General features: G+C 69.3%; 41 protein-coding genes (2 of these 41 running past the window's edge). 19 read left to right on the forward strand and 22 right to left on the reverse strand.

What is annotated here, in order from left to right:
• From AB4120_RS11695 to AB4120_RS11705, 3 genes are all read left to right on the forward strand, one after another.
• Positions 1 to 139, forward strand: the final stretch of a protein-coding gene (locus AB4120_RS11695) for a tripartite tricarboxylate transporter substrate binding protein (protein ID WP_149138925.1). The gene continues 857 nt to the left of window position 1, outside the view; only the last 139 of its 996 coding nucleotides appear in the window; its start codon lies beyond the left edge, outside the window; the stop codon is at positions 137 to 139.
• A gap of 17 nt (positions 140 to 156) precedes the next feature.
• Positions 157 to 1347: a CaiB/BaiF CoA transferase family protein gene (locus AB4120_RS11700; protein WP_441642274.1), complete on the forward strand. Its 1191-nt coding sequence runs from the start codon at positions 157 to 159 to the stop codon at positions 1345 to 1347.
• 154 nt (positions 1348 to 1501) lie between these two features.
• Positions 1502 to 1924 (forward strand): hypothetical protein, encoded by a 423-nt coding sequence (locus AB4120_RS11705; RefSeq protein WP_149138923.1) that lies wholly within the window; start codon positions 1502 to 1504, stop codon positions 1922 to 1924.
• Positions 1925 to 2016: 92 nt separating this feature from the next.
• Here AB4120_RS11705 and AB4120_RS11710 read toward each other — a convergent pair whose 3' ends face one another.
• Positions 2017 to 3081: a VWA domain-containing protein gene (locus AB4120_RS11710; RefSeq protein WP_149138922.1), complete on the reverse strand. Its 1065-nt coding sequence runs from the start codon at positions 3079 to 3081 to the stop codon at positions 2017 to 2019.
• 75 nt (positions 3082 to 3156) lie between these two features.
• Here AB4120_RS11710 and AB4120_RS11715 point away from each other — a divergent pair, with 75 nt between their 5' ends.
• The 7 genes from AB4120_RS11715 to AB4120_RS11745 all read left to right on the forward strand — a co-directional run bounded on the left by AB4120_RS11715 (position 3157) and on the right by AB4120_RS11745 (position 9583).
• Complete coding sequence (locus tag AB4120_RS11715) at positions 3157 to 4107, forward strand: S1C family serine protease (RefSeq protein ID WP_149138921.1); 951 nt, start codon at positions 3157 to 3159, stop codon at positions 4105 to 4107.
• Between the two features lie 12 nt (positions 4108 to 4119).
• Positions 4120 to 5133 carry an AAA family ATPase gene (locus AB4120_RS11720; RefSeq protein WP_149138920.1) on the forward strand — a complete coding sequence of 338 codons (1014 nt, stop codon included), beginning with the start codon at positions 4120 to 4122 and terminating at the stop codon, positions 5131 to 5133.
• A complete protein-coding gene (locus AB4120_RS11725; RefSeq protein WP_149138919.1) occupies positions 5111 to 6130 on the forward strand; it encodes a DUF58 domain-containing protein in 1020 nt (339 codons plus the stop codon). Before AB4120_RS11720 ends, AB4120_RS11725 begins: the two co-directional genes overlap by 23 nt.
• Positions 6127 to 7185 (forward strand): VWA domain-containing protein, encoded by a 1059-nt coding sequence (locus AB4120_RS11730; RefSeq protein WP_149138918.1) that lies wholly within the window; start codon positions 6127 to 6129, stop codon positions 7183 to 7185. Before AB4120_RS11725 ends, AB4120_RS11730 begins: the two co-directional genes overlap by 4 nt.
• Positions 7186 to 7228: 43 nt before the next feature.
• Positions 7229 to 7756, forward strand: a complete 528-nt coding sequence (locus AB4120_RS11735; protein WP_149138917.1) for a GbsR/MarR family transcriptional regulator — start codon at positions 7229 to 7231, stop codon at positions 7754 to 7756.
• 70 nt (positions 7757 to 7826) lie between these two features.
• Complete coding sequence (locus AB4120_RS11740; protein ID WP_149138916.1) at positions 7827 to 9143, forward strand: SDR family oxidoreductase; 1317 nt, start codon at positions 7827 to 7829, stop codon at positions 9141 to 9143.
• On the forward strand, positions 9116 to 9583 hold the full coding sequence (locus AB4120_RS11745; RefSeq protein ID WP_149139396.1) for a DUF2269 family protein: 468 nt from the start codon (positions 9116 to 9118) through the stop codon (positions 9581 to 9583). Before AB4120_RS11740 ends, AB4120_RS11745 begins: the two co-directional genes overlap by 28 nt.
• A gap of 150 nt (positions 9584 to 9733) precedes the next feature.
• On the opposite strand, the gene AB4120_RS11750 is transcribed toward AB4120_RS11745, so the two are convergent.
• Both AB4120_RS11750 and AB4120_RS11755 read right to left on the reverse strand, forming a co-directional pair.
• Positions 9734 to 10441, reverse strand: coding sequence for a cysteine hydrolase (locus tag AB4120_RS11750; RefSeq protein WP_149138915.1), 708 nt, complete (start codon positions 10439 to 10441; stop codon positions 9734 to 9736).
• 32 nt (positions 10442 to 10473) lie between these two features.
• Positions 10474 to 11463 carry an alpha/beta fold hydrolase gene (locus AB4120_RS11755; RefSeq protein ID WP_149138914.1) on the reverse strand — a complete coding sequence of 330 codons (990 nt, stop codon included), beginning with the start codon at positions 11461 to 11463 and terminating at the stop codon, positions 10474 to 10476.
• Positions 11464 to 11711: 248 nt separating this feature from the next.
• Between AB4120_RS11755 and AB4120_RS11760 the strand changes: the two genes are divergently transcribed.
• From AB4120_RS11760 to AB4120_RS11775, 4 genes are all read left to right on the forward strand, one after another.
• Positions 11712 to 13220, forward strand: a complete 1509-nt coding sequence (locus AB4120_RS11760) for an efflux transporter outer membrane subunit (protein WP_441642275.1) — start codon at positions 11712 to 11714, stop codon at positions 13218 to 13220.
• The gene (locus AB4120_RS11765; protein WP_441642276.1) at positions 13217 to 14392 is read left to right on the forward strand and encodes an HlyD family secretion protein; all 1176 of its coding nucleotides are present in this window, start codon (positions 13217 to 13219) and stop codon (positions 14390 to 14392) included. Before AB4120_RS11760 ends, AB4120_RS11765 begins: the two co-directional genes overlap by 4 nt.
• 7 nt (positions 14393 to 14399) lie before the next feature.
• Positions 14400 to 15956, forward strand: coding sequence for an MFS transporter (locus tag AB4120_RS11770; protein WP_441642277.1), 1557 nt, complete (start codon positions 14400 to 14402; stop codon positions 15954 to 15956).
• An 85-nt stretch (positions 15957 to 16041) separates the two neighbouring features.
• On the forward strand, positions 16042 to 16482 hold the full coding sequence (locus AB4120_RS11775; protein ID WP_144198481.1) for a MarR family winged helix-turn-helix transcriptional regulator: 441 nt from the start codon (positions 16042 to 16044) through the stop codon (positions 16480 to 16482).
• A gap of 23 nt (positions 16483 to 16505) precedes the next feature.
• Here AB4120_RS11775 and AB4120_RS11780 read toward each other — a convergent pair whose 3' ends face one another.
• The 3 genes from AB4120_RS11780 to AB4120_RS11790 are packed head-to-tail and all read right to left on the reverse strand — an operon-like array spanning position 16506 to position 20877.
• Entirely contained in the window at positions 16506 to 18137 is a 1632-nt protein-coding gene (locus AB4120_RS11780) for a DHA2 family efflux MFS transporter permease subunit (RefSeq protein WP_441642307.1), read from the reverse strand.
• A gap of 2 nt (positions 18138 to 18139) precedes the next feature.
• A complete protein-coding gene (locus AB4120_RS11785) occupies positions 18140 to 19390 on the reverse strand; it encodes an HlyD family secretion protein (RefSeq protein ID WP_149138912.1) in 1251 nt (416 codons plus the stop codon).
• Positions 19391 to 19425: 35 nt separating this feature from the next.
• A complete protein-coding gene (locus AB4120_RS11790; protein ID WP_262389921.1) occupies positions 19426 to 20877 on the reverse strand; it encodes an efflux transporter outer membrane subunit in 1452 nt (483 codons plus the stop codon).
• A gap of 391 nt (positions 20878 to 21268) precedes the next feature.
• Between AB4120_RS11790 and AB4120_RS11795 the strand changes: the two genes are divergently transcribed.
• Complete coding sequence (locus AB4120_RS11795) at positions 21269 to 22861, forward strand: ATP-binding protein (protein ID WP_149138911.1); 1593 nt, start codon at positions 21269 to 21271, stop codon at positions 22859 to 22861.
• Here AB4120_RS11795 and AB4120_RS11800 read toward each other — a convergent pair.
• Positions 22858 to 24090 (reverse strand): CaiB/BaiF CoA transferase family protein, encoded by a 1233-nt coding sequence (locus AB4120_RS11800; RefSeq protein WP_262389767.1) that lies wholly within the window; start codon positions 24088 to 24090, stop codon positions 22858 to 22860. The two genes, AB4120_RS11795 and AB4120_RS11800, sit on opposite strands and share 4 nt — an antisense overlap.
• 2 nt (positions 24091 to 24092) lie before the next feature.
• Entirely contained in the window at positions 24093 to 24884 is a 792-nt protein-coding gene (locus AB4120_RS11805) for an enoyl-CoA hydratase/isomerase family protein (protein WP_149138910.1), read from the reverse strand.
• 145 nt (positions 24885 to 25029) lie between these two features.
• Here AB4120_RS11805 and AB4120_RS11810 point away from each other — a divergent pair, with 145 nt between their 5' ends.
• Positions 25030 to 26082 (forward strand): LysR family transcriptional regulator, encoded by a 1053-nt coding sequence (locus tag AB4120_RS11810; RefSeq protein ID WP_149138909.1) that lies wholly within the window; start codon positions 25030 to 25032, stop codon positions 26080 to 26082.
• Between the two features lie 38 nt (positions 26083 to 26120).
• Here the strand turns inward: AB4120_RS11810 and AB4120_RS11815 are convergent, their stop codons facing one another.
• From AB4120_RS11815 to AB4120_RS11825, 3 genes are read right to left on the reverse strand one after another with little or no spacing between them, the layout of a single operon-like run.
• Entirely contained in the window at positions 26121 to 27110 is a 990-nt protein-coding gene (locus AB4120_RS11815) for a Bug family tripartite tricarboxylate transporter substrate binding protein (protein WP_149138908.1), read from the reverse strand.
• A gap of 13 nt (positions 27111 to 27123) precedes the next feature.
• A complete protein-coding gene (locus tag AB4120_RS11820) occupies positions 27124 to 28179 on the reverse strand; it encodes an acyl-CoA dehydrogenase family protein (protein ID WP_149138907.1) in 1056 nt (351 codons plus the stop codon).
• Positions 28176 to 29348: an acyl-CoA dehydrogenase family protein gene (locus tag AB4120_RS11825; RefSeq protein ID WP_392388528.1), complete on the reverse strand. Its 1173-nt coding sequence runs from the start codon at positions 29346 to 29348 to the stop codon at positions 28176 to 28178. The genes AB4120_RS11820 and AB4120_RS11825 overlap by 4 nt, the downstream gene beginning before the upstream one ends.
• A 297-nt stretch (positions 29349 to 29645) precedes the next feature.
• On the opposite strand from AB4120_RS11825, the gene AB4120_RS11830 reads away from it, so the two are divergent.
• Positions 29646 to 30719 carry a Bug family tripartite tricarboxylate transporter substrate binding protein gene (locus AB4120_RS11830; RefSeq protein ID WP_149138905.1) on the forward strand — a complete coding sequence of 358 codons (1074 nt, stop codon included), beginning with the start codon at positions 29646 to 29648 and terminating at the stop codon, positions 30717 to 30719.
• 6 nt (positions 30720 to 30725) lie between these two features.
• Here the strand turns inward: AB4120_RS11830 and AB4120_RS11835 are convergent, their stop codons facing one another.
• The 11 genes from AB4120_RS11835 to AB4120_RS11885 form a co-directional block, all read right to left on the reverse strand.
• Entirely contained in the window at positions 30726 to 44417 is a 13692-nt protein-coding gene (locus AB4120_RS11835; protein WP_441642278.1) for a filamentous haemagglutinin family protein, read from the reverse strand.
• Between the two features lie 225 nt (positions 44418 to 44642).
• Positions 44643 to 45647 (reverse strand): FecR family protein, encoded by a 1005-nt coding sequence (locus tag AB4120_RS11840; protein ID WP_187645228.1) that lies wholly within the window; start codon positions 45645 to 45647, stop codon positions 44643 to 44645.
• Positions 45648 to 45746: 99 nt separating this feature from the next.
• On the reverse strand, positions 45747 to 46262 hold the full coding sequence (locus AB4120_RS11845) for an RNA polymerase sigma factor (RefSeq protein WP_149138899.1): 516 nt from the start codon (positions 46260 to 46262) through the stop codon (positions 45747 to 45749).
• 3 nt (positions 46263 to 46265) lie between these two features.
• The gene (locus tag AB4120_RS11850; protein WP_149138898.1) at positions 46266 to 46979 is read right to left on the reverse strand and encodes an STN domain-containing protein; all 714 of its coding nucleotides are present in this window, start codon (positions 46977 to 46979) and stop codon (positions 46266 to 46268) included.
• A gap of 155 nt (positions 46980 to 47134) precedes the next feature.
• The gene (locus AB4120_RS11855; RefSeq protein ID WP_149138897.1) at positions 47135 to 47662 is read right to left on the reverse strand and encodes a YbjN domain-containing protein; all 528 of its coding nucleotides are present in this window, start codon (positions 47660 to 47662) and stop codon (positions 47135 to 47137) included.
• Positions 47663 to 47699: 37 nt separating this feature from the next.
• The gene (locus tag AB4120_RS11860; protein ID WP_149138896.1) at positions 47700 to 48440 is read right to left on the reverse strand and encodes a hypothetical protein; all 741 of its coding nucleotides are present in this window, start codon (positions 48438 to 48440) and stop codon (positions 47700 to 47702) included.
• 10 nt (positions 48441 to 48450) lie between these two features.
• Positions 48451 to 50241 carry a putative porin gene (locus AB4120_RS11865; protein ID WP_149139392.1) on the reverse strand — a complete coding sequence of 597 codons (1791 nt, stop codon included), beginning with the start codon at positions 50239 to 50241 and terminating at the stop codon, positions 48451 to 48453.
• Positions 50242 to 50336: 95 nt separating this feature from the next.
• Positions 50337 to 51047, reverse strand: coding sequence for an energy transducer TonB family protein (locus tag AB4120_RS11870; protein WP_441642279.1), 711 nt, complete (start codon positions 51045 to 51047; stop codon positions 50337 to 50339).
• A gap of 10 nt (positions 51048 to 51057) precedes the next feature.
• Entirely contained in the window at positions 51058 to 51468 is a 411-nt protein-coding gene (locus AB4120_RS11875; RefSeq protein ID WP_149138895.1) for an ExbD/TolR family protein, read from the reverse strand.
• Between the two features lie 15 nt (positions 51469 to 51483).
• Positions 51484 to 53262: a DUF2341 domain-containing protein gene (locus tag AB4120_RS11880; protein ID WP_149138894.1), complete on the reverse strand. Its 1779-nt coding sequence runs from the start codon at positions 53260 to 53262 to the stop codon at positions 51484 to 51486.
• A 39-nt stretch (positions 53263 to 53301) separates the two neighbouring features.
• A complete protein-coding gene (locus tag AB4120_RS11885) occupies positions 53302 to 54936 on the reverse strand; it encodes a ShlB/FhaC/HecB family hemolysin secretion/activation protein (protein ID WP_149138893.1) in 1635 nt (544 codons plus the stop codon).
• A gap of 290 nt (positions 54937 to 55226) precedes the next feature.
• Here AB4120_RS11885 and AB4120_RS11890 point away from each other — a divergent pair, with 290 nt between their 5' ends.
• Positions 55227 to 55580 carry a hypothetical protein gene (locus AB4120_RS11890; RefSeq protein WP_441642280.1) on the forward strand — a complete coding sequence of 118 codons (354 nt, stop codon included), beginning with the start codon at positions 55227 to 55229 and terminating at the stop codon, positions 55578 to 55580.
• A gap of 289 nt (positions 55581 to 55869) precedes the next feature.
• Positions 55870 to 57671: the 5' portion of a TonB-dependent receptor plug domain-containing protein gene (locus AB4120_RS11895; RefSeq protein WP_441642281.1), read on the forward strand. Its footprint extends 79 nt past the window's final position; 1802 of the gene's 1881 nt are visible here — the first part of the coding sequence; the start codon lies at positions 55870 to 55872; its stop codon lies off the right edge, out of view.

The following is a 57671-nucleotide window of genomic DNA, read 5'->3' on the forward strand; positions in this document are numbered from 1 at the left end:
CGAACTGAAGAAGAAATTCCTGATACAGGGCGATGAAGTGGCCGTCTCCGCCTCGGTGGCTGAATTCCAGGAATACGCGGCGCGCGAAGGCCGGATCGGCGTGGACCTGGCGGTCTCCAGCGGCGCGAAGATCGATTGAATGACATGGAGCATGCAATGACCAATCCGGCCATCCCCCCCAGCACGCCCCCGGCGGGCCAGGGCCAGCTGCCGCTGGCGGGCCTCACCGTGGTGGATCTCACGCGGGTGCTGTCCGGCCCCTATTGCACGATGATGCTGGCCGACCTCGGCGCACGCGTCATCAAGATCGAGCACCCCGACGGCGGCGACGACTCGCGCCAGGTGGGCCCGTTCGTGGATGGCGAGTCGGCCTACTTCGCCTCCATCAACCGGAACAAGGAATCGATCGCGCTGGACCTCAAGCAGGCGGACGACCGCAAGGTGCTCGAAAAGATGCTGGAGACCGCCGACGTACTGATCGAGAACTTCCGCGCGGGCGTGATGGAGAAACTCGGCTACACCTGGGCGGCGCTGCACGCGCGCTACCCGCGCCTGGTCTTCGCGTCGATTTCCGGCTTCGGGCAGACCGGCCCCTACCGGAACCGCCCGGCCTACGACATGGTGGTGCAGGCCATGGGCGGCCTGATGAGCGTGACCGGCGAGGCCGGCGGCAACCCGGCGCGCGTGGGGGTATCGATTGGCGATATCGGCGCGGGGCTGTACGCCACCATCGGCATCCAGTCCGCGCTGCTCAAGCGGGCGGCCACGGGGCTGGGCGAACGGGTGGACATCTCGATGCTCGACTGCCAGGTGGCGCTGCTGGAAAACCCCATCGCGCGCTACTCGGCCACGGGCGGCGTGCCGAAGCCGCTGGGCACGCGGCATCCGTCGATCACCCCGTTCGACATGTTCGCCACCCGGGACGGCTTCATCGTCATCGCCGTGGGCAACGATGCGCTGTTCACGACACTCTGCACCGCGCTGGGGCGCGAGGAATGGGCGCGCGACGCGCGCTTCGCCACGGTGCCGGCCCGCAACGACCACCACGCCGCGCTGAAAGAGGCGCTCGAGGCCCGCTTGGCCGATGCCACCACGGCGGAGTGGGAAGCCACGCTGGAAGCCGCCGGGGTGCCGCATGGTCCACTCAACGGCGTGCCAGAACTGGTCGAGAACGCGCACGTGGCGGCGCGCGGCATGCTGCTGGACATCGGCATTGGCAACGGCAAGGCGCTGCGCGTGGCCGGCAACCCGGTCAAGATCGGCACGGCAGACGCCCTGTCAGGCGTGCGGAACCCGCCGGCGCTGGATCAGGACCGGGCCCGGCTGCTGGCCGAGTTCCGGGTGTAGGCCCCCGCTAAACAGGGTACGCGCGCGTAACTAACCGGCCTTGGCGTGGCGTGCAAGGCTCGTAAATGTCAGTTGCACAATCAAACAGAATGTCAGGTGCCTCGACGCTACAGTGGTCACTCCCAAGCCTGTAGGCGTTTTAGGAGGTACACGAATGAAGCAACATCTGGCGAAATCCCTGTTGATGGCTGGTGCAATGATCGCGTCTTACCCGCTGCTGGCGCAGCAGACGCTGCCGGCCCAGCCAGTGCCACCGGCGCCGCCGGTGCAACAGGGTCAGCCGCCGATGCAGTCGGCCGCGCCGTCCACGCTGGGTGCACAACAAGGCGTGCAACAGGGCGTGCAACCAGGCGCGCCGACGGCTGCACCCGACACCTACGCGCAAGGCTCCGGCCAGTCAGTCCAATACGGCGTGCCGCCCTCGGCGGGCGCGCCCATGGCGGCACCGACTTCAGCACCGGTCGCCCCGGCCGTCAGTCCGGCGATGGACCCGAGCGCGGCGGCGAACACCACCCTGCCGCCCGACGCACTGGGCACGCGGCTCGGCCAGCGCAGCTCCTTCCTGGACGGCGCCTGATCCGGCCCCGAGGCACCGAGGCACCGAGGCACCGAGGCGCCGGGGCGCCGGGGCACCTTGCGGGTGCCTCGGCATGCCGGCGCTGCCGGTACTCACCGCCGGAACCACAGCATCGACAAGGCGCACGCCGCCACCAGCAGCAGCACCGACGCCGCCGCCAGCAGCGCGCTCACCTCGGTTTCCTTGTGCTCCAGCGCAAAGCGGGCACTGAGCTGGCGATAGACCTGGCTCAGGTCGGCCGCCGACCCCGCCTGGAAGTACTCCCCGCCCGTCATCGTCGCCACCGCGCGCAGTGCCGGTTCATCGAGCTGCATGAAATAAGACAGGTTCGATTCCCCTGCCGCGCCGCCCTGCGCGGACCCAAATCCCACCGTATAGACACGCACGCCCCGCTGGGCCGCCATGCGCGCGGCTTCCGCCGGGTCCGGGCCAGTGGTGCGTCGTCCATCACTCAGCAGGATCACCGCGCCGTGCCGGTACGAGCCCGGCTGCACCGCCTCCCGTTCCTGGTCGCGCTTGCGCGCGGCATCGGCCGACGCGGCCTCATCCAGTGAGCGGGGACCGCGCCCGGGGCGGGCCGACACGCCATTGAACAGGATGTCTTCCAGGTCGATGCCATCGTCGGGAAACAGCACCGCCAGCGCCTGGATCAGCCCGCTGCCGGTTGCCGTGCCGCGCTGGAGCTGGAAGCGCTCGAGCGCTTCCAGCATATCCGGCCGGTTGTTGGTGGGCGGCAGCACCACCGTGGCGGTGGTGGCGAAAGACACGATGCCCAGGCGCACGTTGGCCGGCAGCCCGATGATGAGGTCCCGCGCCGCCTGCTGCGCGGCGCTGATGCGCGTGGGCGCCACGTCAGTGGCCTCCATGCTGCGGGAGATATCCATGGCCAGGACCAGCGTGACGGTGTCCGATGGCAGGGTAATAGTGGCGCTGGGGCGCGCGCATGCCAGCAGCGCCAGGGCCAGCGCCACGAAGTACAGCAGGGGTGGAATATGGCGCCGCAGCCGTTGGCGCGGGCCCAGCGCGGCGCGGGGCAGCGCCAGGCTGGCATAAAGCAGCGCGGTCTTCTTCCGCCGTGCCAGCAGATAGAGATAGGCGGCGGCCAGCAGCGGAAGCGCCAGCAGCAGCCAGAGCATTTGCGGCCAGAGAAACTGCATGCCCTGCTCCTTGGCGCGTGAGTGAGATCGATGGTACTGTATTTTCCACGGCGGGACGGGACCTCGGGAGCAGCAATGAAACGGGTGACGATCTACGGATGGCTCTCGGCGGCAGTCGCGCTCGTGTTCATCGCTGGCGTTGGCGTCGCGTGGCTGGTACAGCCGGCCTCGCCGCGCGTCCCCACACAGGCTGACATCGATTCGGCCGTGCTCCATACGCTGCAAACCAAAAGCCTGCCGTCGCGCACGGCGCGCGCTGCAGAGGCAGTGCGTGAGTCCGTGGTGGAAGTCCGCAGCTACGCGCCGGGGGAAGACAAGTTGCGGCCAGCGCCGGCGGCGCCTGACAGCAAGCCGGCGCCATCCGCCAAGGCACCCACCAGGCCGTCGCCGAAATCTTCGCCAAAGTCCTCCGCGCCTTCGCCCACTCCCGCCCCCGCCCCGCCGCGTGACGAAATCGCCACGGAAGGCATGCCCGACCACAAGACCGAGGAACGCCAGATCGGCACCGGCGTGGTCGTGACCGAAAGTGGCATCGTCATCACCAATCACCACGTCATTGCCGACGCCAGCCGCGTGGAGATCCGCTTCCATGACGGGCACATCGCCGAGGCTTCCATCCTCCAGGCGATCCCGGAAAAGGACATCGCCATCCTTCAGGCCAAATCCATCCCCGACGACCTGCCAGCGGCCACGCTCGGCTCCAGCCGGGAGCTGGCGCCCGGCGCCGAAGTCGTGGCGGTGGGCTTTCCGTTCGGCATCGGGCCGTCCGTCTCCGCCGGCGTGGTGTCCGGGCTGGACCGCCAGTTCATCTCGCCGGACAACAAGCAGAGGCTGGACAAGCTGATCCAGTTCGACGCCGCCGCCAACCCCGGCAACTCGGGCGGGCCGCTGGTCAATATGAATGGCGAGGTGGTAGGCATCGTCACGGCCATCCTCAACCCCAACAAGGACGGCACTTTCCTCGGCATTGGCTTTGCCATCACCATCGAAAGTGCCGGCGCATCCATTGGATCTTCCCCCTTCTAGACGCGGAGGCCTATGAACGACGAAGCCCGGAGCGCTGCGGACAGCGCCGACCTGATGGAACGCCTGCTGTACGAGGTGAAGCGCGTGGTGGTGGGGCAGGACCACTTCCTGGAGCGGGTGCTGGTGGCCGTGCTGGCCGGCGGGCACCTGCTGGTGGAAGGCGTGCCGGGCCTGGCCAAGACGCTGACGGTCAACACGCTCGCCCGCACCATGAGCGGTACCTTCAAGCGCATTCAGTTCACGCCGGACCTGCTGCCGGCGGACCTGGTCGGCACGCGCATGTACAACCAGGGCACCGGCGAGTTCTCCACCGTGCGCGGGCCGGTGTTCGCCAACCTGTTGCTGGCCGATGAAATCAATCGCGCCCCGGCCAAGGTGCAGAGCGCGCTGCTGGAGGTCATGCAGGAGAAGCAGGTCACCATCGCCGGGGAGACGCACCGCGTGCCGGCGCCCTTCCTGGTCATGGCCACGCAGAACCCGATCGAGACCGAGGGCACCTACCCGCTGCCCGAGGCGCAGGTGGACCGCTTCATGATGAAGGTGCTGGTGGGCTACCCGAGCGAAGAGGAGGAGGTCGTCATCGTCAATCGCGTGACTGGCCCGCGCATCCATGTCGGGGCAATCGCCACGCCCGAGCATCTGGTCGAATTACAGGAAGCCTGCCGCAAGGTCTATGTCGACCCCGAACTGATCCAGTACGCGGTGCGCGTGGTGGCAGCCACCCGCAAGCCGGGCAACTACGGTCTGGCCGACATGGATCGCTACGTGTCCTTCGGCGCCAGCCCCCGCGCCACCATCGGCCTGATCGAAGGCGCCCGCGCGCTGGCCTTCCTGCGCGGCCGGCACTATGCCGTGCCGGAAGATGTGGTGGACCTGGTGCCCGATGTCCTGCGCCACCGGCTGGCGCTCTCCTACGAGGCCATGTCCGATGGCGTGACGGCGGACCAGCTGATTGCGCGCATCCTCAAGGCCCTGCCGGTGCCCGAACGGCCGCTGGAAACCCATGTTCGGGCGGCTGCTCGCTAGGCGCCGGGCCGGCCCGGACGCCGCCGCCGCCCCGCTCCCTCCGCTCCCTTCCCCGGCGGAGGTGCCGCTGGGCGGCCCGCGCGCCAGCCAGACCGAGGTGCTGGTGCGCCGCCTGGAGTGGACCGTGGTGCGCCGGCTCGACGGCCTGCTCCAGGGCGACTACCGCACGCTGTTCCGCGGCTTCGGGCTGGACCTTGCCGATCTGCGCGAATACCGTCCCGGCGACGATGTGCGCCACATCGACTGGAACGTGACCGCGCGGTTGCAAACGCCGCATGTGCGCGAGTTCCAGGAAGACCGCGAGGTGGCGGTCTGGTTCCTGCTGGACCTGAGCGGCTCGATCGACTTCGGCTCCGGCACCGTGCGCAAGCGCGACCTGCTGAACGACTTCACCACCGTGCTGGCGCTGCTGCTGACGCGCTATGGCAACCGGGTGGGCGCGGTGTTTTACGGCGGCGCGGGCGAGATCGCCACGTCGGTGATACCGGCGCGCGCGGGGCGCCGCCAGTTGCTGCACCTGCTCGACCGCATGCAGGCCACGCCCGCCGCATCGCCGGGCGATACCCGGCTGCGTGACCTGCTCGAGCGCGCGCGGTCCGTGGCGAAACGCCGCTCCGTGATGTTCGTGGTCTCCGACTTCATCAGCGCGCCGGGCTGGCAGGCATCGCTCGCCATGCTGGCCCGGCGCCACGAAATCGTCGCCGTGCGGCTGGTCGATCCACTGGAGGTTGCCTTGCCGGACCTCGGGCTGGTGGTGCTGCAGGATGCGGAAACCGGCGAGCAGATGTTCGTCGACACCCATGACCCAGCCTTCCGCAAGCGCTTTGCAGCCGCCGCCGAGGCGCGCGAGGTCGAGCTGCGGCAGGGCTTCGCGCGGGCCGGCGTGGAGTGCCTGACCCTGTCGACCTACGCCCGGCTGGATCTGGCGCTGCTGCACTTCGCCCGGCAGCGCCGCCATCGGCAGCAAGGAGCGGCGAGCGGTGCGGGGGCAGCATGATCGATGCGATGAGCGGCCTGCCCCTCTTCAGTTTCCTGTGGCCGGAAATGCTGTGGCTGCTCGGCTTCGTGCTGGTGCTGGGGGCCGGCTACGTCTGGCTCGATGCGCGCCGGCGCCGTGTAGCGGTGCACTATCCCGCGCTGCGGACCGTCGGCCTGACCCCCACCGGCGGCGTCGGCTGGCGCCGGCACGTGTCGCCCGTGCTGGCCCTGCTGGCCCTGAGCGCGCTGATCTTTGCCATCGCCCGCCCGCAGGCCGTGCTGATGCTGCCGTCCCGCATCGATACCGTCATGCTGGTGATGGACCTGTCCGGCAGCATGCGCGCGCAGGATGTGAAGCCCACCCGCATCCGCGCCGCCCAGCAGGCCGCCAAGGTGCTGCTGAACGCCCAGCCTTCCGGCGTCAAGGTGGGCGTGGTGGCGATGGCCGCCACGGCGGCCGTGGCGCAGGCGCCCAGCCGCAACCGGGAAGACGTGGCCAGCGCCATCGACCGCCTGAAACCGCAGGGCGGCACGGCGCTGGGCAACGGCCTGCTGATCGCGCTCACGACCCTGCTGCCGGAGGCCACCACCGACGCGGCACTCCTGATGGACGACGACATCCCCCCGCAGAAGACCGCCGATGCGCTGGGCGGCGACGACGACAAGCGGCCCGGCTCCTACGCCTCGGGCGCCATCGTCCTGTTCTCCGACGGCGAAAGCAACGCCGGCCCGGCCGTAGCCCAGGCCGCCCAACTCGCCGCCGCCAACGGGGTCCGCATCTACACGGTGGGGGTCGGCACCACCGACGGCGTGGTGCTCTCGGTGGATGGCTGGTCAGCCCGGGTCAAGCTCGACGAGCAGGTGCTGAAACAGGTGGCCGACATCACCGGCGCCGAATACTTCCGCCTGGAAGACGCGAGCCAGCTCAAGAAGGTGTACCGCGCCCTCAGCGCCAAGCTGGCGTTCGACAAACGCAACCAGGTGGAGGTCACCGCGTTCTTCGCGGCGCTGGGCGCCTTGCTGGCCGGCTGCGCCGGATTGCTGTCGCTGTGGTGGTTTGGGAGGGTGTTGTAATTTCTCTCTTGACAGAAATTACTGAAACCATAGAATGCGATCCATGGAACTGAAACCGATCGCAGAACGCTTTGTGCTCCACTGGGGCGAAATGGGCTCACGCTGGGGCGTCAACCGCACCGTGGCGCAGATCCATGCCCTGCTGTACCTGGCCGCCCGCCCGATGGACGCCGAGGAAATTACCGACACCCTGGGCGTGGCCCGCTCCAATGTCAGCAACAGCCTCAAGGAGCTCCAGTCCTGGCATCTGGTGAAAGTGGTGCACCTGAAAGGCGAGCGCCGCGACTTCTTCGAGACGTCGAGCGATGTCTGGGAGTTGTTCAAACTGATCGTGGCGGGCCGGCGCCAGCGCGAGATCGACCCCACCGCCGAGGCCCTGCGCGAATGCCTGGACAATCCCGCCCTCGAGGATGAGGACGCCGGCACCCGCGAGCGTATTGCTGAAACCCTGAAGTTCATCGAGACCATGAGCACGCTGGCCGATGAAATGCTGCGACTGAAACCGGAGACGCTGATGAAGACGCTGGGCCTGACCGCCAAGATCAGCAACGCCGTGCGAAGACGATCCTGAAGCCAACGACCGACGGGCGACAGCCCGTTTCTTTTTCACGCATTATTTCTGTCTTTACTGAAAAAACAGTATGAACGAGATCACGAACCACGTCCTCGCGCGCAAGAAGGTGCTGGTGTGCGGCGCATCGGGTTTCATCGGGGCGGCAATCTGCAAGCGGCTGGAGCATGCCGGCCATGAGGTAGTGCGCGGGGTGCGCATCCCCAGATCGGACCACGACATCGCCATCGATTTCAGCAAGGACACCACCATCGAGACCTGGCTGCCCCGGCTGGCGGGTATCGACGTGGTCATCAACGCCGTCGGCATCATTGTCGAGAGCGCCCACGCCCGGTTCGAGGACCTGCACCACCGGGCGCCGGCAGCCCTGTTCCAGGCCTGCGCCCAGGCGGGCGTCCGTCGCGTGGTCCAGATCTCGGCGCTCGGTGCCCGTGAGGGCGACACACCCTACTTCCGCTCCAAGCATGCCGCCGACCAAGTGCTGCGCGCCCTGCCCGTTGCATCCGTCGAATGGCAGATCCTCTATCCCTCGCTGGTCTACGGCGACGAGGGCACGTCGGCCGCCATGTTCCGCACGCTGGCGTCGCTGCCGGTGGTTCCGGTTCCGGCGCTGCCCGACGCGCGCTTCCGGCCGATCCATATCGATGACTTGGTCGCCGCCGTGGAGGTCGCTATCGACCCAGCCACTCCGCCGGGCCAAACCCTGCCGTGCGTAGGCGGCACCGAGGTGTCCTATCGGGGCATGCTCGGTCACTACCGGCGCAGCATGGGATTGCCTCCGGCGCACTGGCTGACAGCACCTGCGCCGCTGATGGCAATAGCTGCGACGCTCGGGCGCTTCGTCCCCGGCGCCGCGCTCACGCCAGACAACTGGCGCATGCTCCAGGCCGGATGTACCGACGACGCCGCGGCCATCACGGCCTGGCTCGGTCGCCCGCCCCGGTCAGTGGACCAGTTCATCGCCCCGGCCGAGGCGGAACCCCTGCGCCATCGCGCCATTGCCACCTGGCGGCCGCCGTTGTTGCGCGGCGTAATGGCCATCGTCTGGATTGCCACGGCACTCATCACGCTGTTCGTCTATCCGATGGAAGACGGCCTGGCGCTGCTGGGCGCCACCGGCATTCACGGCATGCCGGCGACCATCGCCCTGTATGGCGCCGCGGGGCTCGACCTGGCTATGGGCATCGCCTGCCTGCTGTATCCGCGCCGCGCGCTATGGGCCGCCCAGGCGGCGCTGATCCTCGGCTACTCGGCGGTCATTGCCGTGGCCATGCCGCAGTTCCTCGCCCATCCGTTCGGGCCGGTGCTCAAGAACCTGCCGATCCTCGCCATTCTGCTGATCCTCTACATGGAGCCGGAATCATGGGATACCTCGCCATCAAGGTGATTCACGTCATCTCGTCGGTGTTGCTGGTAGGCACCGGATTCGGGACCGCGTTCTACCTGTTCTTTGCCAACCGCTCGGGGTCCGTGGAGGCCATTGCGGTGGTATCCCGGCTCGTCGTCCGTGCGGACTGGTGGTTCACCACGCCGGCGGTCATCATCCAGCCGCTGACCGGCGCCTACATGCTCCATGTGGCCGGGTTTCCGCTCACGTCCACGTGGATCCTGGCTTCCGGCGCGCTGTACCTGTTCGCGGGCGCCTGCTGGCTGCCCGTGGTCTGGTACCAGATCCGCATGTGCCGGATGGCCATCGCCGCCCATGACAACGGCACGGCCCTCCCCGATCTCTATTGGCACTATGCGCGCCGCTGGGAATTGCTCGGCTATCCGGCCTTCACCGCAATGGTGGTCGTGTTCGCGCTGATGGTGATGAAGCCGCTGTAGAAGACCGGCACGCCTGCGCATCCCCCGCACAAATCCTGTGCGGGGGATGGCGTTGTGGGGTGCACCGCCGGGCGCACCACCGAACTGGCTACCCGGCGGCCTCAGGCGGCCTCAGGTGGCTTACGGCGGCTTACGGCGGCTTACGGCGGCTTACGGCGCCAGGCGCCTGACCGTCTCGTCGGTGTCCCAGAGCGCGTTGGCGATGTAGCGGAAGTTGACCAGCGCCGCATGGTAGCCGTCGCCCTCGGGCAGCTTGGGGCCGGCCACGGCATCGCGCACCACCGCCACCTCGAAACCGTGCTCGAGCAGGTCGCGCAGGTGGGATTCGACGCACAGGTTGGCCGCCATGCCGGCGAGGATGACCTGATCCACCCGCTGCTTGCGCAACTGCAGCACCAGATCGTTGGCCTGCGGCCCATAAAGCTTGTGGGTCGAGCAGATGATGGTCTCGCCGTCCTCGATGTAAGGCTTCAGCTCGGGCATGAAATCGGCGCCCGAGTCGCGGAAGCCTTCCAGCGTCAGCGCGCCGGGGCGGTCGAACATGCCCACGGCATGCTGGAACATCTCCGCCGGGCCCAGCACCTTCCACTTGTGGTCGTGCGGAAAGTAATAGTGCGGGGAGATGGCGACGCAGATGCCGGCCTGCTTCGCCGCCGCAAACAGGCGCACGAGGTTGGGCACCAGGTTTTGTTCGGTCACGCTCTCCCCCACCACGCCCCAACTCCGGCCTTCGGGGCTCATGAAATCGACCTGCGGGTCGATCACGACCAGCGCGGTACGCGCGAGGTCCAGCGTCAGGTCGGCGCTGGGCAGGGCCGGCTCGGCCGGGTCCGTGTAGGCAGGGTTGTGGTTGCACATGGTGGGGGCCTTTCAGGTTGCAATTGCGCGGGTCAGCTGCCGATGAATGCCAGCAGGTCGGCGTTGAATTTTTCCTTGTGGGTGTCGGTCAGCCCGTGCGGCGCGCCCGGATAGACGATCAGCCGGGAGTTCTTGACCAGCTTCGCCGAGGCGCGGCCGGCGGTGTCGATCGGCACGATCTGGTCGTCGTCACCGTGGATGATCAGCGTGGGCACGTCGATCTTCTTGAGGTCTTCGGTGAAATCGGTTTCCGAGAAGGCCTTGATCGAGTCCAGGGTGTTCTTGTGTCCGCCCTGCATCCCTTGCGCCCACCAGGCGTCGATCAGCCCCTGTGACGGCTTGGCGCCCGGTCGGTTGAAGCCGTAGAACGGGCCGGACGGCACGTCGCGGTAGAACTGCGAGCGGTTGGCAAGCTGGGCCGCGCGCAGGCCGTCGAAGACCTCCAGCGGCAGGCCGGTCGGATTGGCCGGCGTCTTGACCATCAACGGCGGCACGGCCGAGACCAGTACGACCTTGGACACGCGCCGCGTGCCGTGGCGGCCGAGATAGCGCGCCACTTCGCCGCCGCCGGTGGAGAAGCCCACCAGGATGGCGTCCCGCAGGTCGAGGGTTTCGATCACCGTGGCGAGGTCATCGGCATAGTGGTCCATGTCATTGCCCTGCCACGGCTGGCTGGAGCGGCCATGACCACGGCGGTCATGCGCCACGGCGCGAAAGCCCGAGCTGGCCACGAGCAGCATCTGCGACTCCCAGCTATCGGAGCTCAACGGCCAGCCATGACTGAACACCACGGGCCGACCCGATCCCCAGTCCTTGTAGTAGAGCTGCGTGCCGTCGCGGGCGGTGATGTAGCTGCCCGTGTGCGGCTTGCCATGTGACGAGGCGCTGGCCCCCTTGGCGGCCTGTGCGGCTTCGGCGCCGCCCGGAAGGCTGGTGGCCACCATCGCGGAGGCCGCGGCGGCGCTGCCGAGCAGCAGGTTACGACGTGACACGCGCTGCGGGAGAGGCTGATCGGAAGACATGGCGAAGATCCTTGTTTGGCTGCTGGATTGAGAATCGGGGGTGGACAACCGTGTGCTTGTTGCTGGTACGTATTGAACATCCAAACCACCGGCCTGATTGGTGCCTCTCCGGCAACACCGTGCGCGCCGCCAGGGCACTACCGCCACGTGCCACGGCCCCCTACATTGCCAGGAGGCAACCGGCCTGTCGTCGGAGCCGATGTTCAGCCCCGGCCATGTCGTCCGGGCGAAGGTTGCGGAGAAAGGTGATGGCGAAGCCAAAGACGCGTACCGTGCCGGCCTGGGTATGCCTTGGCGTACTGGGCGCGGCGGCGCTCCTGCCGGGCTGCGCCAGCATGACGGGGCTCAAGACGCAGGCCACGGTCGATGATCCCAACCGCCTGGCCGCCACCGCATCGCTTGCGGGCGCGGCCCTGTCGCCGGCCGCCTGGCCGGACCGTGCCTGGTGGGAAGGCTTTGGCGATCCGCAGCTCACTGCGCTGGTCGAAGCGGCGCTGGCCGGGCAGCCCACGCTGCGTATCGCCGCCGCGCGGGTGCGCCAGGCCGATGCGCTCGCCGGCGGTGCCGAATCCGCCTTGTATCCGCAGGTCAACCTGAGCGCCCGGACCACGCGCCAGCGCTTCAGCGAGAACGGTCTCGTGCCACGCCCGCTCGCAGGCAGCTGGAAGTGGTCCAGTGACGTGCAGCTTGGCCTCGGCTACGAACTCGACTTCTGGGGCAAGAACCAGGCCGCGTTCGACGCCGCGCTGGACCGCGTGCGCGCCGCCGAGGTCGATTACCACGCGGCGGAACTGATACTGACCACGTCCGTCGTGCGCACCTACCTGCGGCTCGACGCCGCCTACGCCCAGCGCGCGCTGACCGAGCAGACCTACCGCCAGCGCCAGAACACGCTGGACCTGACGCGCCGGCGCGTGGATGCGCAGCTCGACTCGGCCTTCGACATGAAGCAGGCCGAGGCGGCCCTGCCCGCCACGCGCGAGCGCCTTGCCGCCATCAACGAGATCATCGCGCTGACCCAGAACCAGCTCGCGGCGCTGGCGGGCAAGGGTCCGGATGCCGGCGCCGAGGTCCGCCCCCCACAACTGCGCGACCGCTACGCGGCGGCGGTGCCGGCCACCCTGCCGGCCGAACTGATCGGCCGCCGGCCGGACGTGGTGGCGCAGCGCTGGCGCGTGGAAGCGGCGAGCCACGACATCCGCGCCGCCAAGGCCGAGTTCTATCCGAACATCAGCCTGAACGCCTTTGCCGGCCTGCAGAGCCTGAGCCTGTCCGACTTCCTGACCGCGGGCAGCCGCACCCTTGGCATTGGCCCGGCGCTCTCGCTGCCGATCTTCGACGGGGGCCGGCTGCGCGCCAACCTCGGCGTCCGGCAGGCCGAATACGACGCTGCCGCGGAGCAATACAACGCCACGCTGGTCACTGCGCTGCACGATGTGGTCAACCAGCTGGTGTCCCTACGCTGGCTGGCCGAGCGCGGCAGCGAGCAGCAGCAGGCGCTGCAACTGACGCAGGAGGCCTATGACATGGCCGTGTCGCGTTATCGCAGCGGCGTTGGCAACTATCTGCAGGTGCTGTCCGCCGAGGGCCAGGTCCTGCAGCAGAAGCAGTTGCTGATCGACATTGAAACCCAGGAGCGTACGTTGCACCTCGAACTGATCCGCGCGCTTGGCGGCGGGTATGACACCGCGACAGCCCCGGCCTCCCCGCCCCCTCCGGCCCAGCACGCCGGTGCGGCCACCCGGAGCGCATCTTGAATCCCGCCAGCCAACCCACTCCCGCGCAAGACCCTGCAAAGCCGGCCGAGGTCCGCCCGGCCCGGCGCTGGCGCATCGCCGGCAGCGCGTTGCTCGCCCTCCTGCTCGCCGCCGCGGCCGGCTACTGGCTGCAATATGGCCGGGACCAGGTCTCGACCGAAGACGCCTATGTCGAAGGCAACGTGGTGCAGGTGACCCCACAGGTGGGCGGGGTGGTCACCGCGATCCTCGCCGACAACACGGATCTGGTCACCACGGGCGTGACGCTGGTCGAACTCAATGGCGTGGATGCCCAGCTGGCGCTGGCGGCGGCGCAGGCCCAGCTGGCCCGCACGGTGCGGCAGGTGCGCGGGCAGTTTGCCGCGGTCGGCCAGGATCGCGCCAATGTGGAGATACGCACGGTAGATCTGGCGCGGGAGCAGGAAAACATGACGCGGCGCACGGCGCTGGTCGCAAGCGGGGCGATCTCGGGTGAAGAACTGATCCACGCGCGGCATGCCGTACGCGCCGCGCAGGCCGCGCTGACGATGGCCAGCGAGCAGCTCAAACGCAACCAGGCGCTGGTCGAGCGGACTTCCGTGGCCTCTCACCCGGATGTGCTGGCCGCGGCCGCGCAGGTGCGCAATGCCAGCATCGCCCTCTCGCGCACGCGCATCGCGGCGCCGGTGGGGGGCGTGGTGACCAAGCGCTCCGTGCAGGTGGGGCAGCGCGTCAGCCCGGGCGTGCCGATGATGTCCGTGGTGCCGCTGGATCACCTGTGGGTCACGGCCAACCTGAAGGAGTCGCAGTTGCGCGATATCCGCCTCGGCCAGCCGGTGACGCTCACTACCGACCTGTACGGCCGGCAGGTCGTGTACCACGGCCGGGTCATCGGGCAGGACGCCGGCACCGGCAGTGCGTTTGCGCTGCTGCCGGCGCAGAACGCCACCGGCAACTGGATCAAGGTGGTACAGCGCGTGCCGGTGCGCATCGCGCTGGACCCGGCGGAAGTGACGGCCCACCCGCTGCAGATCGGCCTGTCGATGAAGGTGGCCGTCGATACGCGCGCGCGGGACGGCAAGCGGCTGGTGGCGATCGACGCACCGGGCCAGAACTACCGCACCACGGTGTTCGCGGACGAGCTGGCGCACGCCGACGAGGCCGTGCGCCGCATCGTCGAAGAGAACTCCTAGGCACGCCATGACCGCCGCCACGCTCCCCGCCACGACTTCCGCCACGACTGCCGCGCCGCCCCGCCGCCTGCTGTTGACGATAGGCGCGCTGACCACCATCGACTTCCTCCAGAACGGCATGGTGGCCTTCTCCGCCGCGCCGATCATGGGCGAGATTGGCGCGAGCCCGGACCAGTACAGCACCGTTGCGGCGGCCTACGCCAGCGTGGCCGTGGTGGTGATCGCGCTGCAACGCTGGATCGTGGAGCGCGTGGGTTGGCGGCGCTATCTCCAGGGGTCGCTCGGGGCGGCGGCGCTGGGGGCGCTCCTGTGCGCCCATGTCGACAGCTACGAATCCTTCCTGGTCGCCCGCATGGTCATGGCACTCGGCTGTGCCGGCATGGTGACCTCATCGCGCCTGACGGTGAACCTGATCCCGCCCGGCCCGGCCCGGTTCTTCGGCATCAAGGCGTTGGCGTCCGGCGTGTGCTGCGGCATGGCGCTGGCACCCTGGCTGGCCTCCGCCATCGTCAGTGCAGACCGCTGGCCGCTGATCTTCTGGGTGGTGGCCGGGTGCGCGCTGGCACTGCTGCCGGCAACCAGCGTCCTGCCCGAGGCCACGGCGCCGCCCGCGCAACGCTCGGATGCCCATCCGGTGCGCCTCGCGGCGCTGGCCGTGGGCAGCTTCCTGATCCTGTATGTGCTGCAGCGTTCCTACTACGATTTCTACGCCGACCGGCTCTGGCTGGTGATTGGCGCCGTCGCGGGCAGCGCCGCCCTGCTCGGCTTCATCTGGACGGAGTCCCGCAGTGATCGCCCGCTGCTGAAGCTGCGCAATCTGGTTGAACCGCGCTACCTGAGCGGACTGGCGCTGTTCACGTTCTGCTACATCACGCTGGGCGCGAATGGCTACCTGCTGCCCATCGCCCTGCAGCGTTCGCTGGGGCATGCCTGGTCCACCACCGGACAGTTCTATGCGATGGGGCTGTCGGCAGGCGTCCTGACCTGGCTGACCGTCTCGCGCCTGCTGCCGCGCTGGCCCAGTCCGCGCAAGTACTTCGTCACCGGCTTCCTGGCGCTGGCCGTCTCGGCCTGGATGATGAGCCGGATGCCGCCCGCGCCCGACCTGTGGGGCGACGTGCTGCCCGCACTCGCGCTGTACGGGGTCTTCATCATGATTCTGATGCCGGTCACGGCCATGCAGACCTTCAGCGGCGTGGCGCACGACGAGTCCGTGTTCTCCAACGCGCAGCAGACCAAGAACATGCTGGGGCAGATCGGCCAGGCGCTGGGGGTGACCATCGCCACGGTCGGCCAGCAATGGCTGACCACGTGGCACTACAGCACGCTGCATGACACCATCTACCCGGGCAGCCCGCAGTTCCAGGACGCCCACGCACGCTTCACGGCGGCGATTGCCGCGTCGTCCGATCCGGCGCGCGCCGCCGAACTCGCCACGGCGCAGATCGCCCAGGTGCTGGCGCAGCAATCCGCCCTGCTGGCCAATCTCGACCACTTCCGCGCGCTCGCCGTCGTGGCCGTGCTGGCTATCGTCGTGAGCCTGACCCAGAAGGTGATTCGCTGAGCGCCCCGCGCGCTGACTCTGGCCCGCCCTTCCCATTGACTGACGCATCAGATACATTGACGGCTCCTGGCTTTCCCGAGGCGCCGTGAAACACTACAACCGCGAGAACTTCCAGCTGACGCAGAGCGTTGGCTTCCACCTGAACAAGGCCCGCAACGGGCTGCTGATGGAAGTCGACGCGGCGCTGCGGCCGCTGGACATCACCGGCCAGCAGATGGGCATCCTGCTGTCGCTCACGCAAGGCGCGGCGAGCACGCCGCTGGAGATCAGCAAGCTGCTGGAGATCGACACCGGCCTGATGACGCGCATGCTCGACAAGCTGGAGAGCAAGGGCATGGTGCAGCGGCAACGGAGCGAGGCAGACCGCCGCGTGGTCAACCTGATCCTGACCGACAAGGGCCGGGACGTTGCCAGCCGCATTCCCGACATCGCCCCGGACGTGCTGAACCACCGCCTGCGCCATTTCACCCGGGACGAGTTCAGCGAGTTCCTGCGCCTGCTGCGCAAGTTCACCGAAGACGCCTGAGCCGCTGGCGCCGGCGGCCACACTCAGTGGGCTGCCGCAGCGGCGCCCGACATCCCGCCCTTGGTGGGCCGGGTCAGCCAGATCAGCGGCACGATGGCGACGAAGATCACCGCCGAGACACAGAAGATGTCGTTGAGCCCGAGCATGATCGCCTGCGCGTTCAAGCCCCGTTCGAAGAACGCCACGGCCTGGTCTGGCGACAGATGCATGGCCGACTGGATCGACTCCAGCGTGGCGGTGTAGCGCGGATTGCCCGGGCTGGCCTGCTCCGCGAGCCGGGCGTGGTGGAGCACCGCGCGATCGTTCCACACCGTGGTGGCCAGCGACGTGCCGGCCGCGCCAAAGAAAACCCGCACGAAGTTCGACAGGCCAGCCGCCGCCGGGATTTTCTCCGGCGGCAGGCCGGAGAGGATGATGGCCGTCAGCGGCACGAAGAACAGCGCCATCGGGATCCCCTGCAGCAGCGTGGGCAGCACCAGCGTGAAGGTATCCACGCCGGTCGTGTACTGCGAGCGCATGAAGAACACAGCGGCAAAGCCCAGGAAGGCCAGCGTGGCCAGCACGCGCAGCTCCGCCTTCGGCAGCAGCTTGCCGACAACCGGCGCCAGCAGCACGGCAAAGATGCCCAGCGGCGCCGTGACGAGGCCCGCGTTGACCGCCGGATACGCCAGGTATTGCTGCATCCACTGGGGCAGCACCACGAGATTGGCGAAGAACAAGGCAAAGCCTACCGAAATCGCCGCCGTGCCCACCAGGAAATTGCGGCCCTTGAACAGGCGCAGGTCGATGATCGGGTCCGGCTCGGTCAGCTCCCAGATCACGAAGAACAGGAAGCTGAGCAGCGCCACCACCCCAAGCGCGATGATCACCGGCGAGGCAAACCAATCGAGATCCTTGCCCTTGTCGAGCATGATCTGCAGCGCCGCCACCCAGGTAATCAGCGATGCCAGCCCGACGGTGTCGATCGGCAGCTTGCGCACCGGCGATTCGCGGTCGCGATAGACCGCCCAGGTCACCGCGGCGGCGAACAGCCCCACCGGCACGTTGATATAGAAGATCCACGCCCACGAGTAGCTGTCAGTCATCCATCCGCCCAGCGCCGGGCCGGCGATAGGCCCCACGGTGGCCGTCATGGCCCACAGCGCCAGCGCCTGGGAACTCTTCTCTTTCGGAAACGAGCCGAGCAGGATGGCCTGCGACAGCGGAATCAGCGGGCCGGCCACCGCGCCCTGCAGGATGCGCGCCGCCAGCAGCGCGGTCAGGTTCGGGGCGATGCCGCACAGCCATGACGCCAGCACGAACAACAGCAGCGAGCCGACGAAGAGGCGGATCTGCCCCACGCGCTGCGTGAGCCAGCCGGTCAGCGGAATGGCCACGGCATTGGCGGCCGCGAACAGCGTGATGACCCACGTGCCTTCGTGGACGGACACGCCGAGGTTGCCGGAGATGGTGGGAATCGCCACGTTGGCGATCGACGAATCCAGCACGTTCATAAAGGTGGCAAGCGCCACGGCAAAGCTGCCCAGCGCCAGCCTGCCGCCGGTGAGCGGCGGGGGCGGCTGGAAGGCGGTCGCGGTAGACATGATGCGGCTCCGGTAGCGGTGATGGCGGGGTGATGGCGGGGTGATGGCGGGGTGATGGCGGAGTGGTGCCAGGGTTAAGACGCGGTGCGCGCGCGCGTTTGCTCGCCGCCTCGCTCACGCTTGCGCGCGGCGCTCTGCTCGCCGCCCTGCCCCTGGTTCCGCGCGATGATGCGGGCGATCTCCACGTCCGCCTCGGCGCCGTATTGCCGGAACACGTCGGTGCTGTACGTGGTGCGGGCGGGCGCGGCGGCGCTGCGCGTGGGGTCGAGGGCGTCGCCACGTGCCTTGGTTTCCACATCCACCTGCATGGAGAGCCCGATCTGCAGCGGATGCGCGCGCAGTTCGGCCGGGTCGAGGGCGATGCGTACCGGCAGGCGCTGCACCACCTTGATCCAGTTCCCGGTGGCGTTCTGCGCCGGGAGGGCCGAGAACGCGCTGCCGGTACCGGCGGAGAAGCCCACCACCTTGCCGTGGTAGGTGACGGTGCTGCCGTAGAGGTCGGCATGCAGTGCCACCGGCTGGCCGATGCGGATGTGCTTGAGCTGGACTTCCTTGAAGTTGGCGTCCACCCAGACGCCGTCCAGCGGCACGATGGCCATCAGCGGATTGCCGGGCGCCACCCGCTGCCCCACCTGCACGGACCGGCGCGCCACATAGCCGGTGACCGGCGCCGGCAGCGTATTGCGGGCATTGGCGAGGTAGGCGTCGCGCACCCGCGCGGCGGCGGCCTGCACGCTGGGGTGGTCGGCCACGGCGGCCCCGTCGGTCAGGGCATGGTTCGAGGCGAGCTGCTGGCGGGCCGTCTCCAGCGCGGCGTCGGCGGACTTGACCGCATCGCGGGCATGGGCGATGTCCTCCACCGCCACGGCGCCGGATTCGGAAACCGCGGTGCGGCGGCGCAGATCGTCACGCACGCGCGCCACGTCGGCTTCCCGCTGCCGCACGGTGGCGGCCAGCACATCGTTATTGATATAGAGCGCGCTCACCTGGCGGACGGTCTGGCCCAGCGCGGCCTCGGCGTTGGCCAGCGCGATGCGGGTATCGGCCGGGTCCAGCGTCACCACCGGCTCGCCGGCGCGCACGATCTGCGTGTCGTCGGCATTGACCGAGACCACGGTGCCGCTCACCTGCGGCGTCAGCTGCACGAGGTTGCCGTTGACGTAGGCATCGTCGGTGTGTTCGTGGAAGCGGGCCACGCCGTAGTAGTAGGCGCCATAGCCGGCGGCGGCCAGGAGCGTGGCCAAACCCAGCAGGGCCAGCAGGCGCTTACGGGTCTTCGGCGCGGCGCCGGACGGCTTGCCGGCGGAGGTGGGAGTCGAGGTCATGAGAGGGGTCCGTTATCGAGGAAAAGGAGGGCGGATCAGCGGGCTGCCGCTGTCGGTTGGGCCTGGGCTTGGGCGACGGTCCCGACGGGCGCGGCGGTCTCGGTGTACCCGCCGCCAAGCGCGGTAGCCAGCGCAATCTGGCGGTCGCGGCGTTGCATGCGCAGGTTGGTCACCACCTGGCTGCTGGCCAGCGCCGTGGTCTGGGCGTTGAGCACGGTGAGCTGCGTGGTCAGGCCACCCTGGTACTGGGCCATCGCCAGCCGGAGCGCGCGCTGCGCGGCCTCGTCGGACCGTGTGGCGTTGACCAGCTGCGCGTCCACCGCGCGGATGTCCGCCAGTTGCGTGGCCACGTCGGTTAGCGCCTGGATCAGCGTGTCGTTGTAGTTAGCCACCGCGAAGTCGAACTCGGCATAGCGGCCCTTGAGCTGGGCGCGCAGCGCGCCGCCATCGAAGATCGGCAGGTGGATGGCCGGCCCGGCCGATGCCGTGCGGCTCGCCGCGTGCAGGAAGCGGCCCCAGCCAAAGGCATCGAGGCCGATGGCCACGCTCAGGTTGATATCCGGATAGAACTCGGCCTTGGCCACCTTGATGTCGTGCGTGGTGGCCTCCACGCGCCAGCGCGCGGCCACGATGTCCGGGCGGCGGGAGACGAGGTCGGCGGGCAGGTTGGCCGGCAGGTGGATCTCGTCGCCCACGCCGAGCGTGGGACGCGCAATCGCCAGGCCGCGATCCGGCCCCCGCCCCAGCAGCGCGCCCAGCTGATAGCGCGTGCGCTGGATATTGCCTTCCAGCGCGGAGACCGTCACCTGCGCTGCCGCCAGATTGGCCTCGGCAGTGCGCAATTCGACTTCGGTGTCGAGCCCCATCTTCACCCGCCCCCGCGCCACGCGCAGCACTTCGGTGCGCTGGGCAGCTTCGTCGCGCGCAATGTCGAGCAAGGCGTAGAGCCGCCCCAGCTCGTTGTAGCTGCGGGCGATGGTGCTCGACAGCGTCAGTCGCACCTGCTCGGCTTCGGCCTCGCCGGCGTGCACCGTCGACACGGCCGAGCGCAGCGCCTCACGGTTCTTGCCCCACAGGTCCAGCTCATAGCTGGCGCCGAGGAAGGCCTTGTTTTCCGATTGCCAGGTCCCGGCAAACGCGGGCGGAATGAAGGTGCTTTCGGTCAGGCGCTGGCGCGTCCAGCTATAGCCGGCGCCCACCTGCGGCAGCGTGTTGGCGTTGGCGGTCTCGCTGAACGCCACCGCCGCCGCCACGCGGGCGCGGGCCTTGTCGAGCGTCGGGCTGTCCTGCAGCGCTTCCGCGATCAGCGTCTTGAGTTGCGCATCGCCGAACTGGTCGGCCCAATCCGCCGCCGGCCACCGGCCCGGCTCCGCCGGAAGGCTCTGCGCCGTGGCGTATTGGCCGGGCTGCGCCATCTGGCTGTCGCTCCGAATGCCGGCGTAGTTCGCACAGCCCGCCAGCACCGCTGCTATCACCATGGCCACCATGGTCACCGGGACCGACAGCGCTGGCAGCGCGGACAGCGCTGGTGCGGCCAGACGGCGCGCCCCGGGCGGCATTTCTCTTGGTTGTTCCAACGGTTGTTCCAACATTATCTGACCTGTCAGTTAATTGCGCAAAAAAGTGGCGCAGTGTGGGCTCCTGTAAAATCCGGCCGGACCGCGCATTGTTTGCCTGAACAATAATTGACTGGTCAGTAAAACACAAGCCCTGCATGGGACGTTTGCGCGCGCACGTGGCGAAGGCGACAGAAAATGCCTGAAACGCCACAGATCTGCCAGTAACGCGTCCGTCATCTCAGTCATTCGGGTTTAGCGCTACCATCTGAACCGAGCTCCAGCTGCAGAACACGAGATTCGCCCTTCCCTGTCCTCACCCATGCCCCACGCCCTCGAAGTTCCCCCGCAAACCGTCGACAAATGGCAAGACATCGTCAACCTGCTCGCCGAGATCATGGGCGTGCCGTCCGCGCTGATCATGCGGGCAAAGGCGCACAATATCGAAGTGCTGGTATCGAGCCACTCGGCAGGCAATCCTTATGAGGCGGCCGAGACCGCCCCGCTGGATACGGGGCTGTATTGCGAGACCGTGATGGAGACCCGCCGGCCGCTGCTGGTGCCGGACGCCATCGCGGACCAGGACTGGAATACCAACCCGGATATCAAGCTGGGCATGATCTCCTACATGGGGCTCCCGATCAGCTGGCCCGATGGCGAAGTGTTCGGCACGATCTGCGTGCTCGACAGGAAGAAGAACGCCTACAGCGACCAGTTTCTCCGGCTACTGGCAATGTGCCGGGACATCCTGCAGGCCGACCTGAACATGCTGATGGCCTTGAGCGGCCAGCTCGCGGAAAGCCGCGCCAAGATCCAGCGCATGGTGGACGCGGACATCATCGGCATCTTCCTCTGGGAGGTGGACACCCAGCTCATCGTCGAGGCCAATGACGCCTTCCTGCACATTGTCGGCTACGACCGCGAAGACTTGCGGTCACGCAGCATGCGCTGGACCGCGATGACCCCGCCGGAATGGCTCGAGGTGGATTTGCGAGACCGGTTGCCGGTACTCAAGCAAAGCGGCCGCCTGCAACCGTTCGAGAAGGAATACTTCCGCAAGGATGGCACCCGGGTGCCGGTGATGATGGGCGTGACCCGGTTCGAGGACGGCAGCAACCAGGGCGTCGCGTTCGTGCTGGATTTGACCGAACGTAAGCTCGCCGAAGCCGAAGCGCGCGAGAGCGAGCGCCGCTACCGGGAAACCCAGAACGCGCTGGCGCACGTCAACCGCGTCACGACCATGGGGCAGCTCACGGCCTCCATCAGCCATGAGCTGAAGCAGCCGATCGGCGCCTGTGCGATGAACGCCAGCGCGGGCCTGCGCTGGCTCGGCGCGCAACCGCCGAATCTGGAGGAAGCGCGCCTCGCCTTCGAGCGGATCAACAAGGACGCCCGGCAGGCCAGCGACATGATGAGCCACATCCGCGATCTGTTCAAGAACGCCCCGCTGCAAAAGGAGGGGGTGCAGATCAACGAGGCGATTCGCGAGGTCATTTCGCTGACGCGCGGCGAAGTCGTCCAGCATGGGGTGGCAGTGCAGATGCAGCTCGCGGAAGATCTGCCACCGGTCAAGGGCGACCGCGTCCAGCTGCAACAGGCTTTGCTGAACCTGATCATGAATGCCGTGGAAGCGATGAGCACCGTGGAGGACGGCCCCCGGGAACTGACCGTCCGTACCGCCGCCGATGCGGATAACGCCGTGGTGGTCACGGTGCGTGACTCCGGACCGGGCGTGCCGCCCGAGCACGCGGCGCGCCTGTTCGAACCCTTCTGCACCACGAAGTCCAGCGGCATGGGCATGGGCCTGACGATTTGCCGGTCCATCATCCAGGCCCATGGCGGCACCCTGGAGCTCTGCGAGAACGAAGCGCGCGGCGCCGTGTTCCAGTTCACGGTGCCCACGCTCGACGCCTAGCGGGCGTTCCCGGCAATCATCGCCGTAATCTCGGCGACGTCCATCCCCGTCTCCCCCAGCACCTCGGCCGTATGCTCGCCCAGCGCCGGCGCCGGGCGACGGATAGCGGTCGGGGTTTCGGAGAACCTGGCCGTGGGGCGGATCTGACGAATCGGCCCAACCACGGGATGCATGGACTCCTGGAACAACCCCACCTCGCGCAGATGCGGATGCGCGGGCAGTTCATCCAGCCCGTAGATCGGCGTGGCGGGGATATCCACCCGTTCGCACATCGCCATCCATTGGGCCGTGGTCCGTTCTGGCGCCAGTTCGCGCAGATGACCGTACAGGGCCTGGATATGCGCATTGCGGGCGCGCCGGCTGGCGATGTCGTAGCGGCTGGCGAGGTCGTTCCGGCCCACCTCGGCAAAGAAGGCGTGCCAGTGCTTCTCGGTGTAGGGCAGCAGGCTCATCCAGCCGTCCGCCGTGCGCACCGGCTTGCGCCCGCCGCCGAGCAGCCGCGCGTAGCCAGCCTTGCCCGGATTGGCCGGGAACGTCATGCCGCCCATATGCTCGGTCAGCACGAAGGCGGTCATGGTCTCCAGCATCGGCACCTCCACGTACTGCCCCGTGCCATGCCGCTCGCGATGGAACAGCGCCGCCAAGACCGCGTTCGCCACGGCGAGGCCCGTGGTCTTGTCCGCGATCAGGCTCGGCATGTAGTCCGGCGCGGCGCCATCCCCCGACGCCGCCCCCACGAAGCCGCACGCGGCCTGGATGATATCGTCGAACGCCGGCTTGTCGCGGTGCGGCCCGTCCTGGCCAAAGCCGGTGGCGGCGCAGTAGACAATGTCCGGCTTCAGCGCCGCCACGGCCGCATAGCCCAGGCCCAGTCGCTCGATGGCGCCAACCCGCATGTTGTGGATCAGCACGTCCGCCGTGGGGATCAGCCGCGCCAGCGCCGCGCGCCCCGCCGGGCTTTTCAGGTCGAGCACGATGGAGCGCTTGTTGCGATTCAGCGCGAGGAAGATCGAACTCATGCCCGCGTGATGCACCACGCCGTTGGCGCGCATGAGGTCGCCTTCGGGCGCCTCTACCTTGATCACGTCGGCGCCCATGTCGGCCAGCAGCTGCGTCGCCATCGGCCCCAGCACGACCGAGGACAGGTCCAGCACACGTACCCCATGCAGCGGGCCGGCGGCAGCCGGCGCGTTGGGCATCGATCGATCGCTCTTGGCAGTCCGCTCCATGTTCAGCGCCCCTGGAATTGCGGCAGGCGCCGCTCGGCCATCGCCGCCACGCCCTCGCGGAAGTCCTCGCTGGCGAACTCCTTCAGTTGCGCCGCCAGTTCCTGCCGGTTGACCTCGGCAATGCGGTCCGCCAGCCCCTGCCGCAGCGTGGCGCGGGTGCTGCGCACGGCCAGCGGTGCGGAAATGGCGATTTCCTGCGCCAGCGCGTGGGCCTGCGCCAGTTCGTCGCCTGGTTCGGCGAGCACGTCGGCCAGGCCGATCTCCACGGCGCGCGCGCCATCGATGCGCCGGCCCGTGTAGAACAGCAGCGCCGCCTGCTGCTCGCCGATCAGGCGCGGCAGCGTCACGCTGAGGCCGAAGCCCGGATGAAAGCCGAGCCGGTTGAAGTTCACGCTGAAGCGCGCGTCGCGGCTGGTCACGCGGAAATCCGCAACGAGCGCCAGCCCCACGCCCGCGCCGACGGCCGCACCATGCACGGCGGCCACAATCGGCTTGGCCGTGCGGAACAGGCGCATGGCCTGCCGGTAGAACGGGCTGGGGTCGCGCGCCACGCTGCTCTCCTGCGCGCCGAAGTTGGCGCCGGCGCAAAACGCCTTGCCCTCCGCCGCCAGCACGATGGCGCGGCACTGGGGTGTCTCGTCGAGCGCGGCGAAGGCTTCGGCGAGCTGCGTCATGCAGGGCTCGTCCACGTAATTGTGCGGCGGGCGACGCAGCGTCACCTGCGCCACATGGCCTGTCATGGCGACCTGGACCATGTCGGTGGAAAGCTCGGACACGGCACGTTGCGTAGGCATGGGGCTGACTCCTTCGGTTGGATGGCGCGCATCGGGCGCCACGAATAGTGGGTTATGTCTGGATCGATATACACTGCGGGGGTCCACCGGACCCGCCCCGCCAGGGGCCAGGTCCGGCCTCAACATACAAAACCTAGGGACATCGATGGAGCAAGGAGACAGCCTCGCCGGACCGGGGGGCGACACAACAGGCGACGCAACAGGCGACACAACGGGCGACACAACGGGCGACGCAACAGGCAACACCACGGGCAACACCACGGGCGGCAGACGCCTGCCGCTCGCGGACCTGCGCAAGAAAGACCTCAACCTGCTGGTGGTACTTGCCGCACTGCTGGAGGGCAACAGCGTGAGCGAGGCCGCCAAGCGGCTCGACAGCACGCAGCCGTCCACCAGCCGCATGCTGGAGCGGCTGCGCGACGAAATCGGCGACCCGCTGCTGATCAAGAGCGCGCTGAAGATGCTGCCGACCCGCCGCGCCCAGGAATTGCAGCCGATGCTCGAAAACGTGCTGCGCCTGATCGATCAAATCTACACCCAGTCTGCCGACTACGATCCGGCGCTGGAAACCGGCTCCTACGCCATCGGCATCAACGACTCCCTGCAGGCCGTGATCGCCCCTGGCTTCCTGGAGGCGCTGCGCCAGACCGCGCCGCGTGCGCGCGTGCGCATGCAGCCCGTGCCGATGCCGAGCGGCGTCAGCGCGCTGTCCAGCGGTGCCATCGACGTCATGGTGGCCTTCCACCCCGCCGAGGAGCACGAATCGCTGCGCGCGGAACTGCTGTTCAACGCCCAGTTCGGCTGCCTGTGCGCCACCGGCAATCGCCAGATCGGCGACCACCCCACGCCCGCCGAGCTCACGCCGCTGCCCTGCCTCGACGTCTCGCAGTTCGGCCTCGTGACCAAGCTGATCGACCGATACTTCGGCGCCCACGGCACCACCCGCAACATTGTCGGCACGCTGACCAGCTATCTGGCTGTGGCCGACGCCGTGGCGGGCACCGCCATGTACGCGATGGTGCCCGGCTACCTCGCCCCGCTGCTGTGCCGCCACCCCGGCGTGCGCTTTGCGCCGGTGGTGGACCCGCTGCTGACCGTGCCGGTCCACCTGTGCTGGCACAACAACGTCCACACGCACCCCTTCGTATCGGTGCTGCGCACGCTGCTGACGCAGGCCGCCGCGCCGCTTGCGCGCTGACGCCCCGGGTAGTCCATGACGGCTGCGTCCCATCGCGGCTACTCCGGACGGATGCCCGCCGCCTGCGCCACACGGCGGAAGCGGGCCATCTCGGTCTGGTGGAAGCTGCGCATGGCGTCGGGGTCGTAGGGCATCAGGCTCGATCCCGAACGCGCCACGTAGGCGGCGGACTCCGGCGTCTTCAGGATGGCCTGCATCGTCGTGGCCAGCCGGGCGACGATATCGTCGGGCGTCTGCGCACGCACGTAGAACGACACCCAGCTGTACTGGATGTAGTCCGGATAGCCGCTCTCGCGCACCGTGGGCACATCCGGCAGCTCCGGATGCCGGCGCTCGCCGGACACCGCAAGCGCGCGCAGCTTGCCCTGCTTCAGCAGCGGCAGCGCGCCGCCGGTATCCACCAGCGCCAGGTCGAGCTGACTGCCGAGGATGTCGGCCATGATCTGCGCCTGTCCCTTGTAGGGGATATTGGTAAAGCGGATGCCCGCGAGCGACCCGAACCAGACCGCCGCCAGCTGGTAGCCGGCGGAATACGTGCCGACGTTGAAGGGCCGCTCCTGCTTCTTTGCGGCCGCGGCCAGATCGCCCATGCTCTTCAGCGGCGACGTCAGCGGCACCACGAACACATTCATATTGCGGCTCAGGCCCGCCACCGGGCGCAGATCGGCGACGGGGTCATAGGGCAACTGCTTGATGACCAGGGGATTGACCGACATCGGCGAATTGCTGGCCAGCAGGATCGTGTAGCCGTCCGCCGGTGCGCTCTTGAGCGCCTGGATGCCGATGACGCCATTCGCCCCGGGGCGGTTCTCCACCACCACCGCCTGGCCCAGTTCGCGCGCCAGCGCCTCGCCGTAGAAGCGGGCGGAGGCGTCCGAACCGCTGCCGGGCGTGAACGGCACGATGATCCGTAACGGCTTCGAGGGGAAGTCCTGCGCGCGCTCGCCCGCCTGCGCCATCGGCGCGTGGGCCAGCAGCATCGCGGCCACCCCGGCCAGCCCGGCCAGCATCGACTTCAGCAAGATCATGGTGTCTCCCCGCTCAGGCCGCGGCGGCGGTCAGGTCCGCCCACAGCGCATCGCCGCCGCGCGCAATCGCGCGTCGTCCGATCTCGGCCGCCCAGTACGCCTCGGTGCCGCACTCGGCACGCCAGGCCCACACGCGCCGCGTGGATTGATGCAGCGAATGCTCGTGCGTGAAGCCGATCGCACCGTGTACCTGATGCGCGATGGCAGCCGCCCGGCCGGCGGACTGCCCGCAAATCACCTTGGCGACCATCGCCGCCTGGGTCCAGTCCCCGGCGTCAACCGCCGCGCAGGCAGACGCCACGGCCATGCGCGCGGCCACGGTCTCGTTGGCGAGGATCGCCAGTTGCTGCTGCACCGCCTGGAACTTGCCAATCGGGCGGCCGAACTGCGTGCGCTCGTTCGCGTACTGCACGGTCTGGTTCAGGATGCGCTCCAGCAAGCCAGCGATGCCGATGGCCCGCGTCAGTGCGCCAAGCGCCTGCGGTAGCGCCGGCCATCCCGCAGGATCGCCGCGCACGGCGGCACTGTCCGGTACGCGCGGGAAGGTCAGCCGGTCGCGCGGTTCGTTGGCGAGGTTCACGCCGGTTTCCACCGCAGCGGCGCCGGTCGCGGCGAGCAGCCAGAGCGGCGCCTTGGTCTCGGCGTCGATCGCCCGGATCAGCACATGGCCCACGTAGCGGCCCCACGGCACCGCCACTGGGCCATCGAGTGCCCATCCATCGCCATGCAGGCACGCGCTGACGGGCACGGCAAGGTCGGCGAGGCCGATCGGGCCGCCCGGCATCGACACGCCAAGCTGGTTCAGGACCCAGCCTGCCGCCACGGTGTCCAGGAACGGCGCCGGGGCGTTGGCGCCGGCCAGCAGCACCGGCAGGCCCTCGGTCCAGCTGGCCTGCGCGCCCTCGTCCGCTTCCGGCACAAAGAGGCGGGTCAGGCCGCTGGCCTCCACCTGATCCCACAGTTCGGCCGGCCACAGGCCGTGTTCCATCGCGTCGATCCGGGCCGGCGTCACGGCATCGGCAAAGAGACGGCTGGCGCTGTCCGCCAGCATGCGTTCGAGTTCGTTCATCGGACCCCCAGTCCCTTGGCAATGATGCCGCGCAGGATTTCGCGCGTGCCGCCGCGCAGCGAGAAGGACGGCACAACCTGTGTCAGATAGCGGTGCGTGGCCGCGAACGGCGAGCCGCCCCCCTGCAGGGCATCCCCGAACAGCTGGTGCGCCACTTCGGGAATCCGTTGTTCGAACAGCGCGCCAAGATCCTTGACGTTGGCGGCGGCCACCTGCGGGTTCTCCCCGCGATTCAGCATGGCCGCGATGCCGCGCGACATCTGCCGCAGCGTGGTCAGCTCCGCTACCAGCAGGCCCAGCTCCGTGGCCTGGCGGCTGTCGGCGGCGTCGGCGTGATCCAGCATCTGGGGCAGCAGCGCGTAGCTGCTCAGGTAGCGCTCGGGGCCGCTGCGCTCGAACGTCAGCTCCGCCGTCACCTGGGCCCAGCCGTCGCCCTCCTTGCCAATCAGCATGCGGTCCGGCACGAACACATCGGTAAACACCACCTCGTTGAAGCCCTCCTCGCCGGAGAGGCTGCGGATCGGCCGTACCTGCAGGCCCGGCGTGGTCATGTCGACCAGGAACTGCGACAGGCCCTTGTGCTTGTCGTCGGCGCCGCGATCAGTGCGCACCAGCGCAATCATGTAGTGCGAGCGGTGCGCGTTGGAGGTCCAGAGCTTGGTGCCGTTGATGACCCAACCACCCTCCACGCGATCGGTGCGGGTGCGGATCGAGGCGAGATCGGAGCCCGAATCGGGCTCGCTCATCCCAATGCAGAAGTAGACCTCGCCACGGGTGATGCGCGGCACGATCTCGGCGGCGACGGCCGGATCGGCGTAACGCATCAGCAGCGGTCCGCTCTGGCGCTCGGCCACCCAGTGGCCACCGACTGGCGCGCCGGCGGCGAGCAATTCCTCGAGCACCACGTAGCGTTCGAGCATCGAGCGCCCCTGGCCGCCGAACTCGCGCGGCCAGGTCATGCCGATCCAGCCCTGCGCGCCGAGCGCCAGGCTGAACTCGGCATCGAAGCCGCTCCAGCTCTTGGCGCGCAACGGGCGCGGCCGGTCCGGCATGACCCGGGCGAGAAATGCCCGCACCTCGGCCCGCAATGGTGCCAGCGGCCCATCGGGCTCGGCTGGGCGGATCACTATCCTGGCGGCTGTGTCCACGCTGTCTCCTGTCGTTATCATGTGTCGCGCTGCCGGAGGCCCCGCGAAAGTGACGACGAGATTAGCAAGCCGCACGCGCCGCACCTATCGCACGGACGGCATATCCGAAATGCTCGCGCGCCGAAATACTTGCGCGCCGAAATGCGTGCGCGGGCGCCCGGGGCATGGTTTTCCCGCACCCGGGAGCCATGCCCGCGCGGCGCATACCGGCTCGCGCATAACGGATATGCCCCGCCGAGCCTTGCCTCCGTGCCGTGCAAGCCAGTAGGCTCTTCCTCCATCAAACGACGACGGATCACCGTTGCGGAGGAGACCACCATGACATACCCGCTGGAACTGGACCGCCCGACCCCGCGCCCCACCCGGCACACCCGGCACACCCGCCACACCCGGCAGCACACCCGGCGCCGTACCCTGCACACGCTGGCCACGCTGGCGGCGGCCATCGGGCTGGCGCCCCTCGCCCCACTCACCGCCCTCGCGCAGGGCGATGCCGCCAGCTTCCCCAACCGGCCCGTGAAGTTCATCGTGCCATTTCCGCCGGGCAGCGGCACGGACACCGGCGCGCGCATCTTCGCCAAGAAGATCGGCGACCTCACCGGCCAGCCGGTCACAGTGGAGAACAAGCCGGGCGGTAACGGCTTTATCGGCGTGCAGACGGCGCTCAATGCGCCGGCCGATGGCTACACGGTCTTCATCGGCAGCAACTCCACGCTCTCCACCAATGCCGCCACGTTCCGCAAGCTGCCCTATGACCCGCTGACCGACTTCGCGCCGATCAGCCTGCTGACGCGCGGCCCGTGCCTGATCATCGTGCCGCCGAATTCGCCGTACAAGAGCGTCGAGGACCTCGTGGCGGACGGCAAGAAGCGCCCCGGCGCGCTCAACTACGCGAGCGGGTCGATGTCGTACACGCTGTATTCGGAATGGCTCAACGACATGACCGGCATGCGCTCCACCGGCATCAACTACAAGGGCGCGGGCGATGCGATCAACGTGACGCTCTCCGGCACCGTGGACTTCGCGGTGGTGGACGCCAGCGGCGCCATCGAGCTGGTGAAGAGCGGCAAGCTGCGCGCGCTGGCGTACACGGCCCCGCAGCGCAGCAACCTGCTGCCCGATGTGCCGAATGCGCAGGAGGCTGGCATTCCGCAATTCCTGGCCTACAACTGGGTGGCCGCCGCGGTTTCGGCCAAGACGCCGCCCGAGCTGGTGCGCCGCTGGGCCACGCTGTTCCACCAGGCGGCGGAGACGCAGGAACTCAAGGACTACTACAAGCGCCAGTCCACGACGGTCATCATGTCCAGCCCGGCCGAGATGCGCCAGTACCAGCAGGAGGAAATCCAGCGCTGGAAGCAACTGGCTTCCCGCGCTGGCATCCCCCTGCAGTAAGGCTCCTTACCGCTCCAGGTTCTTGCGCTCCGTGGCGGTGAGCATGCGCAACTGCGATTCGCCCAGGTCCATCTGCCCCAGCACCTGCACCACGCCCTGCGGATCGTACTTCGGCGGCGTGGCGCTGGCCCCTTCGCGCCCACGCGGCGCGTAGGCGCCGGCGCCCCCGTCGCCCTCATTGCCGTTGCCGAGCACCCGCACCGTGAACACCGACGGCAAGCCCTGACGCGCCGCCGCGCGGTCACGCTGCACGGCATCCTGCGCGGCGCTGGCCGCCTGAGACGCCGCCGCGCTCGCATTGCTCAGCGCCCCGACGTTGACTGCCGCCACCACCGGCATGCCCGCCGCCTTGCCCTGCACCTGGATGTTCTCCGCGTTCACCACCCGCAGCGCCGCCAGATTGACGTTGCCCGAGACCCGGATGCCGGCCTCGCCCGCGTCGATGGTGCCGAGCGGCGCGATCAGGTCGATATCGCCCGGCGGCACCTCGGGAATCGGGTTCAGCGTGGCGATACCCGCGCCGGTGTTCGGCGTGGTCGGTGACAGCGCCACCAGGCCGATATCGTCGTAGGTGCGCCGCTGCGGCGTGTAGACCACGGTGGACTTGGAACCGCGCCCCGCGTTGATGTCGCCCTGCGCTGACCAGCCCAGGATATTGCCGCCGAAGGTGGTGAAGATGCGGCTCTGGCCCAGCAGGATGCTGTCGCGGGCATACATCTGGATCTCGCCCGCGCCCTGTGTCAGCACGCCGGAGCCTTCGCCCGGCACAAAGCCGCCGTCCACGCCGACCAGCGTCCGGCCGCCCGGCGTGAGCACGCCGATGTCACCGCCGAAGTCGGTGTGGATGCCGGCGTCGAGCACGGCGTAGAACGGCACGCCGCCGGGGCTGCCCGCAGCCAGCCACTCGGCCTTGCTCAGGTAGGTCGTGCCCGGCTTGGGGCGCGTGGTGAAGCGCCCATCCAGGCTGTCTTGCCCGCTCTGGTAGAACCGCGCGCTGCTGAACATCGTCAGGTCGCCCTGATAGTTGCCCTGATAGTCACCCTGACCATCCGCCGCCTGCCCCGGGAACAGCGTGGCGATGGCCTCGCGGCCGCGCAGGTAGCTGCCCGCACGCGGCCCCATGGCGTCGTTGAACTCGCGGCCCGAGGCCTTGAGTTCCGCGTAGTACACGTTGCGCAGGTAGGCGCGCTGCTGCTCCGGCGGCAGCGCGGCGAGGAACTGCCGCGCGTCCATGGTGGCGGCATCGAAATGCACGCCCAGGCCGTTGCTGCCGCCGAAGCGGTCGGTCAGCCAGTTGACCAGATGCAGCTGGCCGGCCAATCCGTATTCGCGCTGCAGGTCGCGGCTGGGCGCGGTGGTGCCGGCAGCCAGCGCCGTCTGGCGCGTCTGATCCAGCTCGGCCTGCCGGGCGGCCAGGAAGGCCGGGGCGCCGGCCTCGTCGCCGGTGTAGCCGAACTCGGCGCGCAACCAGTCGCCCAGCGTCAGCTTGCCGCCGTAAGTGGTCACGGCCTTGCCCGGCTGGTCGGCCAGCGGGCGCCCGCTGTCGGCCTGATTGGCCGCGTCCAGGTAGCGCGCAGCGAAGGCGTCGAAGCCCAGCCCGTCGAGCCCCCTGGCGCCCACGCCGGCGGCCACGGCAATCGCCGCGCCGTTGGAGCGGTCGTGCTGCGCCGAACCGGCCACCGCGCCAATGCTGCGCAGCTCGCCCTTGTCGGCCAGATAAAGATCGCGCCCGGCGGTCACTTCCAGCAGGCCGGGGCCCGCCACGTAGAAGCTGCCGCCGCGGATGTCGCGGCCCGCCGAGATCACCGAGATGTCATCGTCGTTGCCATGCACGATCAGGTTCCCGCGCGTGGTGGCGATCGTGTTCCGGGTGGGCCGCAGCGGCGCGTTAGGCTGGGAACTGTAGTACTGGCCGAACCAGCCCAGCGCGTCTTCCGGTGCCATCGCGAAGGTACCCAGCGGCGTGCCGGCGTTGACGATATCGCGCCCCGCGCGGATCGCCACCGGCCCGCCCCCCTCGTACAAGGGGCTCTGGGTGCCCACCGTGCCCGTCAGGCTGCCCACGTAGACGATGGTACCGGTGCGCAGGCCGACGATATCGCCCTCGTTCGCATAGAAGCGCGCGGGCGGCTGCCCCTCGCGGGTATAGCCGGACGCGGTGGGCGACGTGAGGCTGAACAGCGGATACAACTGCTCGCTCTCCACCCCCTTCGAGAACAGCACGCTGGGCGCCAGCGCCTGCGGGTCGATATTGCCGACCACATGCTGGCCGTACCAGGCGTTGCCGACCACGCCGAGGAAGCCCGGGTTGAACGGGCTCGGCAGCAGCGTGGGATTGGCGCCGGACTGCGTGACCGCATAGCCGGCCGCGTAGATCGAATCCCCGGCCAGCAGCTCCAGTGCGCCGGTGCCTGTCACCGCGAAATGCGGGCTCACCGGCGAGGGCGCCAGGATCAGGCTGACCGGCGACTGCTCCGCAGCGTTGTTGCTGACCCGGCCGGAACTCGCATTGCCGTAGTACAGGCTGCCGTTGGGCGCCGCCGCGCGCAGGATCGACGGCATCACGAAGCGTCCGTCGGTGGCGCTGTGGTTGCTGCGGTCCCGGTCGTCCGCCCACGCCGTGGATGGCGTCAGGTTGCCGCCCGCGCTGAACAGGTCGATGGCGGTGGACGGCGTCCACAGCGAGAACCAGCTCCAGCCCTCGCCATCCTGCGCGGTGCCGTCCAGCGTGAACGGCGTGCCGTTGTGGAACTGGGCCACGCGGCCCGGGTCCGCCACGCCGCCGATGACCAGATCCCCGCGCGACTCGATGCGCACGCCGGCATCGCCCACCACCAGCACCGGCCCGCCGCCCGCGATGGACGAGCTGGCCACATAGGGCTGGTAGGCGCGCGTCTCCATCGGATCGGCACGGTCGTAGCGCAGCTCGATGCCGCCCACCGCGCCGGCTTCCAGCCGCAGCGCGCCGCGCAGGTTGACGAACGTGCTGTTCAGGTCCAGGCGCGGATTCGAGAAACGCGTCAGGGGCGTGATTTCGCCATTGTTCTCGGGCTGGTTGCGCACCTCCGCCACCGGATTCAGGCCGCCGCCGATGCGGATGTCGAGGTCGCCGCCACCGGTCTGCGTCAGCGTGCTGCCATCGGCCGAAACGCGGCCCGTGCTGCCCACGGCCAGCACCAGACCCTGGCTGCGCGAGAGCACCGACGCGCCATTGCCCATGCGCGACTCCAGCATGCCGGCGTTGCCGCCGGCTTCCATCACCAGATTGCCGCCGCCGAGCGTGCCGATGCCGGTGAAGCCCACCAGGAACGGCAGGGTGCCCTGCACCGCGTACTGGTCGTCCTTGGCCGCCACATAGCTGCCGAAGTTGACCCACCACGCCGTGGGCACGCCTTCGCCCGCCGCCGCCGCGCTGCCGGTGCCCTGGCGCCACAGCCAGCCGCCCACGGCCGAGGTGTCGAAGTGGATGCGCATCTGGCCCAGCGCGTCGTCGTTGCGGATGGTGCCCGGCTTGGTGCCGATGATGTCGCCGCGCACATCGCCCTGCGCGCGCACCAGCACGTTGCCGCCGTGCTCGGGATACCACGCCTGGTACGTGCTCTGGGCGCCGCCGTTGATAAACGGTTCGAGGTAGGCGCCGTTAGCGCCCAGCAGCGTGCCGTCCGCGCCCCTGGCGCGCGCCTGGTTATAGGCAGCATCCACGCCGGCCGCCTGCGTGCCGGCGGTATAGACGCCGAACGGCGAGGTCATGGTGAAGTCGGCCGCGGCCAGCAGGTCGAGGTCGCCGGTGCCGGTACGCAGCACGCTGAACATCTGCTGGCGCCCCGGCATCATCTTGTCTTCATAGACCGGCGGTATCCCATCGGCGATCTTCTCGACGAGGATGCCCAGGCCCAGGTCGTTGAGCCCGGCCACCGCCTCCTCGCCGCCATACAGGTCGAGGTTGATCGGCGTGCCCGGCACTTCACCGAACAGCCAGGCCTCCGGCCCCCAGATGTACTGGCCCGGGATGCCCGTGCCCGGCTTGAGCACGGTCTGCTGGGCCAGCCCGTAGTGGGTATCCGCCAGCAGGAGCTGCCCGCGCGTGCTGCGCGGCTGCAGCGCGCGGGTGTCGGCCGCCGAGAGATCGGCGCCACCCACCAGCCGCATCGACCACGCCTGCGAGCCTTGCTCCAGCATCGGCGCCAGCGCCCAGGTGCGGCCCTGGTTGCCGCTGGCGTCGGCGTCGCGCATCAGCACGGTGGTGGCGTCGCCGGGCAGCTTCACCACGGTTTCGGCCGGGATCATGGCGCCCTTGCGCAGCATCAGGTCGCCCGCCAGCACCACGCCGTTGACCGGGCCGTAGGTGGGCATGTCCACCACGGCGCCATCGGGGAACGGCAGCGGCACGCCGGCCGGCCACGTCATGGCCGCCACGTGCGCGGCGCCCGGCAGGCGGTTGCCCGCGTCCAGCTGCATGCCGCTGGTCAGCGTGAGCGCGGCGGACAGCACCGTGCCGGCCGGATGAATCACATTGCCCGCCCCGTCGCGGATGGCACCGCCCAGCACGGTGCCGGCCGGCAGCACGAGGTCCGCCGTGAGCGTGGCGCGCGTGGGCAGTTCGGTGCCGGCGCGCAGGCTCATGGCCTGGATCGGCAAGGCGTAGTTGAGCGCGCGGCCCGGCTGGAAGAAGGTGCCATCGGCCAGCGTGACCTTGCCGTCGGTCGGCACCACCACGTCGCCGCCCCAGGGCACGCGGCCCTTGACCAGCATCCACCCGTTGTCGTCCGGCGTGACGGGCAGCGCGCTGCCGTCGAAGCCATCTGAGACACTGCCAAAGATCTTGAAGTCCCCGCCGGCGCGCATTACCAGCGCGCCCGCCTCGCCCGAGCCGCGCACGCCGGTCTGCTGCGCATGCGGATTGACGCTCGCGTAGCGGTAGCCGGACAGGTCGATATCCCCGTCGATATGCAGGTCGCCATCGGGCGTGATGGAGACGATCTCCACGCCGGGGCGCAGGTGGAGCGCATCCGCGTACTGGCGCAGCCCGGCCAGACGGCGGCTCATCAGGTCGCCGTTGGCCAGTGCGTTGGTCATGAAGATGACGCTGTCCCCGTGCTTCTGGTCCAGATAGGCCTGGGTGATGGACTGGTAGTCGCGCCCATCGGCCGTGCCGCCGGAGACCAGCGGCGCATCGTTGTAGGTCTGGAACGCGTTGACCGTAATCGCACGCGCGCCGTCGATGCGCACGCTGCCCGCCGCGTCGATGTCGATGTCGTTGCCGGTGGCCCCGCCCAGCCGGCGCGCGCTCAACTCCACCGTGCCGAGCGACAGCGGCGTGCCGTCGGTGCCGGCGCGCACGTCCATGCGCGCGCCGTCCGCCAGCGTGAGCCGGCCTTGGCCCGCGTTGATGTCGATCACGGCGCGGTTGGGCGCCTCGATCGGCTGCCCGTAGCTGTCCACGCGCAGCACGCGGCCATGGGCGTCCAGCAGCGCGGTGCCGCCAATCGTCACGCCATCGCGTGCGGCCAGGCGGATGCTGCCCACCTGCTCGCCGCTGGCGTCCACGGTGCCGTTCACCACCAGCCGGCCGCCATCCACCGAGACGCTGATCTCGCGCGCCTTCAGTTCGTCGCCCACCGTCAGGTCGCCCTGCTTGATCTGGAAGCTGCGGCTGCCGGTGACGCCGCCCGCCGTCAGGCGATGGTTGAGGCCGGTGAAGTCGGCCACATGCTGGCCGCGGATATCGGCGCCGCCCGCCGCATACGGCACCCACGTGCCGCCCGCATCGTAATACCCGGTGCTGCCGCCCGCGATGGCGCCGCGCAGGTCCACCGTGCCGGCCCCGGCACCAGCCCCCACCGCCACGGCGGTGAGCTTGCCGGCGCGGTTCTCCAGCGCGGAGAGGTCGATGCGCGATCCGGCCGTCTGCAGGATGTTGCCGGACTGGCTTTCCAGCACCACGTCGCCGCCCCAGCTGTACTTGCTGACGTCGAAGAAATCGACCTTGCGGCCGGCGAGGTCGAGCCGGGCGCCATCGCCGAGCACGACATCGCCCTCGGCGGACACCGTGAGCTTGCCGCTGGGCAGCGCCACGGTGGTGTCCAGCACCACGCTGCGCCCGGCCAGCGACACCTCCGCGCCCAGCGCGGCAATCAGCTCGGCGTTCGTCAGCGCAGGCGCGGTGGCCCCGGCAGGCGCGGCCACGTTCACCGCGCCGCCCGCACGGATCTTGTTGACCGAGCCGGCTGCGCCGGTCAGCAGCGGCGTGCGGATCGTCAGGTCGCCGCCGCTGTAGGCGTAGGCGTTGGTGGCCGCGTCCCAGGCGCCGCGCGTCTGGTAGACCGCAAGCGAGCCGGTCTGGTTGGCCGTGACGCGTTCGCTGGCGTTCAGCTCCACCCCACCGAAGCCCAGCACCAGCCGGTCCATGTCGTGGATGGTGTCCGGGCGGGTGCCCGGGCCATAGCCGAATTCGATCTGGCGCGCATCGACGATGAACTGCCCGCTGCCGTTGCCGGCGCCGCCAGCGGCCACCTGCCCCGGCGCGGTGTTGGTGCCGTTCCAGACCAGCGTGTCGGTACGGATGCGCGCGCGGGCGTCGGCGTCCCCCATGCCGTAGATGGCCGGGGTGGTCAGCACCAGCCGTTCCAGCGAGGACTTGCCGGTGGCGGGGTCGATGGTGGACAGCTCGATCGAATCGTAGAAATTGACCGCGTCGCGCGCTGTCAGGACGAGGTTCTCCAGTGCCGGCGCGCCCGCGCTGGTGTCGCCGCGCAGCAGGCGGTCCAGCACGCCCTGGTTGAGGGTCAGGCCCGGGGTCAGGGCGTTGCGTGCGGCCACGGCCGCCAGCGACGCCTCGCTGCCCACGTTAATGCCGCCGACGGCCAGCGTCAGGTTGCGCGTGCCGTAGCGCGCCGTATCGCGCAGCTCGAAGCTCTGGTCCGTGGCGGCGGCAATCGTGCCTTCCGAATAGAGCTGCGTGGTGCCGTGGCAGACGGCGCCCGCCGCGCAGGCGCCGATGTCGATGCGGCCCGGGCCCTGGGTCGGGTCGTTGCCCACGGCGGGCGGCAGCAGGTCCAGCCAGCCGTTGGACACCGCCAGCACGGACAACCGCGCCGGATCGTAGACGTAGCCGTCCATGGAATCCCACGCGGCCTTGCCCTGGCCGAGCGTGTTGATGCCCGCGCCCTGCTCGATGACGATGCCGCCAGACTTGGCGCCGGTGACGAGGAACACCTCGCCAGCCTTGAGCACCGCCCCTTCGCGCAGCACGATGTTGCGGGCGTTGCCGGTGAAGGTGGCGATGTTGTCGCGTTGCGAGTCGGTGGTGGATCGCACCACGGCGGGCAGGCCGCCGATGCCGAGGCGGTTGGCGCCGATGGCATTGAGATCGTCCGCATGCAGCGAGATCTGGTTCAACAGGTCCGCGCCGGGCAGCGCCCGGGGGGTCGCGCCGGGCGCCAGGATCTCGTAGTCGCCGGCGCTGCTGACCACCAGCGCGCTGCCGCCATAGCCGCCCGCCGGCGTGCCGTAGGCGGTGGTGCCGCTGGCGAAGCGCAGCGCGGGGGCGTCACCGATCTTGCCGGCCTGGACATCGGCGATGAATTCGAGCCGGAGGCCCTTGGCATCGCGCTCGAGCATGGGTCGCGGCACGCCGTTGAGCGCCGCGTTCGCCAGCCCGAATTCGGCGTAGCTGGTCTCGTTGTACTGGGACAGCCGGCGCAGCATATCGGCCGAGGTCAGGAAGACCTGTGTCGGCAGCGCATCGCGGAGGGTCGTATTGGCCGTGCCGAGCTGCGCCGAGGTGGCATACGAGCCATTGCGCATGGCCAGTGCTGGCCCCTGCCCCGGCCCCAGCCCAGCCTGGCTGGCGCCGTTGAGTTCCACGCGGAACGCGCCGGGCAGCAGCGCGAAGGTCGAGGGCAGCAGCGTGTAGGTACCGGCCGGCAGCCCCGGCACCCCCGCGCCGATGGTGATCTGGCGGCCGATGGCCGGGTCGCTGGCGCCGTGCTCGGCCACGATCGGCGCGTAGCCGGCCTGCGCACCCGGCACGATCGCATAGATGGGGTTGGTGTCCAACCCGGGCAGCGTGAAGCCGCCCTTCGGCGACACCTGCACCAGCGGGTTCATCCGCGCGTCGGTGGAGCCGCCGCGCCCGGCCAGGAAGGCCGCGCCGGTCAGCTCGCCGCCGCCCGACATGTCCAGCAGCGCGCGCGGCTGCACGTCAATGGCGTGGCCGGTCAGGTTGATGGTCGGCCCCGCGCCCACGCCGGGGAACACCACGTCCGCGCCGTTGTGCATATAGCTCAGGCCGTCGAGCGTGCCGCCATAGGGCATCACCAGCCCGTTCGCGCTGACCGAGGTCACGCTGCCGGGCAGCACGTTGACCACACCCGTTTCCGTGCCGTTGCCGCTGGTCCCGATCGAAACCGACCCGAGCGGCGCCCGCACCACGCCACCCTGATTGACCGTGGGGCCGGACAGGCTCAGGGTGCCGAAGACTGAGTACGGCGTGGCGGGCAGTGCATCACCCACCCGCTCGATGTTCAGCACGCGGGTCGGGTCGAAGGTGCGGATGGGGCTGCCCCACTGGTTGATGCCGTCAATCTGACCGACCAGGACCCTGCCGCTGTCGTGCATGGCCGGGTAGATCTGCGAGGCGGCCAGCGTCAGGTCGCCCGGCTGAACCAGCAGTGCGGCGCCGGACAGGCGGATGTCCGAGGCGCTGCGCAGCGTCATCTGGTCGAACGCATCGCGCTCCACCTTGAGCGGATCTACCGCGTTCTGGATGATCTCGCCGCGCGCGCCAACGCTCAGCTCGCCCACGATGTCGAGGAACTGCGCATCGGCCAGGAAGCTGGTGCCATCCGCCACCAGCGGCACACCGAGCGTACCGCCCGCCGCGCCAGCGTTCCTGGAGCCGCGCACCGGGTTCGGCATGATGCCGTTTTCGCCCTGGCTGCGCGTGGCGCCGGCGAGGCGCATATAGGGCGCCGCCAGGCTGACGCGCGTGCCGGCCGCAGCCTGCTCGGCCAGGCCGATGGCGCTGGCGGTCAGGCTCAGGCTCTGGCCCATCGCCAGGTTCACGTCGCCATCGAAGCTGATCAGGCCGTTGGCAAGCAGCGCCAGGTTGTCGAAGCCGCCCGCCGCCACGCGGTCCACGCCGATGCGGGCCGTGCCGTAGCGCAGCGCGGTGTCGCGCATGCCGAGGCGCAGCGCGTCGGAAAGGCCGCTATCGCCCTGCACCTGCGCCACCACCAGTTCACGCGGCACGCGCACTGCGTCGTCCACCGCCGCGCCCTTCAGGGTGTTGCGGTCCACGCCGAGGTAGGACGGCGTCTCCAGGTTGATCGCCAGCGTGCCGCCGGCCGCGCCCGCGCCACCGGCTGCCGCACGCAGGTCGCCATCCACGAACAGGCCGCGCATGGAACTGAGCGCGATCACCCCGCCGTTGCTGGCCACGTTGACCGGGCCGACGCCGACGCCGGCCACGTCCACCACCGCCGACGCCCCGGAGGCATCCAGCCGCGCGCCGGGCCGCACCACCACGAAGGAATCGGCGGCATCGACCTCCCGCGCGCCGGCCACATGACGCGCGCCGATTTCGATGGTGCCGCCGTTGGCGACCTCGCCATAGGCCCGGCCCTGCACGTCGCGCGCGGTAACCGCCCGCCCCGCCACATCGATCACGGCATCGCCGCCAATCCAGATCGAGCGGGCGTCGGGCGTGCCGCTGGGTGACGCCGCGTTACCCACGCCCAGCGCGGTCTGCAACACGGCCACGCTGCCGCCCCAGGCGTTGAGCGTGCCGTCAATGGTGATCTGGCCGTTGCCCTGCAGCGTCAGCGCGCGGCCCGGATCGACCGTGACCGTGGCGCCCTGGCCCACCGTCACCGGCGCCTGCCCGTAGAGGTTGCCGCCGCCCAGCACAAGGTCTGCGCCGCGCCGCTGCGTCAGCGCGCCATGGACCGGATCTTCCTCCCACAGCGGCGGCAGCCAGCGCTCCAGCGCCAGCGCGGGGTCCGCGCCGGTGGGCACCGCGTGAGCCACCGTGGTGTCGTGGCGCAGCACCGGCATAGTGACGTCGATAGTGGCGCCGTTGGCGATCTGCGAGCCCTGCTGGCCCGATACGTCGTACTTCGCAAACCCGGTCTGGAACAGGTCGGCGTCCAGCACCAGCAGCGGCTTTACCGCCACGTCGGCGGAGAGCACCACGCCGGCCGGCAGGCGATCTCCGGCGGCCATCGCATGGTCGGTCTGGAACGCCGTGCCCGCCTTGACCGTGGTGCTGTACGCGGCCACCGGCATGCCGTTCGGGAACACGTTGGCCGGCACCACGTAACCGGCGCCCATTTCGCCCTGCGTGCGCACCAGCACGGTCCCGGCGGGCACCGTGGTGCCGCTCGCGTACCAGCCACCGTTCGTGTCGTACACAACGAAGGGATTGAAGCCGACGCCCGGTGGCACCACCCACCCCTGCGTGAGCGTGAGCGGCCGGCTGGGCGAGAGGGAGATGGTGCCCGGCGACACCTGGCCCGGCGCGGCGGTGTCGGACGTGAACGTGTAGTCCACCGGCAGCACCGTACCCGCCTTGATCGTGAATGGCTGGTCCAGCGTCAGGTGCACCGGCACCGATTCCCCGGCGCGCAGCACGCCGGATTCGGCCAGCAGGCCGCCGCCGATGGCGACGCCCAGGCCCGAATCGATGGTCAGCGTGCCGCCGCCGTTCACGCCGTAGCCGCGCAGGTCGCCATCCATGCGCAGCGCACCCGAGCCGGTGCCAGCCACGTCATACTGGTTGGAGCGCAGCGTGATATTGCCGCCGCGCCCGCCGCGCAGCGCGCCGTCCGCCATCAGCGCGGCGCCGGACGATACATCGATCAGGCTGCCCGCGCCGAGCGTGACGTCGCCCGAACTGCTGACCGTGACCGAGCCGCCGTTCACATAGGGCAGGCCGTCGATGTTGCTCGGGTCCTGCTTGAGATTGGTCCACAGGCCGCGCGCATCGAGGATCACGCCGGGCGCCACCGTCACGGTTGCCGCGCCGGTGGGGGAGTCAGTGACGGGCCGGTCGATCCAGTTGCCCGGGGTGCCCCGGCTGACGATGTCCCCGAGCGCGATGGTGCCGCCACGCGCGGTAAGGTCCGCGCCGATGTCCACCGTGGTGGCGTGCAGCCCCAGCGCGCCGCCCGGCGCCACGGCCAGCGGCGCATCCACCGCAATGCCATCCTTGGCGAAGACCGTGAAGCCGCCGAGTTCCAGGCCGTTGAGCCAGCCGGCGTCCAGGCGGATATGGCCGCCGCTCAGGTCCGCCGGCAGCGTGTCTTCAAGACCGATACCCTGCGCGACTCCCTGCGCGATACCCTGCACCGCGCCAATGTCCACCTGCCCCGCTACCGCCGTCGGGACCTCCCGGATCGTCTTGGTGGCAGGGTCGAACAGCGGCACCAGCTTGCCGATCACCAGCTGTCCGCGCCGGGGCGCGGCGATCTGGGACTGCTGGTAGCCATCCAGCCCGGCATCGCGCGCCTGACCCTGGCGCGGGCCCTGGTAGACGGTGGCGTCGATATCGCCCTCCATCACGGCCGAGGCGGTGGACACCACCACGCGGCCGGCATCGCGGCCCACGGTGTAGCCGTTCTCCAGCCGCTCGCGCGGCGCGATCAGCGGGTTGTAGAACTGCTCGGTGGCCTTTGCGCCCCAGCGCTTGTGCGCCGCCTCGAAGCCGCGATAGACGCCCTCGTAGGTCATGTCGCCGGGCGCCGTGGCGAGGTTGTAGAGCTGGCCGTCGCTGCCGCGCAGCCAGGTCTGCTTGATCTTGCCGGTCTGCACGTCCAGCGAGCCGCCCGCCACGTTGATGGACGACCCCGCCCGCGAGACCAGCTCCCCGCCTTCGAACAGCACGGTGCCGCCCAGCGCGGCCCATTCGCCGATGCCGTGGCCGCTGGTGTTGAGGTAGCCGCTGACTTCCAGCAGGCCGCCGCCGGTGTACCAGCGGTCCGTGGTGGCGCCGTTGGTGCCGGCCGGCACGCGCACGAGGTAGCGCCGGTCCACCCACATGGTGGTGTTATTCAGCTTGCCGGAATCCCGGTTGTTCGGGGCGTCGCGCTGCTCGTTGCCCTGGACGTTGATTTCGACGTTGTTGGACTCCATCGCCACACGCACGCCCACGGCGCCCGCCACGTCCAGCACGGCGCGGTCCGCCAGCAGCGTGCGGCGCGCGGCATTGACCTGGATCTGTCCGCCAGTGGCCAGCGCCAGCGAATCGGCGTCGAACAGCACGTCGCCGCCCGAGGCGATCTGCACCAGCGACTGGTCGCGCCGGTTGTAGCCGCCCTCGCTGGCGGTGGCGGAATCCTTGACCAGCGCGTCGCGCTGCACGTCGAGCGCAGTCTCGTTGCTGTCGGCCAGCAGGATGGCGCTGACGCTGCCCGGGGCCAGCGTCACGCGGCTCTTGTCATCGCCCTCGGCGCGCAGGTGCACCGTGCCGCGCGTGGTGACCGAGCTGCTGGAGAGCAGCACGCCGCGCTGCTCGACCGTATGGCCCTTGAGCGTGATGTCGCCGGTGGCGGCCTGGATCAGGCCGGCGTTGGTGACCAGCCCGGCCGTGCTGCCCGGGTTGCGAAGCACATCCACCTCATTGCCGCGCGTGGTGGACGTCTTGTTCGCGTCGGTGCCCATGCCCCGGCGGATCACGAAGCTGTCGCCGGCGGCCAGCGTGGTCTGGCCGTTCGGCGTGACGATGGTGCCCCGGTTGTGCGCCTCGCGGCCGGCCAGCAGCACGTAGCCGCCGCCCTCGGTCACGCTCTGCGGCGCGCGCGTGGCGATGCGCGCGCCCGCCTCCACCACCACATCGCCGGTGGCATTGCCGAATGACGTGGCGGTCGCCGTCGAGACCAGGTCATTGGCGAAGGTCGGTACATAGCCGCTGCCCTTGGCCTCGCTGAACAGCCCCTTCTGGAACTGGGCATCGGTCATGCCGGCGGCGGCCGCCACCAGGTTGCGCGTATCGACCTGACTGGTGCCCTTGAAGACGATGCCGTTGCGGTTGACGATCATCACCGTGCCGTCGGCCTTGATCTGTCCCTGGATCTGGCTGGGCCGCGCCTGCGGGTCGTTCACGCGGTTGAGCACGGCCCAGTCGGCCTGCTGGTGGAACTCCACCGTGGTATTGCGCCCCACGTTGAAGGTTTCCCAGTTCAGGATGGCGCGTTCGCCGGTCTGCTCGATGGACACCACGGTCCGGCCATCGACGATCTTCTGCCCGGTGGCCTTGTCCAGCGGCCGGGCGTTCTGCCAGCCGGCCGTCAGGCTGTTGGCATCGACCTTGAGACCACCTTCGGCCAGCCCGTCTGGCACCGACGGGTCCTGCGCGGCGGCGTTGCGCGCCGCAGCCTGCGCGGCCTGCATGGCGGCAATGGCCTGCGCGGTGGTGGCGAGGTTCTGGATCGATCGCTGGAGCTGCTGGCTGGCCTGCTGCTGCTGCGCGGACGGATTGGTCAGCGCCGAGGCCGGCATGCCGTTGGGCAGCCGCCCGGTTGCCGCCGCCGTGCCCTGCATCATGTTCTTCTGGGCCATCCAGTCGCGGCTGAAAGCCTGCTGGGCGTGCGCGCTATCGAGCATGCCGCCCGCTGCCACCAGCAGCGCTATTGCATGGGCCAGCGGCCGGCGGCGTGGATTCGGAAGCCGGAAGCCGCCGCCCTGCTGTGGCGAAGGCATGTTCCCGCTGTGAGCGCGCATCTGCATGGTGATCTCAATCCCGTCAAGCAACGTTGGCGGGCCGCCTCTCGCAATCTGCGTGGCGTGGCGGCCCTGTCGTCATGTCCACCGACGGCAGGCGCCGTCGATGCTCCTGGGACCTAGACCGTTGGGCCGAAGGCAATCGGCAAGCTTTTCCTTGAAGATTTCGTGACAGCGAACCGGGAAAACCCGGACCAGCGGCGCCTAGCTCAGCAGCACTACACCGCCCGGCAGCGTGCGCGCATGCAGGCCGAACGAGCGCTGCATCTGGACGATGGCCTTGTCGAGCGCATGGATCTGAAAGCGGCCGGTGACCGGCTTCGCGGCCAGTTGCCGGTCCAGCAGCACCACCTTGCCGGTGCGATAGCGGTTGATCTCGTCGAGCACCTCGCCCAGCGGCGCATCGGTGAAGCGCAGGTAGCCCGCGCGCCAGCCGGGCATGCGCGCCGCATCGAGCTGCTCGGCGCGGCCCAGCGCGTGGTCGTCGTAGCGCAGTTGCTGGCCGGCTGACAGTTGCGCGGTGCCGCTGGCATGGGCCACCTGGACCTGGCCGTCGATACAGGTCACGCACACCGCGCCGCCCAAATGCCGGACCTCGAAGCGCGCGGCCCGGCGCTGGAGCGCCTGCGTGCGACCGGCGCCGGCCGCCACCACGAAGGGCGTCTCGGCGTGGGTCAGGTCGATGGCAGCTTCCCCCGCGATCAGGTCGATGCCGCGCGTGCCGCCGGCGCCGGGCCACACCGCGATGCTGGTGCGCGTATTGAGTTCGACATCGACCGCCCCGCCCAGCGCCAGCCGCCGCTGCTCGCCCGTGGCGGTGCGGTAGTCGGCACGCCATTCGTTGGCGGCGGGCCACAGGCCCAGCGGCGGGTGGACCACGGCCGCTACCGCCGTGGCTGCGGTGGCGCCCAGCGCGCCGCCGAGGAACGCGCGCCGCTGCCAGCTGGACGGACGCCGCACCGCCGGCAGCGTGGCATGCATGACGGCGGGGTTGCGCGCCTTGACCATCGCGGCGGCCTCGCCAAGCTGGGCCCAGCGGGCGCGCGCGGCGGCAAAGGCGGCCGCGTGGGCAGGGTTGGCCTGGCACCACTGGCGCAGCGCCGCGCCGTCGGCATGCGTGATCTCGCCCGCTGCAACACGGCGCACCCAGGCGAGCGCCTGCCGCTCGACGGGGTCCAGTTCGCGCGGCGGGGGGAACGGAGCATTCATGGTTGGGATCATGGCGTCAGACGAGCCATCCTCGGGTAGCGCCCGGCAAGCAGGCTTACAGACAAGACGGTTGGGCGGACGCGGATCGGCACGATTTTTTCACTCATGCTTCGGCATGTGCGCCATGCAGTACTCATGGGCGCGCTTCAGTTCCAGGCCGACCAGCCGGGTGGACACGCCGAAGCGCACCGCCACCTCCTGGTTGGAACGCTCCTCCACGCGTACCGCGAGGAAGATCGCCCGCCGCCGGGGCGGCATGCTGTCGATCAGCCGCGCCAGCGCCTCCACCTCGTCGCGCGCGGCCACGGTCTGCGCCGGCCCCGGGGCGGGATCGGCGATGTCGAGCATCAGCGTGTCCATCTCCTCGGCGCTCATATAGCGGCGGTCGCGCTGGAGCCGGTCCAGCGCGAGGTTGGTCGCCATCCGCATCAGATAGGCGGCCGGGCTCTTGACCGGGCCGCTTTCCTCGCTGCGGTCTTCCAGATGGACCCAGGTATCGTGCAGCGCGTCGCTGGCCAGCTCGGACGACCCGAGCCGCCACGTCAGGCGGCGCTTGAGGTCTTCATAGCGCAGGGCGAGGAGATCGCGCAGGGTGGCGCGGGTGGAATCGCTCATGGCTCAGCCCGCCTGCCGTTCGCACGCGGGGCGGCACGCGCCGGCCTGCGCCGCCCGCGCGTCGCAGTGCACGGGATGGACCAGCAGCACGAAGGGCCGCGACGGATCGGTTGGTGACAGGCCCACATCGACCTGTTCAAGGGTTTCGACGATGGCCGCATCGCGCGCCTTGTCGCCGGTGGTGTCCAGCAGCCGTACCTGGCGCACGTGGCCGGAAGCGTCGATGCGCACCCGCAGCGCCAGGCGGTACTCCCCGAACGCCAGGGACGGCCGCGCGCACAGCGCCCGGTAGATGCGCGCCTGCACCGCGCCGTCGATCTGGCGCTGCCGGCTGGCGGTGGCGTCTGGCGCGGGCGCATCGGGCGGGCGTGGTACGGGGACCAGCACGAAGGCATCGGACGCGGCGGCCTGCACGGCCAGCCCGGTGCCCTCCACCAGCCTGCGCAGCGCGTCCTCGGGACGATAGCGCCCGTGAACCGGCGCCGAACTGCGGCCCTCCGCGAGTTCGGAGGGGAAGAAGACGGACAGGCTGGTCAGCCTGTCGTACTGCGCCAGCGCCTGTTTCAAGGGCTGGGCCGGCAGGTCGAAGGCGATCTCGGCCATGCCGTCCGGCGTGGCCTGCTGGGCACGGAGCTTCTGGCAGGCCATGCAGAGCACGAGCAGCGTCAGGTAACCCACCAGCGCGCGCGCACTGGGCGATGCGACCAGCCTTGCCATCACGATCCAAGATGAGTCGTCCGTTGAGGAATGCCCGACGGCGCTGCATGCGGGCGCCTTGAGCCGGTCCGCATCGTAGGACTCCTGTGTGACGTAACCGTGACTGCAAGGCGGTGCACTGCCAGCCCCCCTCCGGGAGAGGGGCGTGGCAAGTTTCAGCCGGCAACGGCGTCGGTGACTTCATCAGCGGCCGGCCCCGCCACTTCCGTCCCGGCGGCCTGGAAGTTGCGCAGATGCAGGAAGAACTGCCCCATCATCTGCACCCACAGCTGCATCGCCACGCCGACATAGGCTGGCGCAACGCCGCCGGAGACCATCACATCCATCTCCAGCACCACGAACTCGCCATGCTGGGCCACACGCGCAAAGCGCCGGCTGCGGTGCCACTCGGCCACCACGCCCTCGGGCAGCGTGCCGCCCTGCACGCGCAGCGGGCAGCTCAGCGTGAAATCCACATACTCGCCCGGCGCGGCGGCATTGCCCCACAGCACCTGGAAGCCGACGCCGTGGCTGGCGCTGTGCAGGCGCGGCACGCCCTCCTGCTCGATGACGGAGACGGCGCAGCCGGCCGCCTTGATGGCGTCCGCTACCTGATCGGGCGTTACGGCCTGCAGGAGCGTGGGTTGTTCGGTGGTTTGCGCGACGGTGTCGAACGGGGTGGCGATGGTGGCAATGGTGGGCATGGGCTTGTCTTTAGATCCGAAATACGTGGAAGAGGGGTTAGTGCGTCTTTTGCGGCGCGGCGTCCGGCTGGCTCGCTGACTGGGCCGATGGAGCCGCCGGAGCGGCCTGCGCTGCCGCTGCGGCGGAGAACTGCCCTTCGTAGAGCTTGTCGCCAAACTGCTGCGCAATCTGCTCGTAGCGCACGCGGCTCTGCGCGGCGAAGGGCTGGCGCGCGCTCAGCACCGTGCCGAGGTCGACGGTCTCGTAGGCCTGCAGCACCTCCTGGCCCACCGCGTACAGCTGCGCGTTCTTGGCTTCGCACTGGGTCAGCGCGGTCTTCTGCGCGGTGGTTTCGGCGGCCAGGCGCTGGCGCTCGGCGTCCAGTCCGCGCGCCATCCTGAGCAGTTCGTCGTACGCCCCGCGATACTGGGCGATCTGCGCGCCGGCCTTTTCCACCAGCGCCTGGCCCTGCTGCTGGCTCTGGCGCAGCGCCTCGCGCGACTGGCGCTCGCTGGCCAGTTGCGCGCGCGCAGCCTCCAGCTCCTTTTTCAGGGCCTCGACATCGGCCGATGCCGCGCCGGCCTTGGCGGCGGGCTGGCTGCCGGCGCCGGCCTTGAGCACCGCCAGTTCGTTCTGGGCCTGCTGGAGCTGCGCGGTGGTGTTGCGGAGCTGGTTGCGCAGGCGCTCTTCCATGCTCTGGCCGGCCGGGGCCTGCTGGGCGTGGGCGGCGTCGGCGGCGGCGCCGGCCACCAGCAGCGCGGCGGCCAGGGCAATGCCGGGGAGGAACGGATGGGACACGGTGTCCTCCTTAGAAACGGGCGTTGACTTCAAGCTGCAGCGTGTCGATCGACAGCGGCGGCCCGAACACTTCCTTGGTCGAGATCCAGCGCCCGGTCACCCAGGCGTTCTTGTCGAAAGCGTAGGAGCCGCCCAGGTAGTAGCCGCGCGCATTGGTGCCGCCCATGTGGAAGGTGGAGTCGTTGTAGCCGTCCGGCATGGCGTCCGGCTCGATGCGCTTGTAGCCGGCCAGCACGTTCCAGTCGCCGCGCGCCGTGGGCGTGGGCTTGCCGAACGTGGCCTGGAACATGTAGGCGTTGCCGCCGCTCTTGAAGTCCGCACGGGTGGTGCCGCCGCTGGCGCCAAAGTTGTTGACGATGCCGCCGTTGGCGCGGGCGAACATCTCGTCCGCGTCGTAGGCCAGGTTGCGGATGTAGTTGCCGTCCAGCCGCAGCATGTACTTGCCGGCCACCTTGGTGTCCCAGCGCAGGTTGACGTCGAGCAGCTGGAACTGGGAGGCCAGGCCCACGTACTGCGGCTGCGGCGTATTGGCCGGGTCGAGCGGGTTGAGCGCGATATTGCGCAACAGCATCAGCGTGTTGCCCTTCTGCATGAAGGCCGGGCGGCTCCAGTCGGTGCTGCAGCTGGTGGCGCCCGCGTAGAGCGCGCACGGGTCGGAAACCCGGCCGCTGACGTTGTGGAAGTCGTAGTAGGCCAGCGCGCCACGCAGGCGGTTGTCGTCGTTCACCTTCCAGCTGGCGCCGAACTGCGCGCCCAGCAGCCACTTGTTCTCGCTACCCATCTTGTCCTGGCTGTTGCCCGGGAAGCCGTCCGACGAGTATTCGAGCGGGATCAGGCCGAGCGAGCCGAACAGCGAGACATCGCGGTTGGGCAGCGCCTTGTCGAACTGCGCGGCGATGCCGTCGAAGTTCAGGTCGTTCGAGAACAGCGTGTCCGACGACACGAACGGGTTGCCGAAGCGGCCGCCGGTGATCTTGACCCACTCGAACGGCTGGTACGACAGCCAGCCCTGGTCGAGCCAGACGTCCTTCTTGGCCAGCCCGCCACCGAGCGTCTGGTTGGTGGAGACCGGGCTGTTGTCGTTGCCGGTGGCCAGGCGCACGCCGGCCTTCACGCTCTCGGACACATCGGCCAACACCCCGAGCCGCGCACGGGCCTTCCACTGGAGCGTGCGGTTCTGGCGCGTGTTGAGCAGCGGCGGCAGCGCCAGGTTGGTGTTCGGGTTGACGTCGAAGCCGCTGCCCGAGTTGATGGCGGCCCAGTCGATCTCGATATTGCTGTTGTTGGCGGAATAGAAGCGCGATTCGTTGCGCAGGCGCACATCGCCCTCGACATGGATGCGCTGTGTCCACTCCGGCATCTCGTTGGGCGCGGCCCAGCCTTCGGCCTTGGCCTGGGCCATCACCTGCACCTTCACCTCGTCGCGGATCTCGTCCCGCACGGTTTCCGGGATGTACGGCACGCGCACGTCGCCCGGCTGCAGCGCGGCGGCGGTCACGGCCCCGGCGGCAACGCCCGTGGCCGCAGCGGCACCGGCACCCGTGCCACTGGACGCCTGCATGGTCGCCAGCTGCCGCTGGGTCTGCTGCGCGGCCATTGCCTCGGTCTGGGCCTGCGCCAGCAGGGCCTCGCCGGCGTCCTTGCGCAGCGCGCCGCTCTCGATCAGGCCACGGATCAGCTTGACCATGGTGCTGTCTCCCGGCGCGGCGGCGGTCTGGGCGCGGGCGCCGCCACCCGCGGCCAGCAGCGCGACGGCCAGGGCAAGCGCCTGCGCGCGGCGCCGGGTGCGTGGAGCGCGCATGATGTGCGGGGTGCACCGGGTGCGCGGGTGGATGGCGGAGGGATTCATCGGTGTGTTCTGCATGATGTGTTGGGAATGGGGAGCACGCGGCATCGTCATGGCCGGCGCCCCTTGATCGACATGCGCAGCGGCGAGCGCAACGTGGCCGGGGGGCGTTCGTCGGCACGGAATTCGCGCACCATGGCGAGCACCGCTTCGTCGGTCCTCGCGTTGCCGGTGCCTTGCGTGAGCTGCACGCGCGTGACGGTGCCGTCCGCATCGAGCCAGAGATCGATGCGGATATCGTCGAAGGCCAGCTGGCGGGTGCGCGCGTCACGCGCGAACGCCTGTTGCAGCGCGTTGGACAGCCACGACGCATAGGAACGGCTGCCGAGCCCGCCCCCGCCGCCGGTCATGCCGCCGCCGCGTCCCGCGCCGATGCCGAACGCATCGGTGCCGGCCTGCGCGGCGCCGTCGATGGTGACCGGGTCGCCCAGATCCTTCGAGGGACTGGGCGGGCTGTCGTCCTTGGGGGGATCGAGCGGCTCCTGCGGCTTGGGCTCGGGCTCGCGCACCTCCGGCTTGACTTTCTCCGGTTCCGGCTCGGGCAGCTTCTCGGGCTCGGGGGGCGGCGGCGGCGGCGGTGGCAGCACCAGCGTGGGCGTGGCGGCTACCTCGCGCCTGGTGCTGGCCGTGCCGGACAACAGGTGCCAGACCACGGCCGCGAGCAGCACGAACGCCAGCGCGCCAATCAGGTGCCCGCCCCAGCGGCGCCACAGCACCGCAAAGCGCGCGCGGATATCAGGCGGGGGATCGCGACGGTTCACGCTGTCTCCCTTACGCCGGCTTGCCGGTGACGAGGCCAATCTGGTTGAGTTCGATCCGCCGCAGCAGGTCGAGCACCTCCACCACCTTCGCGTACTGCACCGCGGCATCGCCGCGCACGATCACCGGGAAATCCGGCGTCAGCGCCTTCTCGGTGCGCAGGCGCTCCTCCAGTTCCGGCAGCGACACCGGGTAGGCGTCCAGGAACACCTGGCCGGCGTTGTCGATGGTGATGGCCTTGGTCTTGGGCTTCTCCAGTGCCACCGAGGCGCTGGCCTTCGGCAGGTCCACCTTGATGCCGGGGATGCTGGCGTTGCTGGTGAGGATGAAGATCACCAGCACCACCAGCAGCACATCCACGAACGGCGTGATATTGATGCCGCCGGTGCGCTTCCTGGTGCCGAACTTGGCTGCGTGTGCCATGGTTTCGGTACCCCGTCAGGCGCTGTGCAGCGCGGCGGGCACGCGGCGGCCCTCGCCCTGCTCTTCGGCCAGGCGCGTGGCGAACTCGTCCACGAACACCGCCATGTCGGCGCCGATGGCGTCCGAGCGCGAGGCCAGCCAGTTGTAGCCGAACAGCGCCGGGATGGCGACGCCGAGACCGGCGGCGGTACACAGCAGCGCGGCGGCCATGCCCGGTGCCACCGAATTGATGTCCACGGCGCCGGCCATGGCTGCCACCACGAACACCAGCATGATGCCGATGACCGTGCCGAACAGGCCCACGTAGGGGGCGCCCTCGATGGTGGTGGAGAGCCAGTTCATGCGTTGCGCCATGCGCTCGTTCTCGCGCACCATCACGCCGTCCATCGCCGCGCGGATCGCGCTGATGGTGGCATCCGACACCGCGTTGAGGTCGTAGCCCATCTGGTGGCGGCGGTGCAGTTCCTCGGTAGCCACCTCGTACAGGCGCCACAGCGACGAGTGCGCCTTCACCTCCGCCGGCACGCGGCCAGTCTTGGCGAGGTGGTCCAGCGAGGCCGCGGAGGTATCGCGGAAATGCGCCATGAAGGTGGCGTTGGCGCGCGCGTTGGCGCCGTAGCTGCGGCCCTTGGTGATCATGATGGCCCACGAGGCGGCCATCATCAGGCCCAGCAGCGCCACCACGATCCAGGCGTCCAGCGGCATGGCCGCGAGGATGAAGCCGAAGTGGCTCTTGCCGGCCTGCTGTTCATCGGGACCGAATGCCGTCAGGCGCGATTCGGCGCCTTGTGAGACGGCGTCAGCCAGCAGCAGCGGTGCGGGGCGCGCGATCTTCGACAGGCGCAGTTCGTCGATGGCGCCGGCGAACGGCGTGCCGCCGGCCTCGGCGGTGCCTGCCTGCGGCGCGCCGATGGCGGCGGGCGTGTTCAGGGCCGGCAGTGCCAGCGGCAGCGTCGCGGCCGCGCGGCCGCCCACATAAAGCGTGACCGCCTTGCCATCCGCATTGACCGCAAGGTGCGACCACTGCCCGGCCTGCACCGGCTGGCCCGGGCGGCTGCGCTGGCCGTTGACCTGCACGAACGGCACGCCCTGGTCGATGCCGATCACCAGTTCGCTGGCGCCATCGCGGCGGGCATAGATCACCTGCTGTGCGCCGAGCTGGTCTGGGCGCACCCACGCCGAGAACGTGAACGCCGCGCCGGCCTGCAACGCCAGCGACGGCGAGGCGGGCAGCATCAGCGGCGCGGTGCCAAGCTGGGCGCCGCGCCCGATGATGGTGCCGTCCTTGGTCACCACGGCGCTCTGGCTGTTGTTGCCGTAGGCGGTGGAATCCCGCGCCGGCACGTTGGCCTCGGCGAAGTGATAGACCAGCGTGTAGTCGGGATCGAAGCTGCGCTGGCCGTTGCCCGAGGCGGGCGCCTTGGGGTTGCCGTAGTACATCCAGATCTGCTGCGGGCTGCCCGCCGAGACGGCCGGCACATCCACCCAGACCAGCGCGATGCCCAGCAATGGGTCGAACTGTTCGATCTGGTGGTTCAGCACGGTCTTGTCGTCACCGGCGACGAAGCGCAGGTCGGCACCGCTCTCGCTGACGCCCTCGAAGCTGAAGTTGCCGGTATGCAGACGCAGCAGTACCGGCGTGCGGCCGGCATCGCCGCCAATGGCGCCGCCCTGCGGGCCGGCATCGATCGTGACCGGCTTGCGATAGGCCCAGTCGGGCTGCCACCAGGCGTGCGCCAGGCCCGGCAGCAGGGTGCTCGCTAGCGCGAGCAGAAGCAAAACGATGCGTCGCATGACAAGGGTTCTCCGTAGATATATGAGGGGCGCCCGCGCTCAGTAGCTCGCGGTGACGCTGAAATTCAGGCGTGGGTCGAAGCGTTCCGTGCGGGGGCCAGCCTTGAGCGGGAAGCCCAGGTCCAGGCGGCCCGTGACCTGCTGGCCCAGGCGGAAGCTGGTGCCCAGGCCCACCGAGGCCAGCGAGAAGGTGCTCTCCTGCTCGGGCAGCGGTTCGCGCAGCCGCAGCTGGCCGCCATCGACAAAGGCGTACACGCGCCAGTCCTCGACCACGGTGGGGAAAAACGGCAGCGGCGGCGCGCGCAGTTCGAGCGAGCCGACCACGCCGTAGTCGCCGGTGGCTTCGGCCGAGAGATAGCCGCGCACCGAATTCATGCCGCCGGCCGCGATCTGCTCGCTCGACACCAGCGGGGAATCGGTGATTTGTCCCGCCACCCGCCAGGCGAGCTGGGTGTTGCCGGGGAAGCTGTAGCTGCCGGTGGTGTCGGCCTTGAGCACGGTGAAGCTCGGCGACGCCTTGTAGCGCTTGTAGTCGAACTGTTCCCAGTTGCTGCCGTAGCCGAGGAAGCTGCGCGTGCCGGATACCAGCGCGATGTTCAGGCCGTACTGGCCGCGCTCGCTCTGTGTAAAGCCCGCATAGGAGAGCGTGATGGGCGCGTACTTGAGCGGCACGCTGTCGCTCGCGGCGCCGAGGCGGGTGGTTTCCTGGTTGTCCTTGAAGTCCACGCCAAGGCTCAGCGCATGCCACCACGCGCCGGTGTCCGGCACGGTGTAGGTGCCCTTGACCCCGACCGAGTGGCCCTTGCCGAGCACGCTGGTGCCTCCCACGGTGGCGACATTGCTGTCCGACTTGTAGCCCGAGGCTTCCACGCTCCAGTTCGTGCCCCGGAACGGCGCCACGTAGGAGCCAGAGAACACCTTGGTCTGGTTCATGTCCTGCGGCGCGCCGAAGAAGCTCAGCGAGGCGCTGTGGCCCAGCTGCCAGAGGTTGTCGTGCCCCAGCGAGGCGGTGGCGCGCAGGGCCTCGGTATCGGGGCTGTAGTCGTTGTTCAGGCCGACGCTGGCGCGCCACGGGCTGCTGTCGTCCACCTTCAGGTCGACATCCATCGTGCCGGGCAGGCTGCCCTGCCGGACCAGCGGCGCCACCTGGCGCTTCGCGCCGCGATTCACGGCGGTCAGCTCCGCCTGCACCTGCGTGAAGTCGGGCACCGCGCCTTCCTTCAGCGCCGGCACCTGCTCGCGCACCTCGCGCGGCGAGTTGTACTCGGCGCCCACCACGCGCACGCGGCCCACGCGTGTCTCGCTGACCTGCAGGAACACGATGCCGCCGCTGACCTGCTGCTCGGGCAGCTCGACATAGACCGACTGGTAGCCCTTGGCCTGATAGGCCGCCGTGAGGGCGTCGCGCGCGCCCTCGATGTCCTGCATGGTGCGGTCCGGGCCCAGGAACGGCCGGACTGCCCGCTCGATCGAGCGGACGTCGAGCACGGTATTGCCGCGCACGATGTACTCGTTGACGTTGACACGCCGCGCCGTTTCCGCCGTGGCCGCGGTAGCCGCCGTAGCCACTGCGGCCTGCTGCGCGCCTGCCAGACCCGGGGTTCCCAGTCCAATGACCGCCAGCCACACCGCACTCCAGCTCGAAGGCGGGCCGTTCTTCTTCACGTCATGCATTGTTGACTCAATTGCTCTTGTTCGATTCGGTGCCGTGGCGCGCCCGCGGCCTCGACCAAGGCCCGTGATGCGGATGCATTCGGCAGCGGGAGACATGATGGAAAGCCTTCATGTCAGCGTTGCGCTCGGTTGCCTAGACGGCCGGCACGGCCGCCGACTGTCGTTTGTCACAAAAGCTTCATCGAGAAAAAAATGCTGCGCGGCCATGCGGCACGGCTGGCTATACTCGGGCGAGGCAGAGCGCCGGAACGCGGGAACGCCGGAACGCCGAAACGAACGGAGGGATCGACATGGGAATGCGGAACTGGCTGGGCGCGATGGCCGCCATCGTGGCGGGAAGCGCGGCGCCCATGACGTCGGCCTGGGCGGCGCCGTGCGTGCAGGTGGAGGTGAACGGGGAACGCGCGCCCTCGTACGACTGCCTGACCGAGAAGCTGAAGCCTGCGCGCGGCGGCCCGGCCGCCAAGGGGGAGACGGCAATGTCGTCCGAATCCATCGTGCAGCGGCCATCGAACCAGCTGGGGCTCTATAACCACGCAGCCACCAGCCACCGCATGGGGAACGGATTCGGCACCTCGGTGTATCCCCAGCGGCCAGCCCCCGCGCCGCCGGCTGCGCCGGTGGTGCCGCGCGGGCAGCCCTGACGAATCCCGATCCTGGGCGGCGCAGTCCTGCGCCAGCCCGCGCCGCCGCCGCACACTGCCCACTGCCGCTCTCCATCTCCACCCAGCCTGAATACCCTTAAATGTATCTAAACGTTTCCAAACGTATCTTCTTGTACAAATTAATACGAATCATTATCATTCGTACTTCCTTTTGCATTGACGCCCCCAACCCATGCGCCTCACACGCATTGCGCTCGTTACCAGCTCCCTGCTTTCCATGTGGCCGACGGCCCCTGCCCTGGCGGCCGATGACCAGGAATTGCCAGCTGTGGTGGTCACCGGAACCCGTTCGGAGAAGCCGATCGACGAGACGCCCATCCGTACCGAGGTGGTGGATCGGCAGGAAATCGAGCGCACGCATGCACGCACGCTGAAAGACGCGCTGGAGAACGTGCCCGGCCTGCAACTGCGGGAAATCCACGGCAAATCGGGCTACGAGGTGACGCTGCAGGGCATGACCAGCGACCAGGTGCTGGTGCTGATCGACGGCCTGCCGATCACGGCCAGCACTGGCTCCACGGTGGATGTCTCCCAATACCTGCTGACCGAGGTGGACCGCGTGGAAGTGGTCAAGGGCGCGAGTTCAGCGCAATACGGCAGTTCGGCCATGGGCGGCGTGATCAATGTCATCACGCGCCCCATCCGCAAGGGCTTTTCGGGCGCGGTGACGGCCGATGGCGGCAGCTACGGCGGCCAGAACGCCGATGGCTCGCCCGGCCTGTTGCACGGCAATGTGCGCGTGGAAGGCGGCACCGGGCAGTTCCGTGGCCGGCTCTCCGCCGATGCCCTGGACAACAAGGGCTTCGCAGTGGATCCCGATGGCTGGACCCGCCATGGCGACGCCGTGCGCCGCCAGCAGTACGCGGGCCGGCTGGAGTGGCTGCCCACGCAGGCCGGCAGCTTCTGGTTCGACGCCAGCGCCTATCGGGAGACCGACGAGCAGCGCTACCAGTACTACGCCCCGCCCAACTACGTGCCGCAGCGCAAGACCGAGGACATCGACCGCAACCGCTATACCTATGGCGGGCAATGGCGCTTCGACAACGGCGTGCGGGCCCGGCTGGCGGGCGTGGCCGAGACCTACGACACCACCACGCGCGAGTTCTCCAACAGCTTCCAGACCGCCACGCGCAACAGTTCGCAGCGCACCGACCATGTGTCGACGCAGTTCGACCTGCCAGCCTGGTATTCGCAACTCTGGCAGTTCGGCGCCGACTTCCACCGCGAGCGGCTGGACCAGACCGTCAACGGCGCCTCCGAGCTGACCGGGAATGCCGAGCGCCGCGCCGGCGAGCTCTACTTCCAGAACGACATCCTGTTCAGCGAGACCTGGGAGATGGTCGTCGGCCTGCGCGGCCAGCAGGATTCTGACTTCGGCAGCCATTTCGCCCCCAAGGTGGGCGTGCGCGGCAACCTGCTCGCCACCGAGAACTGGAAGGGCGTGCTGCGCGCCAACTATGGCCAGGGCTATCGCGTGCCGAACCTCAAGGAGCGGCACTACCTGTTCGACCACAGCTCGCTCGGCTACATGGTGCTGGGCAACCCGGACCTGAAGCCCGAGTCGTCGCACAGCTTCCAGCTCGGCGGCCAGCTGAGCTGGCGCGACCGTGTGACGGTGGATGCCAACCTGTTCTACAACCGCGTCTCGGACCTGATCCAGACCGACATGGCCAACTTCACCGTGGTCAATGGCATTGCCACCTACACCTACCGCAACGTGGCGCGGGCGCGCACGCAGGGCGCGGAAACCTCACTGCGCTGGCGCGCCACCGGGGCGCTGGGCCTGACCGCGGCCTACACCTTCACCGACGCGGAAGACCTCGACACCGGCGCGCCGCTGACCCGCCGTCCGCGCCATATGGGCCGCCTCGGCGCGGACTGGCGCGTGCTGCCCTCCACGGAGATCACCGCGCGGGCGCGCTTCCAGAGCAGCGAAGTGGCGGATTCCACCACCGGTGCGCGCTCGCCGGGCTGGGGCACGCTCGATCTGGTCGTCAACCAGCGCATCGGCCGCAATGCCACCGTCTTCGCCGGCGTGAACAACCTGTTCGGCCGCCAGCGCGATTTTTC

Origin of the sequence: Cupriavidus sp. 2KB_3 (assembly GCF_052115685.1) — a bacterium.
In the GTDB taxonomy this organism is placed as follows: Bacteria; Pseudomonadota; Gammaproteobacteria; order Burkholderiales; family Burkholderiaceae; genus Cupriavidus; species Cupriavidus campinensis.

Excerpts from the sequence above, each read along its gene's own strand:
- AB4120_RS11795 (WP_149138911.1), top strand. The coding sequence starts at position 21,269 with ATGCCCCACGCCCTCGAAGTTCCCCCGCAAACCGTCGACAAATGGCAA.
- AB4120_RS11725 (WP_149138919.1), top strand. The coding sequence starts at position 5,111 with ATGTTCGGGCGGCTGCTCGCTAGGCGCCGGGCCGGCCCGGACGCCGCC.
- AB4120_RS11810 (WP_149138909.1), top strand. The coding sequence starts at position 25,030 with ATGGAGCAAGGAGACAGCCTCGCCGGACCGGGGGGCGACACAACAGGC.
- AB4120_RS11735 (WP_149138917.1), top strand. The coding sequence starts at position 7,229 with ATGGAACTGAAACCGATCGCAGAACGCTTTGTGCTCCACTGGGGCGAA.
- AB4120_RS11805 (WP_149138910.1), bottom strand. The coding sequence starts at position 24,884 with ATGCCTACGCAACGTGCCGTGTCCGAGCTTTCCACCGACATGGTCCAG.
- AB4120_RS11755 (WP_149138914.1), bottom strand. The coding sequence starts at position 11,463 with ATGTCTTCCGATCAGCCTCTCCCGCAGCGCGTGTCACGTCGTAACCTG.
- AB4120_RS11820 (WP_149138907.1), bottom strand. The coding sequence starts at position 28,179 with ATGAACGAACTCGAACGCATGCTGGCGGACAGCGCCAGCCGTCTCTTT.
- AB4120_RS11715 (WP_149138921.1), top strand. The coding sequence starts at position 3,157 with ATGAAACGGGTGACGATCTACGGATGGCTCTCGGCGGCAGTCGCGCTC.
- AB4120_RS11855 (WP_149138897.1), bottom strand. The coding sequence starts at position 47,662 with ATGCCCACCATTGCCACCATCGCCACCCCGTTCGACACCGTCGCGCAA.
- AB4120_RS11700 (WP_441642274.1), top strand. The coding sequence starts at position 157 with ATGACCAATCCGGCCATCCCCCCCAGCACGCCCCCGGCGGGCCAGGGC.
- AB4120_RS11785 (WP_149138912.1), bottom strand. The coding sequence starts at position 19,390 with ATGACCTCGACTCCCACCTCCGCCGGCAAGCCGTCCGGCGCCGCGCCG.
- AB4120_RS11850 (WP_149138898.1), bottom strand. The coding sequence starts at position 46,979 with ATGGCAAGGCTGGTCGCATCGCCCAGTGCGCGCGCGCTGGTGGGTTAC.
- AB4120_RS11815 (WP_149138908.1), bottom strand. The coding sequence starts at position 27,110 with ATGATCTTGCTGAAGTCGATGCTGGCCGGGCTGGCCGGGGTGGCCGCG.
- AB4120_RS11840 (WP_187645228.1), bottom strand. The coding sequence starts at position 45,647 with ATGAATGCTCCGTTCCCCCCGCCGCGCGAACTGGACCCCGTCGAGCGG.
- AB4120_RS11800 (WP_262389767.1), bottom strand. The coding sequence starts at position 24,090 with ATGGAGCGGACTGCCAAGAGCGATCGATCGATGCCCAACGCGCCGGCT.
- AB4120_RS11790 (WP_262389921.1), bottom strand. The coding sequence starts at position 20,877 with ATGGTGGCCATGGTGATAGCAGCGGTGCTGGCGGGCTGTGCGAACTAC.
- AB4120_RS11720 (WP_149138920.1), top strand. The coding sequence starts at position 4,120 with ATGAACGACGAAGCCCGGAGCGCTGCGGACAGCGCCGACCTGATGGAA.
- AB4120_RS11890 (WP_441642280.1), top strand. The coding sequence starts at position 55,227 with ATGGGAATGCGGAACTGGCTGGGCGCGATGGCCGCCATCGTGGCGGGA.
- AB4120_RS11710 (WP_149138922.1), bottom strand. The coding sequence starts at position 3,081 with ATGCAGTTTCTCTGGCCGCAAATGCTCTGGCTGCTGCTGGCGCTTCCG.
- AB4120_RS11825 (WP_392388528.1), bottom strand. The coding sequence starts at position 29,348 with ATGATAACGACAGGAGACAGCGTGGACACAGCCGCCAGGATAGTGATC.
- AB4120_RS11875 (WP_149138895.1), bottom strand. The coding sequence starts at position 51,468 with ATGGCACACGCAGCCAAGTTCGGCACCAGGAAGCGCACCGGCGGCATC.
- AB4120_RS11865 (WP_149139392.1), bottom strand. The coding sequence starts at position 50,241 with ATGCGCGCTCCACGCACCCGGCGCCGCGCGCAGGCGCTTGCCCTGGCC.
- AB4120_RS11835 (WP_441642278.1), bottom strand. The coding sequence starts at position 44,417 with ATGCCTTCGCCACAGCAGGGCGGCGGCTTCCGGCTTCCGAATCCACGC.
- AB4120_RS11770 (WP_441642277.1), top strand. The coding sequence starts at position 14,400 with ATGACCGCCGCCACGCTCCCCGCCACGACTTCCGCCACGACTGCCGCG.
- AB4120_RS11750 (WP_149138915.1), bottom strand. The coding sequence starts at position 10,441 with ATGTGCAACCACAACCCTGCCTACACGGACCCGGCCGAGCCGGCCCTG.
- AB4120_RS11845 (WP_149138899.1), bottom strand. The coding sequence starts at position 46,262 with ATGAGCGATTCCACCCGCGCCACCCTGCGCGATCTCCTCGCCCTGCGC.
- AB4120_RS11880 (WP_149138894.1), bottom strand. The coding sequence starts at position 53,262 with ATGCGACGCATCGTTTTGCTTCTGCTCGCGCTAGCGAGCACCCTGCTG.
- AB4120_RS11885 (WP_149138893.1), bottom strand. The coding sequence starts at position 54,936 with ATGCATGACGTGAAGAAGAACGGCCCGCCTTCGAGCTGGAGTGCGGTG.
- AB4120_RS11705 (WP_149138923.1), top strand. The coding sequence starts at position 1,502 with ATGAAGCAACATCTGGCGAAATCCCTGTTGATGGCTGGTGCAATGATC.
- AB4120_RS11830 (WP_149138905.1), top strand. The coding sequence starts at position 29,646 with ATGACATACCCGCTGGAACTGGACCGCCCGACCCCGCGCCCCACCCGG.
- AB4120_RS11730 (WP_149138918.1), top strand. The coding sequence starts at position 6,127 with ATGATCGATGCGATGAGCGGCCTGCCCCTCTTCAGTTTCCTGTGGCCG.
- AB4120_RS11740 (WP_149138916.1), top strand. The coding sequence starts at position 7,827 with ATGAACGAGATCACGAACCACGTCCTCGCGCGCAAGAAGGTGCTGGTG.
- AB4120_RS11760 (WP_441642275.1), top strand. The coding sequence starts at position 11,712 with ATGGCGAAGCCAAAGACGCGTACCGTGCCGGCCTGGGTATGCCTTGGC.